The 57,671-nt window shown below is 63.4% G+C and carries 47 protein-coding genes (2 of these 47 running past the window's edge); 12 read left to right on the top strand and 35 right to left on the bottom strand.

Annotated features, from left to right (window positions below):
* On the bottom strand, positions 1-304 hold the 5' portion of the coding sequence (ettA, locus tag NP503_RS04190) for an energy-dependent translational throttle protein EttA (protein WP_027034974.1). The gene continues 1,346 nt to the left of window position 1, outside the view; 304 of the gene's 1,650 nt are visible here — the first part of the coding sequence; it begins with the start codon at positions 302-304; its stop codon lies beyond the left edge, outside the window.
* Between the two features lie 273 nt (positions 305-577).
* On the opposite strand from ettA, the gene NP503_RS04185 reads away from it, so the two are divergent.
* Positions 578-1,864: a diguanylate cyclase gene (locus tag NP503_RS04185; RefSeq protein WP_127271547.1), complete on the top strand. Its 1,287-nt coding sequence runs from the start codon at positions 578-580 to the stop codon at positions 1,862-1,864.
* Positions 1,865-1,868: 4 nt separating this feature from the next.
* On the opposite strand, the gene NP503_RS04180 is transcribed toward NP503_RS04185, so the two are convergent.
* Both NP503_RS04180 and NP503_RS04175 read right to left on the bottom strand, forming a co-directional pair.
* Positions 1,869-2,471, bottom strand: coding sequence for a hypothetical protein (locus tag NP503_RS04180; RefSeq protein WP_127276943.1), 603 nt, complete (start codon positions 2,469-2,471; stop codon positions 1,869-1,871).
* Between the two features lie 89 nt (positions 2,472-2,560).
* Complete coding sequence (locus NP503_RS04175; RefSeq protein WP_127271103.1) at positions 2,561-3,568, bottom strand: ribonuclease; 1,008 nt, start codon at positions 3,566-3,568, stop codon at positions 2,561-2,563.
* 182 nt (positions 3,569-3,750) lie between these two features.
* Between NP503_RS04175 and NP503_RS04170 the strand changes: the two genes are divergently transcribed.
* From NP503_RS04170 to NP503_RS04160, 3 genes are all read left to right on the top strand, one after another.
* Complete coding sequence (locus tag NP503_RS04170) at positions 3,751-4,683, top strand: alpha/beta fold hydrolase (protein WP_127277323.1); 933 nt, start codon at positions 3,751-3,753, stop codon at positions 4,681-4,683.
* Between the two features lie 99 nt (positions 4,684-4,782).
* Positions 4,783-5,958: a CaiB/BaiF CoA-transferase family protein gene (locus NP503_RS04165; protein ID WP_127272545.1), complete on the top strand. Its 1,176-nt coding sequence runs from the start codon at positions 4,783-4,785 to the stop codon at positions 5,956-5,958.
* Positions 5,955-7,604: a thiamine pyrophosphate-binding protein gene (locus NP503_RS04160; RefSeq protein ID WP_127272546.1), complete on the top strand. Its 1,650-nt coding sequence runs from the start codon at positions 5,955-5,957 to the stop codon at positions 7,602-7,604. The genes NP503_RS04165 and NP503_RS04160 overlap by 4 nt, the downstream gene beginning before the upstream one ends.
* Before the next feature lie 52 nt (positions 7,605-7,656).
* Here the strand turns inward: NP503_RS04160 and NP503_RS04155 are convergent, their stop codons facing one another.
* Together NP503_RS04155 and NP503_RS04150 are read right to left on the bottom strand one after the other, a co-directional pair.
* The gene (locus NP503_RS04155) at positions 7,657-8,100 is read right to left on the bottom strand and encodes a CHRD domain-containing protein (RefSeq protein ID WP_127271887.1); all 444 of its coding nucleotides are present in this window, start codon (positions 8,098-8,100) and stop codon (positions 7,657-7,659) included.
* 138 nt (positions 8,101-8,238) lie between these two features.
* Positions 8,239-9,522: a cystathionine gamma-synthase family protein gene (locus NP503_RS04150; protein WP_127272547.1), complete on the bottom strand. Its 1,284-nt coding sequence runs from the start codon at positions 9,520-9,522 to the stop codon at positions 8,239-8,241.
* A gap of 125 nt (positions 9,523-9,647) precedes the next feature.
* On the opposite strand from NP503_RS04150, the gene NP503_RS04145 reads away from it, so the two are divergent.
* On the top strand, positions 9,648-10,106 hold the full coding sequence (locus NP503_RS04145; protein ID WP_127271209.1) for an Lrp/AsnC family transcriptional regulator: 459 nt from the start codon (positions 9,648-9,650) through the stop codon (positions 10,104-10,106).
* Between the two features lie 51 nt (positions 10,107-10,157).
* Here NP503_RS04145 and NP503_RS04140 read toward each other — a convergent pair whose 3' ends face one another.
* From NP503_RS04140 to NP503_RS04125, 4 genes are all read right to left on the bottom strand, one after another.
* Positions 10,158-11,129, bottom strand: a complete 972-nt coding sequence (locus tag NP503_RS04140; protein WP_013894623.1) for an ABC transporter substrate-binding protein — start codon at positions 11,127-11,129, stop codon at positions 10,158-10,160.
* Between the two features lie 40 nt (positions 11,130-11,169).
* Positions 11,170-12,324, bottom strand: a complete 1,155-nt coding sequence (locus NP503_RS04135; RefSeq protein WP_127272549.1) for an ABC transporter permease — start codon at positions 12,322-12,324, stop codon at positions 11,170-11,172.
* Positions 12,321-13,199 (bottom strand): ABC transporter permease, encoded by an 879-nt coding sequence (locus NP503_RS04130; protein WP_127272550.1) that lies wholly within the window; start codon positions 13,197-13,199, stop codon positions 12,321-12,323. Before NP503_RS04130 ends, NP503_RS04135 begins: the two co-directional genes overlap by 4 nt.
* A 417-nt stretch (positions 13,200-13,616) precedes the next feature.
* On the bottom strand, positions 13,617-14,408 hold the full coding sequence (locus tag NP503_RS04125) for an ABC transporter ATP-binding protein (RefSeq protein WP_127272369.1): 792 nt from the start codon (positions 14,406-14,408) through the stop codon (positions 13,617-13,619).
* Positions 14,409-14,550: 142 nt separating this feature from the next.
* On the opposite strand from NP503_RS04125, the gene NP503_RS04120 reads away from it, so the two are divergent.
* Complete coding sequence (locus NP503_RS04120) at positions 14,551-14,955, top strand: cupin domain-containing protein (protein WP_127270638.1); 405 nt, start codon at positions 14,551-14,553, stop codon at positions 14,953-14,955.
* A gap of 328 nt (positions 14,956-15,283) precedes the next feature.
* On the opposite strand, the gene hydA is transcribed toward NP503_RS04120, so the two are convergent.
* From hydA to NP503_RS04100, 4 genes are all read right to left on the bottom strand, one after another.
* A complete protein-coding gene (gene hydA / locus NP503_RS04115) occupies positions 15,284-16,735 on the bottom strand; it encodes a dihydropyrimidinase (protein WP_127270636.1) in 1,452 nt (483 codons plus the stop codon).
* A gap of 62 nt (positions 16,736-16,797) precedes the next feature.
* Positions 16,798-18,048, bottom strand: a complete 1,251-nt coding sequence (locus tag NP503_RS04110) for a Zn-dependent hydrolase (protein ID WP_127272370.1) — start codon at positions 18,046-18,048, stop codon at positions 16,798-16,800.
* 11 nt (positions 18,049-18,059) lie between these two features.
* On the bottom strand, positions 18,060-18,470 hold the full coding sequence (locus NP503_RS04105; RefSeq protein WP_236382994.1) for an endonuclease domain-containing protein: 411 nt from the start codon (positions 18,468-18,470) through the stop codon (positions 18,060-18,062).
* Positions 18,471-18,609: 139 nt separating this feature from the next.
* Positions 18,610-19,938 carry an aspartate aminotransferase family protein gene (locus NP503_RS04100; protein WP_127271138.1) on the bottom strand — a complete coding sequence of 443 codons (1,329 nt, stop codon included), beginning with the start codon at positions 19,936-19,938 and terminating at the stop codon, positions 18,610-18,612.
* Positions 19,939-20,165: 227 nt separating this feature from the next.
* On the opposite strand from NP503_RS04100, the gene NP503_RS04095 reads away from it, so the two are divergent.
* Entirely contained in the window at positions 20,166-20,795 is a 630-nt protein-coding gene (locus NP503_RS04095; RefSeq protein ID WP_127272371.1) for a TetR family transcriptional regulator C-terminal domain-containing protein, read from the top strand.
* Between the two features lie 273 nt (positions 20,796-21,068).
* Here the strand turns inward: NP503_RS04095 and NP503_RS04090 are convergent, their stop codons facing one another.
* On the bottom strand, positions 21,069-21,956 hold the full coding sequence (locus NP503_RS04090) for a helix-turn-helix transcriptional regulator (protein ID WP_127271519.1): 888 nt from the start codon (positions 21,954-21,956) through the stop codon (positions 21,069-21,071).
* A gap of 103 nt (positions 21,957-22,059) precedes the next feature.
* Between NP503_RS04090 and NP503_RS04085 the strand changes: the two genes are divergently transcribed.
* Both NP503_RS04085 and NP503_RS04080 read left to right on the top strand, forming a co-directional pair.
* Entirely contained in the window at positions 22,060-22,905 is an 846-nt protein-coding gene (locus NP503_RS04085) for an SDR family NAD(P)-dependent oxidoreductase (protein ID WP_127272372.1), read from the top strand.
* On the top strand, positions 22,902-23,624 hold the full coding sequence (locus NP503_RS04080; RefSeq protein WP_127272373.1) for an SDR family oxidoreductase: 723 nt from the start codon (positions 22,902-22,904) through the stop codon (positions 23,622-23,624). The genes NP503_RS04085 and NP503_RS04080 overlap by 4 nt, the downstream gene beginning before the upstream one ends.
* Before the next feature lie 30 nt (positions 23,625-23,654).
* On the opposite strand, the gene NP503_RS04075 is transcribed toward NP503_RS04080, so the two are convergent.
* The 11 genes from NP503_RS04075 to NP503_RS04025 form a co-directional block, all read right to left on the bottom strand.
* Complete coding sequence (locus tag NP503_RS04075) at positions 23,655-23,903, bottom strand: hypothetical protein (RefSeq protein WP_127269146.1); 249 nt, start codon at positions 23,901-23,903, stop codon at positions 23,655-23,657.
* A gap of 60 nt (positions 23,904-23,963) precedes the next feature.
* A complete protein-coding gene (otsB, locus tag NP503_RS04070) occupies positions 23,964-24,689 on the bottom strand; it encodes a trehalose-phosphatase (RefSeq protein ID WP_164749458.1) in 726 nt (241 codons plus the stop codon).
* A 53-nt stretch (positions 24,690-24,742) separates the two neighbouring features.
* Positions 24,743-26,524 carry a trehalose-6-phosphate synthase gene (locus NP503_RS04065; RefSeq protein WP_127269144.1) on the bottom strand — a complete coding sequence of 594 codons (1,782 nt, stop codon included), beginning with the start codon at positions 26,522-26,524 and terminating at the stop codon, positions 24,743-24,745.
* Positions 26,525-26,666: 142 nt separating this feature from the next.
* Positions 26,667-28,829, bottom strand: a complete 2,163-nt coding sequence (locus NP503_RS04060) for an amylo-alpha-1,6-glucosidase (RefSeq protein WP_127269143.1) — start codon at positions 28,827-28,829, stop codon at positions 26,667-26,669.
* Positions 28,830-28,879: 50 nt separating this feature from the next.
* The gene (locus NP503_RS04055) at positions 28,880-29,941 is read right to left on the bottom strand and encodes a glycosyltransferase family 4 protein (protein WP_127272617.1); all 1,062 of its coding nucleotides are present in this window, start codon (positions 29,939-29,941) and stop codon (positions 28,880-28,882) included.
* Positions 29,942-30,055: 114 nt separating this feature from the next.
* Entirely contained in the window at positions 30,056-30,433 is a 378-nt protein-coding gene (locus NP503_RS04050; RefSeq protein ID WP_127269914.1) for a DoxX family protein, read from the bottom strand.
* Between the two features lie 62 nt (positions 30,434-30,495).
* Entirely contained in the window at positions 30,496-30,954 is a 459-nt protein-coding gene (locus NP503_RS04045) for a carboxymuconolactone decarboxylase family protein (protein WP_127269912.1), read from the bottom strand.
* A gap of 42 nt (positions 30,955-30,996) precedes the next feature.
* Entirely contained in the window at positions 30,997-31,500 is a 504-nt protein-coding gene (locus NP503_RS04040; protein ID WP_024501511.1) for an Rrf2 family transcriptional regulator, read from the bottom strand.
* Positions 31,501-31,699: 199 nt separating this feature from the next.
* Positions 31,700-33,013 carry an NAD-dependent dihydropyrimidine dehydrogenase subunit PreA gene (preA, locus tag NP503_RS04035; protein WP_027035003.1) on the bottom strand — a complete coding sequence of 438 codons (1,314 nt, stop codon included), beginning with the start codon at positions 33,011-33,013 and terminating at the stop codon, positions 31,700-31,702.
* A 2-nt stretch (positions 33,014-33,015) separates the two neighbouring features.
* Complete coding sequence (locus NP503_RS04030; protein WP_127272618.1) at positions 33,016-34,380, bottom strand: NAD(P)-dependent oxidoreductase; 1,365 nt, start codon at positions 34,378-34,380, stop codon at positions 33,016-33,018.
* 142 nt (positions 34,381-34,522) lie between these two features.
* A complete protein-coding gene (locus tag NP503_RS04025) occupies positions 34,523-35,239 on the bottom strand; it encodes a gamma-glutamylcyclotransferase (protein ID WP_127270190.1) in 717 nt (238 codons plus the stop codon).
* 164 nt (positions 35,240-35,403) lie between these two features.
* Here NP503_RS04025 and NP503_RS04020 point away from each other — a divergent pair, with 164 nt between their 5' ends.
* Complete coding sequence (locus tag NP503_RS04020; RefSeq protein WP_127270192.1) at positions 35,404-36,180, top strand: VOC family protein; 777 nt, start codon at positions 35,404-35,406, stop codon at positions 36,178-36,180.
* Positions 36,181-36,261: 81 nt separating this feature from the next.
* Here the strand turns inward: NP503_RS04020 and NP503_RS04015 are convergent, their stop codons facing one another.
* Positions 36,262-36,750 carry a hypothetical protein gene (locus NP503_RS04015; RefSeq protein ID WP_127270194.1) on the bottom strand — a complete coding sequence of 163 codons (489 nt, stop codon included), beginning with the start codon at positions 36,748-36,750 and terminating at the stop codon, positions 36,262-36,264.
* 198 nt (positions 36,751-36,948) lie between these two features.
* Between NP503_RS04015 and NP503_RS04010 the strand changes: the two genes are divergently transcribed.
* Positions 36,949-37,341, top strand: coding sequence for a DoxX family protein (locus NP503_RS04010; RefSeq protein ID WP_127270196.1), 393 nt, complete (start codon positions 36,949-36,951; stop codon positions 37,339-37,341).
* 110 nt (positions 37,342-37,451) lie between these two features.
* On the opposite strand, the gene NP503_RS04005 is transcribed toward NP503_RS04010, so the two are convergent.
* Entirely contained in the window at positions 37,452-39,878 is a 2,427-nt protein-coding gene (locus tag NP503_RS04005; protein ID WP_127272338.1) for an FAD-dependent oxidoreductase, read from the bottom strand.
* A 90-nt stretch (positions 39,879-39,968) separates the two neighbouring features.
* Entirely contained in the window at positions 39,969-41,507 is a 1,539-nt protein-coding gene (locus NP503_RS04000) for a trimethylamine methyltransferase family protein (RefSeq protein WP_127379331.1), read from the bottom strand.
* A 216-nt stretch (positions 41,508-41,723) separates the two neighbouring features.
* On the opposite strand from NP503_RS04000, the gene NP503_RS03995 reads away from it, so the two are divergent.
* Positions 41,724-42,314 (top strand): transglycosylase SLT domain-containing protein, encoded by a 591-nt coding sequence (locus tag NP503_RS03995; protein ID WP_127270553.1) that lies wholly within the window; start codon positions 41,724-41,726, stop codon positions 42,312-42,314.
* A gap of 392 nt (positions 42,315-42,706) precedes the next feature.
* Here NP503_RS03995 and NP503_RS03990 read toward each other — a convergent pair whose 3' ends face one another.
* From NP503_RS03990 to NP503_RS03960, 7 genes are all read right to left on the bottom strand, one after another.
* The gene (locus tag NP503_RS03990; RefSeq protein ID WP_127270554.1) at positions 42,707-42,925 is read right to left on the bottom strand and encodes a CopG family transcriptional regulator; all 219 of its coding nucleotides are present in this window, start codon (positions 42,923-42,925) and stop codon (positions 42,707-42,709) included.
* Between the two features lie 64 nt (positions 42,926-42,989).
* The gene (locus NP503_RS03985; RefSeq protein WP_127272340.1) at positions 42,990-45,338 is read right to left on the bottom strand and encodes an ABC transporter ATP-binding protein; all 2,349 of its coding nucleotides are present in this window, start codon (positions 45,336-45,338) and stop codon (positions 42,990-42,992) included.
* A gap of 67 nt (positions 45,339-45,405) precedes the next feature.
* Positions 45,406-46,563: an ABC transporter permease gene (locus NP503_RS03980; protein ID WP_127269357.1), complete on the bottom strand. Its 1,158-nt coding sequence runs from the start codon at positions 46,561-46,563 to the stop codon at positions 45,406-45,408.
* Between the two features lie 12 nt (positions 46,564-46,575).
* Entirely contained in the window at positions 46,576-47,610 is a 1,035-nt protein-coding gene (locus NP503_RS03975) for an ABC transporter permease (RefSeq protein ID WP_127269356.1), read from the bottom strand.
* A 226-nt stretch (positions 47,611-47,836) separates the two neighbouring features.
* On the bottom strand, positions 47,837-49,489 hold the full coding sequence (locus NP503_RS03970) for an ABC transporter substrate-binding protein (protein WP_127269355.1): 1,653 nt from the start codon (positions 49,487-49,489) through the stop codon (positions 47,837-47,839).
* A 266-nt stretch (positions 49,490-49,755) separates the two neighbouring features.
* On the bottom strand, positions 49,756-55,809 hold the full coding sequence (locus NP503_RS03965; protein ID WP_127373017.1) for a translocation/assembly module TamB domain-containing protein: 6,054 nt from the start codon (positions 55,807-55,809) through the stop codon (positions 49,756-49,758).
* A gap of 3 nt (positions 55,810-55,812) precedes the next feature.
* Positions 55,813-57,671, bottom strand: the 3' portion of a protein-coding gene (locus NP503_RS03960; RefSeq protein WP_127272710.1) for an autotransporter assembly complex family protein. 70 nt of this gene lie beyond the right edge of the window; the window shows 1,859 of its 1,929 coding nt (coding positions 71-1,929); the start codon falls outside the window, past its right edge; the stop codon is at positions 55,813-55,815.

Below are 57,671 nucleotides of genomic sequence, written 5' to 3'. Positions count from 1 at the left end.
CGATGACGGCAGTCTTGGCGGCGACACCTTCCATGATATTTTCGAACACGGTCTTGTCCGGATCGAGCGCAGGCTCCTGCGCCAGGTAGCCGACAGTGGCGCCTTCGGCCAGCCAGGCTTCGCCGTTCCACTCCTTGTCGAGCCCGGCCATGATCTTGAGGATCGTCGACTTGCCCGAACCGTTGGGGCCGAGGATGCCGATCTTGGCGTCGGGATAGAAGGAGAGATGGACATTCTCGAGCACCTTCTTGGTGCCATAGGCCTTGTTGAGGCCGGCCATGTGATAGATGAACTGGCGTGCCACGCGCGCTTTCCCTGAAAAACTGACTGGCCCAGAAAACTGACTGGATCTGTCGAATTGAGTGGAGGTTGGCCGCTATGTAGGCGATGCGGCGGCGAACGGCAATCGCTTTTGCCATATCTGCCCGGTCACACGCGGAAGTGTCCGCCAATCGCCGAAGTTTTCCACCAGCACGAAGCGTGCTGAAATCTCCGGTTAACTCTTCGGCGTCAAAACAGGATCGGAGTGGAATCGCTCGCTATTCGCGATTTCGAGAAAGAGATCGGGTCGACGGCATTGCTGAACAGTTTCCTGCTCCTTGCCGAAGCGGTCGTCTACTTCAGCGTCATGGTGACGCTTTTCCGCTTCAGACGGCGTATCGGCCTCGGCGTATTCGTCTGCGCGCTCGGTGTCATGCACTTCCTCGAGACCTATCTCGCCAGCGTCTTTTACGTCGCTCTGCCGTTCGGCATGGTCTCGCCTGGCTCGGCGGTGCTGTTTTCCGGCAAGCTGGTCATGCTTTTGCTGCTCTATATGAAGGAGGACGCTGCAACCGTGCGTCAGCCGATCTACGGCCTGCTGCTCGGCAATGCGCTGATGATCGGGCTGGTGCTGCTGCTGCGCCTGCACGTCATCGCGGCACTTCCCGACGGCAGGCTTCCAGACATCGGCTTCATCGACCAGATGGGTTGGCTGATGGTGTGGGGCACGACGCTGCTGTTCGTCGATGCCATCCTGATCATCCTGCTCTACGAAAAGCTTGGTCGGTATCTTCGCAAGGCGCCGTTCGCGCGCATCCTGATTTCGGTCGCTTGCGTGCGGACCTTCGACCAGGCCGGTTTTTTCACCGCCCTGCATTTCGTTGCCGGCGCGCCGATAGCCGTCTTTTTCGGCGGCTGGTTCGCCAAGATGGCGGCGGCGGTGACCTTCAGCACCATGCTCGTTGCCTATCTCAAATGGTTTGAGGAGCGCCAGGTCACTGCGCCGCGCGGATTGACCGATATCTTCGATACGTTGACCTATCGCGAACGCTACGAGGCGCTGGTCGAACATGTCGGCCGTGACGGGCTGACCGGCCTGCTGCACCGCGGGCGCTTCGACGCCGACGGTGAAGCCGCCGTCCAGGTCAGCCTGCGCACCGCCAGGCCGCTCAGCCTGCTGATCATCGATGTCGATCATTTCAAATCGATCAACGACCGTTTCGGCCATGCCGAAGGCGACAAGGTGTTGAAGGCCGTTGCCGCGCTGCTGCGCGAGGTCGCCAGTCCCGAGGACCAGGTGTTCCGCATCGGCGGTGAGGAATTCGCCATACTCAGTTCTTGTCCGCACTCGGTCGCCAGGCTGCTTGGCGAAAGCATTCGCCATGCGATCAAGGCTTCAGCGGCCACCAGTCGATTCGAGTTCACCGTCAGCACCGGCGTTTCCAGCGTCAGCGAAACCACGCGCTGCCTAGCCGACCTGTTCGCGCTTGCCGACCAGCGTCTCTACAAGGCGAAGTCGACCGGCCGCGACCGCGTCGTCGGCGAGCCGGGCGGCCACGAAGCCGACACGGCCGCTGCATGGACAAAGTCCGCGCGGATTTAGTTCGTTACGACTTCCTCTGCCGTCGAATGCCCGTCACGGTTGAAACCGCCATCAGCGCGATCGCCAGCCATTTCAGCGCCGTGATAATCGGCCCGGCCTCGATATCGTAGGCAATGAACAGCAGGATGCCCGGCACCAGCAGGCCGCATAGGATCATCATGATGCGGTTGATCTGCCACGAGACTTTCGACGCCAACGCCTCGTCGCCGGGCGCGGAAACAAGTGCTGCTCGCATCGTCTTGCCGCCGACCAGCATGGCCGAAAGACGCATCGAGATCGGCAGGCCGAGCCCGATGATCAAGAAAGCGCAAGCGGCCAGCAGCGAGGAGAATTTCAACGCGCTGGTGTCCGCCGGCACCGGAAACAGCAACGTCGCCAGCGGCAGGAAGGCGCCGAAAATGCCGATCGCCGCGATAATGATGAAGATCACCGCATTGACGATCGTGAACAGCTGGTACGTGCCGACGCCGATCGGTTCGGAGAGCGTTCGCATGCGTGCCCATTCGGCGTCGGTATACGAAAAGCCCGGCCATTCCATGCGGGCATCGTTTATCGAGACCATGCCCTTGGCCCAGAAAGCCAGCCGCGCCAGCGCGCTGCTCGTCATGCCATCCATTGCCGCCCCCGCCAGAATGATGCGCTCGCAGCATAGCACCAGGGCACGGCAGGGCGACAGTCCGGTACCTCTGTTGAGAGTTACTGGAAGCCGATCGCGTCGACATTGCCGGTTGGGCAGCCGGCCTTGTTGGTCGGCACCGAAGCCAGCAGCAGGTCCTTGAGCGCGCTGTTCGGGCCGATCGGACCGGCGAGGCCGAGCGTCAGTTCGCCGATCAGCCGCCTGCCGCTCGACGGATCGATGACACAGGACACACGCACCCGGTCGCCTGCCCCCGCGCCGAAGGCAGTGTCGAAAGCGCCGCGAATCTGGTCCGCCGTCAGCTTGCCGCCGATGTTCTTGGCAAAGAGATCGCGCACCGGCGAGCTGTTCACCGCGCGCATCAGGTTGAGCGCGTCGGAGAAATAGTCCTGCTGGCTCTTGCCGTAGCAGGTGCCGTGCTTGATCCATTCATGCCGCTCGAGGTGGGAGGCCGTTCCAGGCATCACCTGATCGAGCTCCGTGCGGGTGTTGGCGTCCAGATTGACCGGCGGCAGGTCTTTCCAGTGGGCCGGATTGTCGTTGGCCTTGTCGCTCGCCGTCGCCTGGCAATAGAAATTGCCGTTCGGCTGCGGCCACAACCCATGCAAGGTGAAATGCGTCGCGTCGAAATCACCGGCGTTCTGCGCCTTGCATTCGGTCTTGTTCGACTTTGTCTCGCAAAACGCCGGCTGCCAGCTCAGCGCGAAGACGTATTCGGGTTTTCCCGACGCCGCCGGCTTGCCTTGGCCGTCAGGTGCGGCCGGCACGGTCGCCGCGCTGCTGCCGGAAACATGGCCGCAACTGACCTTCACCCAGCGGCGCTCCGGATCGGCGCCCGGCACCAGGATAAGGTAGTGCGTCGGCGCATCCTTGTTGCCGGCAAGCAGCTGGTAGCTCTTCCCGGCATCGGTCGAGACATTGCCGGGGTTCTTGCCGTTCTTGATCGCTTGCGTCGCCGGACAGGCAGCGTCGGCGACGAAGCTGCCGCTCATCTTGACGTCGGCACGCGCCGCCCCGGCCAGCGACGCCGCCAGCATGGCCAATCCGAAAATGACAGCACTACGCATGGAAAATCCCCGGCTGGACAAGTGGGCGACAGACTGAAGCTGTCTCCATGTCAGAATTGCGATATTTTGCTGGCCAAACGCAAGAAACATCGTCGCGAAAAGCGGGTTTGCCGGATTGACGCATAATGTGGGCCGGCGCAAACAAAGCCAACGACGATAATGCAAGGGCGGGACCAGGCGGCATGTCATTCAGCCAGCAGCGCGTGGTTGCCTCGCCGACCGGTGCCGAGCTCAATCTTTTCGTCAGGCAGGCCGACGGCCGGGCACGCGCCGTCGTCCAGATCAATCATGGATTGGCCGAGCACGCAGCGCGCTATGCCCGCTTTGCCGATTTTCTTGGCTCCCGCGGCTTCCACGTCTATGTCCACGATCATCGCGGCCATGGCGCGACCAAAGCCCCCGACGCGCCGCTCGGCAGATTTGCCGACAGGGATGGCCCCGCCAAGGTGATCGCCGATATCGGCGCCATCCATGACCTCATCGCCAGCGAACAGCCAAACAGACCGGTCATCCTGTTTGGTCATTCGATGGGCGCATCCGTGGCGTTGAATTTCCTTTTAAGTCATTCGCCCCGCGTCCATGCCGCCGCGATCTGGAACGGCAATTTCTCTCAAGGCCTGCTCGGGCAGGTGGCGCTGGGCGTCCTTGCCTGGGAGAGAATGCGGCTCGGCTCCGACGTGCCATCGCGTCTGCTGCCGAAGCTCACCTTCCAGGCTTGGGGCAAGGCGGTGCCCAACCACCGCACATTGTTCGACTGGCTGTCGCGCGACGAGGCGGAAGTGGCGAAATACATCGCCGATCCGCTCTGCGGCTGGGATGCTTCGGTGTCGATGTGGCGCGACGTCGTCGGCATGGCGCTGAACGGCGGCAAGGATGCCGGCTTTGCCGGTATCCGACGCGACCTGCCCATCAGCATCGTCGGCGGCGAAAGGGATCCCGCCTCGGATTATGGCAAAGGGATCACGCATCTTGCCAGCCGCATGCGCGCCATGGGCTTTTCGAATCTGGTTTCAAAGGTTTACGCCGACACCCGCCACGAAAGCCTGAACGAGGTGAATCGCGACATCATCATGGATGATTTCGCCATTTGGGCCGACGAAGTCCTCAAAGCGTGACGGATTGGCCCATTGCAAGAGCCGTGACAGCCGTTGCAGGGCTTGATAGAGGCTCTGGTTTCGCAGCAATCACGGTGATTGCGGCAATCACGGTGATTCATGGCTGAGCCCCCGCTGAAAGGCGTCCGCGTCGTCGAACTCGCCCGCATCCTTGCCGGGCCATGGGCCGGGCAGTTGCTCGCCGATCTCGGCGCCGATGTCATCAAGGTCGAGAGCCCCGATGGCGGCGACGACACCCGCAAATGGGGCCCGCCCTTCGTCATGGGCAAGGACGGCGAGAACCTGTCGGCCGCCTATTACCATTCCTGCAATCGCGGCAAGCGCTCCATCGCCATCGATTTCTCGACGCCGGAAGGCGCGGAGACCGTGCGCCGGCTGGTCGCCACCTCGGACGTGCTGATCGAGAACTTCAAGCTCGGCGGCTTGAAGAAATACGGCCTCGACTATGACAGCCTGCGCCAGATCAACCCGCGCCTCGTCTATTGCTCGATCACCGGCTTCGGTCAGGACGGACCCTATGCGCCGCGCGCCGGCTACGACTTCATCATCCAGGCCATGGCCGGCATGATGTCGATCACCGGCGAGGTCGGCCGCGAGCCGCAAAAAGCGGGCGTCGCCATCTCCGACATCTTCACCGGCCTTTATTCGGTCATCGCCATCCAGGCAGCATTGCGCCATGCCGAGCAGACCGGCGAAGGCCAGCACGTCGACATGGCGCTTTTCGACACCCAGATCTCGGCGCTCGGCAACCAGAATTTGAACTATCTCGTCTCCGGCCAATCGCCGGTGCAGATGGGCAATGCGCATATGAACATCGCCCCGTATGAGGTGGTGCCGGTCCGGGACGGGCACATCATCCTGGCGGTCGGCAATGACGGCCAGTTCGCCAAATTCTGCGCCGCTGTCGGACTGGACGACCTGCCTGCCAATCCCGACTTCGCCACCAATCCCGCCCGGGTCGCCAACCGGGTCAAGTTGCGCGAGCGCATGATCGAGGCGCTGAAGATTTTTGACCGCGATCCGCTGCTGGCCAAGCTGGAAGCGGCCGGCGTGCCGGCGAGCCCGATCAACACGATCGGCCAGATGTTTGCCGATCCGCAGACGATCGCGCGCGGCATGCGGCTCGATCTCGACGACGGCCATGGCAATCTTCTGCCTTCGGTGCGTGCGCCGATGGTGATGTCCGGCACGCCGCTGGTCTATGAGCGCCCCTCGCCACGCCTGGGCGAGCACACGCAAGAAATCCTTGCCGAACTGGAGAAGTCTGGACAATGAAGACCGGCGGACAACTCATCGTCGACGCGCTCGAAGCCAACGGCACCGACCGCATCTATTGCGTGCCGGGTGAATCCTATCTGGCAGTGCTCGACGCGCTGCACGACTCTGCGATCCGCACCATCGTCTGCCGCCAGGAAGGCGGTGCCGCCATGATGGCCGATTGCCATGGCCGCCTGACCGGCAAGCCCGGCATCTGCTTCGTCACCCGCGGCCCCGGCGCCACCAACGCCTCGGCCGGCATCCACATCGCCATGCAGGATTCGATACCCGTCATCCTGTTCATCGGCCAGGTCGCCAGCCACGCCAAGGAGCGCGAAGCGTTCCAGGAGGTGGACTATAAGAGGTTCTTCGGCGACATCGCCAAATGGGTGGTCGAGATCGACGACGCCTCGCGCATCCCCGAATTCGTCACCCGCGCTTTCGCGGTGGCGACATCGGGCCGTCCCGGCCCGGTGGTGATCTCGCTGCCCGAAGACATGCTGACCAGTATCGTCGAAGCGGCCATCGCCTTGCCGCACACGCCGGTTGAGACACGGCCGGGCGAAGCGGAGCTCGATGCGCTGGAAAAGCTGCTGGCCAAGGCCAAGCGGCCGTTCGTCATCCTCGGCGGCACGCGCTGGGACGCCGAGGCGGTTGCACAAATGCGCACGATCGCCGAGGCTTGGTCGCTGCCGGTCGGCTGCTCCTTCCGCCGCCAGATGCTGTTCGATCATCTGCATCCGAACTATGCCGGCGATGTCGGCATCGGCATCAACCCGAAGCTGGCCACAGCGATCAAGCAGGCCGATCTCGTGCTGCTGATCGGCGGCCGCATGGGCGAAATGCCCTCGTCCGACTACACGCTGCTGAAAAGCCCCTATCCCGACCAGACGCTGGTGCATGTCCATGCCGACGCCGGCGAGCTCGGCCGCGTCTACCGCCCGACACTGGCGATCAACGCCTCGCCGTCCGCCTTCATCGAAGCTTTCGCCAAGCGCAAACCGGCCTCGGAGCCGACTTGGGCAGCCGAGACGCCAAAGCTGCATGCCGCCTATCTGGACTGGTCGACGCCACCGGAAGGCGGCCCCGGCTCGGTCCAGATGGGCCCGATCATGAACTACCTCGAAAAGATGTTGCCCGACGACGCCATCCTCACCAACGGCGCCGGCAACTACGCCACCTGGGTGCATCGTTTCCACCGCTTCCGCCGCTTCGCCACTCAAGGTGCGCCGACGTCAGGCTCGATGGGCTATGGCACGCCTGCGGCCGTCGCCGCCAAGGAGCTGTTCCCGGAGCGCACCGTGGTCGCTTTCGCCGGCGACGGCTGCTTCCTGATGAACGGGCAGGAATTCGCCACCGCCGTGCAGTATGACCTGCCTATCATTGTGGTCGTCGTCAACAACGGCATCTACGGCACCATCCGCATGCACCAGGAGCGCGAATATCCCGGCCGCGTCGTCGCCACCGATCTCAAGAACCCCGATTTCGCGGCCTTGGCCCGCGCCTATGGCGGCCATGGCGAAACGGTCGACAAGACCGCCGATTTCGCTCCCGCCTTCGAACGTGCCCGCGCCAGCGGCAAGCCGGCGATCGTGGAAATCCGCCTCGACCCCGAAGCGATCACGCCGACGAAGACGATGACGCAGATACGCGACAAGGCGTAGTCCAAACAAAAAAAGAGGCGGTCGCCCGCCCCTTTTTGTCATGCGGCTTGCGCTACTTGGCGGTCTCGATCTGTCCGCGGATTTCGCCGTCCTTGTTGGCTGCCGTGTGCACGTTGACATAGTCCTTGCCGCCCATCAGGTCGGCGGCCTGCGCGTCGGTCAGCACGGCCGATCCCTTGATCGGGCTCTTGAGCTTGCCCTTGAACGGGATCGCCACCCCGGCGTTTTCACCCATCGCGGCTGGGCCGTGAATATGCCCGGCGGTCGCCGGCCCGCTCAGCCCGGAATATTTGACGTTCCAGCTGAGTTTCTTCGTGGCCGTGTCGAAGGTAAGAGCTGCGGTGCCCTTGCCTTTCGTGGTCACCGGCGGGTTCTGCTGGGCGCCGTCGAGCGTCGCTTTCAGCTTCACCGTCTCCGCCAGGGCCGGCGCTGCCGTAAGGAAGGACACCGAGATGGCCAGTGCCGAAAGCATCGGCGCCAAGGATTGGATACGCATGAGAATCTCCGTTTGCTGATGACATCCAGCCACGGCTCCCCGGCGCGCGGATGTATCGGCACAAGGCTTATAAGAGCGAATGGCTGCGCGCGAGTAACACTTACGTGCAGACTAATGGACCGCGCGATACCGGCGGCGTCAGACGGCTGCCAGCGCCTGCGTCAGGTCGGCGATCAGATCATCCGGGTGCTCCACGCCGATCGACAGCCTGACCGTGGTCTCCAGCACGCCGATGCGTTCGCGCACCTCGAAGGGTATGCCCGAATGGGTCATGGCCGCGGGGTGGCTGGCCAAGGATTCCGTTCCGCCCAGGCTCACCGCCAGCTTGAAGATCTGCAGGTTGTTGAGAAAGGCGAAAGCCGCCTTCTCGCCGCCCTTGATATCGAAGGAGAAGGTCGAGCCGGCACCAGTGCATTGCGCCCTGTAGGTGCGGCCAGCCGGCGTTTCCTCGCCCAGGAACGGAAGGTAATGCACCTTCTCGACCTTGGCATGGTCGCGCAGGAATTCGGCGACCAGGCGCGCATTGTCGTTGGCCCGCTCCATGCGGATCGACAGCGTCTCCAGCGAGCGGCCAAGCATCCAGCAGGAATGCGGGTCGAGCTGCGTGCCGATCGCGCCGCGCAGCGCCTTGATCGGCTTGGTGACCGCCTTGCTGCCCATGGCGGCGCCCGCGATGAGATCGGAATGGCCGCCGACATATTTGGTCAGCGAATAGACGGACACGTCGGCGCCATGTTCGATGGGCCGCTGGAAAACCGGGCCGAGCAGCGTGTTGTCGCACACGACGATCGGCGTCGACCCTTGGCTAGCGCCGATCTCGTCGGCGATCTTCCGCATCAGCGCGATATCGACCAGGCTGTTGGTCGGGTTTGACGGCGTTTCGATCAGGATGACCGACACGCGGCCCTTCGCGACGGCGGCGTCGGAGGCCGTGCGCACCGCTGCCTCATCGACGCCATCTACGAAACCGACCGCGCCGATACCGAAGCCGGAGAGCGTGCGCGTCAACAGCGTCTCGGTGCCGCCGTAAAGCGGCTGCGAATGAAGGATGACGTCGCCCGGCCTGATATAGGCGAGCAGCGTGGTGGCGATCGCCGACATGCCGGATGAAAACAGGATGCAGGCATCCGCCCCCTCATAGATCGCCAGCCGGTCCTCGACGATCTCGCTGTTGGGATGGTTGAAGCGCGAATAGACCAGGCCCGACGCCGTGCCGCTCGGCGGCTCCTTGCGGCCGGAGGTGTAGTCGAAGAAGTCGCGTCCTTCTTCCGCCGACTTGAACACGAAGGTCGAGGTCAGGAACACCGGCGGCTTGACCGCGCCCTCCGAAAGTTGCGGATCGAAGCCATAGCTCAGCATCAGCGTCTCCGGGTGGAGCTTGTGGTTGCCGATATGGGTTTTCGACGGGCGTGGCGCGGTCATGAGCTTTCCTGCCTGTTCGAGTGACATAGTGAACGGCAATTTATGCGATCCCGTTCCGCCAGTCCTTGCTATTTTTGGGCTCTCATGGCTGCATTCCCGCAACAAATTGCCCGGAGAGACGGAAAGTGCAGCAGAAGATAGCCGATGATTTCGACCGCAGGATCCTGCGCGAACTGCAGGCCGACGCCCGCATCACCAACAATGAGCTTGCCGAGCGGATCGGCCTGTCGCCGTCGCCCTGCCTGAGACGGGTGCGGCGGTTGGAGGAGACCGGCGTCATCAGGGGCTACACCACCCTGGTCGATCCCTCAGCCTTCGGCTGGAGCATGGTCGCCATCGCCACCATCCGGCTCAGCCGCCAGAACGAGGACGAGATCGTCATGTTCGAGGACGCGATCCGCGGCTGGGACGAGGTGCTGGAATGCCACCTCGTCACCGGTTCGCGCGACTATGTGCTGAAAGTAGTGACGGGAAGCCTCGAACAATACGAGCGCTTCATCAAGGAAAAGATCGCGCGGCTGAAATGCGTCGCCTCGATCGAGACCAGCTTCGTCATGAACACCATAAAGGAACGGCGCCTCTAGCATTTCTGCCGGAGGCGCCGTGTTGAAATATCTAGACGTTACCGAATAGGCTTACTTGACCGCCTTGTCCGTGATGGCGGTGGTGTAGGCGCCGGTCGGCTCCTTGGTGATGATCTTCTGGTCGAGCAACGCCTTGGCGGTGCGCTCGTAGGTCGCCGGGTCGAGCTTGCCGTCGGCATTGTCGATCAGCTTGGCGACTTCGCTCATCATGCGCTTCTGGTGGTTCTCGTCCTGGCCGCCGCCGTCCATGACGATGCCAGCGGCTTCGTCATTGTTGTCGATGGCGTATTTCCAGCCCTTCATCGAGGCGCGCACGAAACGCACCATCTTGTCTTCGAAGGCCGGGTCCTTGAGCTTGTCTTCGGACGCATAGAGCCCGTCCTCAAGCAGGTCGTTGCCCATGGCCGAGTAGTTGAACACGGTCAGCTGTTCCGGCTTGTAGCCGGCGTCGATCAACTGCCAGTACTCGTTGTAGGTCATGACCGAGATGCAATCCGCCTGCTTCTGGATCAGCGGCTGCACGTCGAAGCTCTGCTTCAAGACGGTGACGCCGTCCGGGCCGCCGTCTGTCTTGAGGCCGAGCTTGTTCATCCAGGCGTAGAACGGATACTCGTTGCCGAAGAACCAGACGCCTAGTGTGTGACCCTTGAAGTCGGCTTCGGTCTTGATCGGGCCGTCCTTCGGGCAGACCAGCTCCATGCCTGCCTTCTTGAACGGCTGGGCGATGTTGACCAGCGGCACACCCTTTTCGCGGGCGGCCAGCGCACCGCCCATCCAGTCGACGATGACATCGGCGCCGCCGCCGGCGATCACCTGCTCGGGCGCGATATCGGGACCGCCCGGCTTGATGTCGACGTCGAGACCTTCGGCCTCATAGAAACCCTTTGCCTTGGCGACATAGTAGCCGGCAAACTGAGCCTGCGTGACCCATTTCAGCTGCAACGTCACCTTGTCGGCGGCCATTGCCTGGAACGCGGCGAGCGACATCGCGCCGGCCAGAACGGGAATAATCAGTCTTTTCATTTTTTTACCCTCTGAAGTTAGTGCCCTAAACCCACCGCCCCTATCCACCACGGACAGAGGGATGCCAAAACGTGACGGCTCTTTCGACAAGAGCGACCACGCCATAAAAGACCGAACCCGCAAGTGCTGCAACTGCGATTTCGGCCCAGACCATGTCGATGTTCATCCGCCCGACCTCGGTCGAGATGCGGAAGCCCATGCCGACGACGGGCGTGCCGAAGAACTCGGCGACGATGGCGCCGATCAGCGCCAGCGTCGAGTTGATCTTCAGCGCGTTGAAGATGAAGGGAGCAGCGGCCGGCAGCCTGAGCTTCAGCAGCGTCGGCCAGTAGCCCGACGCATAGGTGCGCATCAGGTCGCGCTCCATATGGCCGGAGGCGGCCAGACCGGCGACCGTGTTCACCAGCATCGGGAAGAAAGTCATGATGATGACAACAGCCGCCTTGGACTGCCAGTCGAAGCCGAACCACATCACCATGATCGGGGCGACGCCAATGATCGGCAGCGCCGAGACCATGTTGCCGATAGGCAAGAGGCCGCGCCGCAGGAACGGCACACGGTCGGCGAGGATTGCGGTGATGAAGCCGGCGCCGCTGCCCACCACATAGCCGAAGATCACCGCCTTGAAGATGGTCTGCCGGACATCCGCGCCGAGCACCGGCAGCGAACCGGCGATGCGCGCGCCGATTGCGCTTGGCGGCGGCAACAGGATGAAGGGAATGCCGGCGCCACGCGTCACCGCTTCCCAGATGATCAGTATCCAGGCGCCGAAGATGGCCGGGATGATCAGGCGCAGCGCGGTGCGAGCCCAGCTTGCCATCGGGCGAAGGCCCGACAGGACGGCGACGCAGCGCCAGCCAAGCAGCCAGGCACCCGTGAGCAGCAGGAAATAGGGCGCCCGTGCCAGGCCCTCGAAGCCGGTGATGCCGCCAATCAGCAGCCAGGCGGCCAGATGCGCGCCGATGAAAAGCACAACCGCTTCGACGACGGACGGTATTCTGGCCATCGAGATCAAAGCAGCGAGAAGCAGCACGCCGAAGATCAGCCAGTTCGTCGCCACATAGGGATACATCAACGTCCCTGCGGGCTGCGCCAGTGCATCCACTTTCGGCGCGGCGATCGGGCCGAGCGCGACCGCGATCAGGCACAGCACGATCGCCGACACCGCCTGCCAGGAGGGTTTCAGCCAGTTCATGCCGGCCTCCCGCCCATGGCGCGGTCGACGAGGCGCCCGGCAATGCCGACAACCATGACCAGAAGTGCCGCCACCACAGACCCAGCAACCAGCGCAGACCAGATGTCGATGGACTGGCTGTAATAGGCGCCCGCCAAAAGCTTGGCGCCGATGCCGGCGACCGCACCGGTCGGCAATTCGCCGACGATGGCGCCGACCAGGCTTGCCGCCACCGCCACCTTCATCGAGGTGAACAGGAACGGCACCGAGGCCGGCACACGCAATCTCCAGAAGGTTTGCGCACGACTGGCATTGTAGGTGTGCATCAGGTCGAGATGCATGATCTCGGGTGAGCGCAGCCCCTTCACCATGCCGACAGTCACCGGGAAGAATGACAGATAGGTCGAGATCATCGCCTTCGGGATCAGGCCGCTGATGCCGATCGCCCCCAGCACGACGATGATCATCGGCGCCACCGCCAGGATGGGAATGGTCTGCGAGGCGATGATCCACGGCATCAGGCTGCGGTCGAGCGTCGCCACATGGACAATGCCGACCGCAATGATGATGCCGAGCGCGGTGCCGAAGGCAAAGCCGAGCAGCGTCGACGACAGCGTCACCCAGGCATTGTAGACCAGGCTGCGGTTCGAGGTGATAGGCCGCAGGAAGGTGTTCTCGAAGAAATTCACCGCCACCTGATGCGGCGCCGGCAATGTCGGCTTCGGCTGCGACAGCGTCTTGCCGATGAGTTCGCTGAACGTGGAGGTCTCACCGGCGCGACGGTCGAGATCGCGCTGGAACGGCGCGTTGAGGATGACAGCGAAGACATACCAGAGCACGACCACCCCAGCGAGGATCGAGGTGACGGGGATGAGTTTGTCGCGGAAGGTGTCCATTAGGTGCGCTCCCCTTTGCCCAACGGCAAAGAGCGGCCATACCCATTCTTCGTCATCCTAGGGCGAAGCAAGGAGCGAAGCGACGCGGCGCAGACCCTAGGATCCATGCCGTTACCTCTGTGCTCCACAACGGTGCGGAACAAGGCTCCCTGTGCCTCGCCCTGCTTGGCCTGTTTTCTCAACCGTTTTCGCCTTTCGGCCGGCGTCACGGCATGGATCCTAGGGTCTGCGCAGGCCGCTGCGCGCCTGCTCTGCCCTAGGATGACGAAGGGGTGGTTGACCGCTCCCTTTACGCACGCCGCCTCGCGGTGCCCTGGGATGACGAAGGCGCGGTGGGCCGCCCCCTCACCCGACCTCCGCTTCGCTCCGGCCACCCTCTCCCCGTTGGGGAGAGGAGGGAGCCCGTCGATTGCTCCCTCAATCATCATAGCTGTGCCCTGCCCGCAGCCCGTCGCGCACGCGCGCTGCGATCGCCAGAAACTCCGGCGTCTCGCGGATGTCGAGCGGCCGCTCTCTCGGCAGTGTCGATTCGATGATGTCGCTGACGCGGCCCGGCCGCGGTGACATGACGACGATGCGCGTCGACAGATAAACGGCTTCCGGAATGGAGTGGGTGACGAAGCAGATGGTCTTGTTGGTGCGTCCCCACAATTCCAGCAATTGCTCGTTGAGATGGTCGCGCACGATCTCGTCCAGCGCGCCGAACGGCTCGTCCATCAGCAGCAGGTCGGCATCGAAGGCCAGCGCACGGGCAATCGAGGCGCGCTGCTGCATGCCGCCCGAGAGCTGCCAGGGATATTTCTTCTCGAAGCCAGAGAGGTTGACGAGCTCGAGCGTGCGCTTGATACGCTCGCCTTGCTCCGCCTTGGACAGGCCCATGATCTCCAGCGGCAGCCCGACATTGCGCTCGATCGTCCGCCACGGAAACAGCGCGGCGGCCTGGAAAACATAGCCATAGGCGCGTTTCTCGCGCGCCTGCTCTGCTGTCATGCCATTGACCGAAATCGTCCCCGAGGTCGGCTTCTCCAGATCGGCGATGACGCGCAGCAACGTGGTCTTGCCGCAGCCCGAAGGGCCGATGAAGGAGACGAACTCCCCCTTGCCGATGGTGAGATCGACGTTTGACAGCGCCTGCACCGGCCCGTCATTGGTCTGGAAGGTCAGTCCGAGTTTGCTTGCCGCGACGACGGCTGGCGAAGTCCCCGTCATCGGCTGCCGCCTGCCTGTTTCCGTCCCTGCGGCGGCTGGAATCCGATTGCTTTTATCGCGATGTTGTTTTCCACTTATCCTGTCCCATTTGGCCCTGTCCCACTGACCTTGTCCCACTCGATCGACGCCCGGAGTTTCCCCGATGTCGCCCAAACCCACCTGTCATCTTATCCGCCCTGAAAGCACTTATGAAGGCAAGCAGGGATTGACCTATTTCGCCGGCATCGCCGCCGAGACCGTCGGCGCCTCCGGCATCTGCATGCACATGCTCACCATGCCGCCCGGCGCACGCGCCAAGGCGCATATGCATGAGAGCCACGAGACGGCGATCTACGTGCTCTCCGGCGAAGTCCACACCTGGTACGGCGACCGGCTCGAGCATCATATCGTGGTCAAGGCCGGCGACCTCTTCTACATTCCGGCCGGCGTGCCGCATCTGCCGGCCAATCTGAGCAGCGCCCCGTCTTCGGCCGTCATTGCCCGCACCGATCCCAACGAACAGGAAAGCGTCGTCCTGCTGCCGGAACTGGATGCACTGGTCGCCTGAAGCCGGTATCGACGGGCTAGGATCCCACCGGTCAATTGCCCGAGGTTTGCGCTGCCCCTCATCGCCCTGCCGGGCACTTCTCCCCGTATAGTGACGGGGAGAAGGACGATTTCGCGGAGGATTTCGCCAATCTCCGACGTTACAAAAAAGGGCGGCGAGGTTGCGTTCATCTCCCTTCTCCCCGTCAGTATACGGGGAGAAGGTGCCGGCAGGCGGATGAGGGGCGGCGCCGAGTTCGGCAATTATCGGCACTGCGACACATCCCCAAAGGCGGCGCCGTGTTTGTCGGCAATCATCCGTTTCTTGGCGTTCTTCGAGCCGCGCAAGCTCAAACCCCGGTCGCCGGGATGCCGGTGCGTTCCACCTTGCGCGGCGCGGAGATTTCCTTCCACGTCGACAGCGCCCGGTTGACCGCCGCATTCGGCTCGCGGCCAACGAACTCGCCATGACCGGGCTTGGCCTTGACCTCGGCCTCCTGGATCGACAGTTCGCCACGCGAGAACACGAACCGCGGCAGACCGGTCACCTCGAACCCTTCGAACACGTTGTAGTCGATGACAGACTGCTGCTTCTTCGAGGTGATCTTCTTCTTGCGCTGGGGATCCCAGACGACGATGTCGGCGTCGGCGCCCTCTACGATGGCGCCCTTCTTCGGATACATGTTGAGGATCTTGGCGATGTTGGTCGAGGTCACCGCGACGAACTCGTTCATCGTCAGCCGGCCGGTGTTGACGCCGGTGGTCCAGAGCACCGGCATGCGGTCTTCAAGCCCGCCGGTGCCGTTCGGAATCTTGGTGAAATCGCCGACGCCGTTGCGCTTCTGCTTGGTGCTGAAAGCGCAATGATCGGTCGCCACCACCTGCAGCGAGCCCGCCTGCAGGCCCGCCCACAGCGAATCCTGGTGTAATTTGTTGCGGAAGGGCGGGCTCATCACGCGGCGCGCCGCATGATCCCAGTCCTTATCGAAATACTCGCTCTCGTCCAGGGTCAGGTGCTGGATCAGCGGTTCTCCGAACACCCGCATGCCCTTCTGCCTCGCGCGGCGGATCGCCTCGTGGCTCTGCTCGCAGGAGACATGCACGACATAGAGCGGCACGCCGGCCATGTCGGCGATCATGATGGCGCGGTTGGTCGCCTCGCCTTCCACTTCGGGTGGCCGTGAATAGGCGTGGCCCTCGGGGCCGTTGTTGCCGGCAGCCAGCAGCTTCTGCGACAGGGCGGCAACGACATCGCCATTCTCGGCATGCACCAGCGGCAGCGCGCCGAGATCGGCGCAGCGCTGGAACGACGCATACATCTCGTCGTCATCGACCATCAGCGCGCCCTTGTAGGCCATGAAATGCTTGAACGAGGTGATGCCCTTGTCGACGACAGTGGCCATCTCGTCGAACACCTGCTTGCCCCACCAGGTGATCGCCATGTGGAAGGAGTAGTCGCAGGACGCTTTCGAGGTCTTGTTGTCCCACATCTGCAAGGCTTCGAGCAGCGACTGCTGCGGCGCCGGCAGGCAGAAATCGACCACCATGGTGGTGCCGCCGGAGAGCGCGGCGCGGGTGCCGGATTCGAAATCATCGGCCGAATAGGTGCCCATGAACGGCATTTCGAGATGGGTATGCGGGTCGATGCCGCCCGGCATGATGTAGCAACCGGTGGCGTCGAACTCGTGGTCGCCATGCAGGTCCGAGCCAATGGCGACGATCTTGCCGTGCTGCATCAGCACATCGGCCTTCCAGGTGCGGTCGGCGGTGACGATGGTGCCGTTTCGGATAACTTTGGTCATTAGCTGTTCCCTTGTTCTCTTCGCGCTTCTTTGCGAGCGTCGTTTGGAGGTAGATTCTAAGCTCACTCCATGATGACAGCCGTCTCCACCACCGCATGGAACAAAACATCGGCACCTGCCGAAGCCCATTCCTTGGTGATCTCCTCGGCCTCGTTGTGGCTCAAGCCGTCGACGCAGGGGCACATCACCATGGCGGTGGGCGCGACGCGGTTGATCCAGCAGGCGTCATGGCCGGCGCCGGAGACGATGTTGCGGTGGGAATAGCCGAGACGTTCGGCGGCATCGCGGATCACCTTGACGCAACCCGCGTCGAAGGTGACCGGATCGAAAGCGCCGACCTGCTCGATCTCGTAGCGGATGTCGAGCGCATCGCAGATCGTGTCGATGCCTTCGCGGATGCGGCCGTCCATGGCGTCCAGCACTTCCTTTTCCGGGGAGCGGATGTCGACGGTGAAGACGGTGCGCCCGGCGATGATGTTGCGCGAGTTAGGATAGACCTCCATGTGGCCGACCGCGCCGACGGCGTCCGGCTGGTAGTCCATGGCGATCTCATGCACCAGTTCGATCACCCGGGCCATGCCGAGCCCGGCATTGCGGCGCTTGGGCATCGGGGTCGAGCCGGTGTGGGCTTCCTTGCCGGTCAGCGTCACCTGGAGCCACTTCAGGCCCTGGCCATGAGTGACGACGCCGATGTCGATATCTTCGTCCTCGAGGATCGGACCCTGTTCGATATGCAGTTCGAAGAAGGCGTGGATCTTGCGATCGCCGACCTTCTCGCTGCCTTTCCAGCCGATGCGCTCGAGCTCCTCACCGAATTTCTTGCCCTGCTTGTCGACATGCCCGTACACATCGGCCTGGTCGAGCACGCCGGCGAACACGCCGGACGCCATCATCGCCGGCGCAAAGCGCGAGCCCTCCTCGTTCGTCCAGTTGGTGACGACGATCGGATGTCTGGTCTTGATCCCGAGATCGTTGAGCGAGCGCACCACTTCAAGCCCGCCCAGCACGCCGAGCACGCCGTCGTACTTGCCGCCGGTCGGCTGCGTATCGAGATGGCTGCCGACATAGACCGGCGGCAGGCTGGGATCGGTGCCTTCGCGGCGGGCAAACATCGTGCCCATTTCATCGACGCCCATTTCGAGCCCGGCCGCATCGCACCAGCGCTTGAACAGATGCCGCCCTTCGCCGTCTTCGTCGGTCACGGTCTGGCGATTGTTACCGCCGGCAATGCCGGGGCCAATCTTCGCCATCTCCATGATGGAATCCCACAAACGGTCTGAATTGATTCGCAGATTCTCGCCGGGTGCGGCCATGCTCTAAAACCTCATCGATTGCGGGGCGACGGCGTCCCCCTCCCCCTCGAGGGGAGGGTGGCCGCGAAGCGGTCGGGTGGGGTCGGCTGACATATGCTCAACCTTCCCCTTGACCATCTCGCGACATGCCACGCGCTGTTTATGACATCGGGCTCGTCAACACGGAAGACGTGAAACCCGAGAGAGCGCAGATAGGCATCACGAACAGCATCGTGCCGTTTACCCTTCTCGTGTTCGTGCAGATCACCGTCGACCTCAACGATCAGCTTCACCGCCAAGCAAACGAAGTCAACGATATAAGGCCCAATCGGGCACTGACGGCGAAACTTGATGCCTCCCGATTTCAACTCCCGCAGTTCATACCACAGGAGGGATTCGCCCTTGGTCGCGTGAACTCGAAGCGCGCGCGCCTTCTGGCGCATTTCGAAGCTCACGCGGGTACGGGGCATCAGACGCGGCCACGCAGCAAAAGATCAGGTCGGCACCCAGTCGCACCGACCCCACCCGACCGCTTCGCGGCCACCCTCCCCTCGAGGGGGAGGGATATCCGCGTCCAGTTCGTCAATCTATGGCTCGCAAGACTTCTCTGACATGGTCGATCAATTCGTTGATCTGGCCCTTGGTGATGATCAGCGGCGGCGACAGCGCGATGATGTCGCCGGTGGTGCGGATCAGCGCGCCGCGCTCGAACGCCTTGACGAAGGCCGAGAAGGCCCGCTTGGTCGGCTGGCCGGCGATCGGCGCCAGCTCGATCGCGCCGATCAGGCCGATGTTCCTGATATCGATGACGTTCGGCTCGCCTTTCAGCGAATGCAGCGCGTCTTCCCAGTACGGCGCCAGCTCCTCGCCGCGGGTCAGCAGGCCCTCTTCCTTGTAGGTGTCGAGCGTGCCGAGTGCGGCCGCGCAGGCGATCGGGTTGCCCGAATAGGTGTAGCCGTGGAAGAACTCGATCATGTGCTCAGGGCCGGTCATGAAGGCGTCGTGGATCTCCTTCTTCACGAACACCGCGCCCATCGGGATGACGCCGTTGGAAACGCCCTTGGCGGTGGTCATGATGTCTGGCGTGACACCGAAATAGTCGGCGGCGAACGGCGTGCCGAGACGGCCGAAACCGGTGATGACCTCGTCGAAGATCAACAGGATGCCATGCTTGGTGCAGATTTCGCGCAGCCTCTCGAGATAACCCTTCGGCGGCAGGATGACGCCGGTGGAGCCGGCGACCGGCTCGACGATGACGGCGGCGATGGTGGAAGCGTCGTGCAGAGCGACGATGCGCTCCAGTTCGTTGGCGAGTTCCGCGCCATACTCCGGCACGCCCTTGGTGAAGGCGTTCTTCTCGGGCAGATGCGTGTGCGGCATATGGTCGACGCCGCCGAGCAGCGTGCCGAACATCTTGCGGTTGGTGACGATGCCGCCGACCGAGATGCCGCCGAAATTGACGCCGTGATAGCCGCGCTCGCGACCGATCAGCCGGGTGCGCGAGCCCTCGCCCTTCACACGATGATAGGCGATGGCCATCTTGAGCGCGGTCTCGACCGATTCCGAGCCGGAATTGGTGAAGAAGACATGGTCCATGCCCTTGGGCGCGAGGTCGACCAGGCGGTTGGCCAGTTCGAACACGATCGGGTGGCCCATCTGGAAGGCGGGCGCATAGTCGAGCTCGGCGGCCTGCTGCTGGATCGCCTCGGTGATCTTGGGACGGCAGTGGCCGGCATTGACGCACCACAGGCCGGCGGTGCCGTCGAGAACCTTGCGGCCGTCGCTGGTCGTGTAATGCATGTCCTTGGCGGACACCATCATGCGCGGCGCCTGCTTGAACTGCCGGTTTGCCGTGAACGGCATCCAGAATGCGCTGAGATCGTTCGGCGTGACTTTCAGCCGGTTGGACATGACCAGGACTTCCCCTTGTAATCTGTTTCGGTGCGCCCAACGCTTGGTCTTTGCCGCGTTTTCATGCTACGCAAATTTTTGACCGATTGGACAAACGTTAGCACCGCCCTGTCGGCGGTCAAGGGATTACTAGCGGAAATGCGGCACCTGAAGTGCGTTCCACAGGCTAGGGAAAAACTGGTCCAGAGAATTGGTCCAGATGACCCTCAACGCGAGGGCTGGCAACGGTGACCACGGACGCTCCTCGTCGCACCCGCATCCAGCAGGAAAAGCGCGAACTCATCCTGGAGGCGGCGCTCGAGGTTTTCTCGACCAACGGTTTTCGTGGCTCGACCATTGACCAGATCGCCGAAGCCGCCGGCATGTCGAAGCCGAACCTGCTCTATTATTTCCGCCGCAAGGAAGACATCCACGAGACGCTGATGCAGCGCCTGCTCGACACCTGGCTGGCGCCGCTGCGTGAACTCGATGACATCGGCGACCCCTTGACCGAATTGCGCAGCTACATCAGACGCAAGCTGGAAATGGCACGCGACTTTCCGCGCGAGAGCCGGCTATTCGCCAACGAGATCCTGCAAGGCGCGCCGCGCATCATGCCGCTGCTGGCCGGAGAGTTGAAGACGCTGGTCGACGAGAAGGCGACCGTCATCAAGGGCTGGATGCGCGCCGGCAAGATCGCCAAGACCGATCCGTGGCACCTGATCTTCTCGATCTGGGCGACGACGCAGCATTATGCCGATTTCGACGTCCAAGTCCGCGCCGTCCTCGGGCCGAACCGCGGCGGCGACGGCCGCTTCGAGGATGCGGCAAGGTTTCTCGAACAATTGTTCCTCGATGGCCTCAAGCCGAAGGGGTAGCAGCGAGATCACGTCTTGGGTCAACTTGGCAGTCGTCGGGCTATCCCAGACGGTGGGGATTGGCCGAAGCGCACATTGATTTCGTCATTCTAGGGCGAAGCAAGGAGCGAAGCGACGCGGCGCAGACCCTAGAATCCATGCCGCGACTTCAACGCGCCGCAACGGTACAAATTCTGCTCCGCTGTACCCTTCGACCAATGTCACGGAATGGATCCCAGGGTCTCCTCGACGCCGCTTCGCGGCTGCTCCGCCCTGGGATGACGAAGTGGAGGGTTACGCGCTGCGCCGCTCGGCCGGCAGGGCGTCCAGCAATGTCTGCAGCTTGGCGACCGAGTTCTGCTCGGCAAGCGGCGTATAGACGATCAGCTTCATGTCGGAGCCATCGCCGATCGACAGGCTCATATGCTCGAAGATCATGGCGCCCGCGCTCGGGTGCCGGACATGCTTCACCCCCGACAACCGGTGCGCGACGTCGCGCTGCGGCCACCAAGCGCGAAATTCGGGGCTCGAACGCGTCATCAACTCGATCAGCCGCTCGAAATCCGGATCGCCGACATAACGCGCACTCGCGGCCCGGAAGGAGGCCAGCACGGTGCGCGCCAGTTGCTCCCAGTCGACCAGGAGGCGCCGGTGGTGCGGGCTGGTGAACACCATGTGGACGATGTTGCGGGCGTCCCCCTCCAGCAAGCCATAGTCGCCGAACACCGCGACGGCAGCCGGGTTCCAGGCCAGCACATCCCAGCGCCGCCCGACAACATAGGCCGGCTGCAGCACCAGGCTCTGCAGCATGTGCAGCAAGGGGCCGTCGACTTTTTCCGGCGCCACGGCACGGCGCTCCGGCTGCTGGCGGTCGGCGAGGATGAACAGATGCTGTTTTTCGGCGGCGTCGAGGCGCAGTGCTTCGGCAAGTGCCGTCAGCACCTCGACCGAGGGCCTGACCTCCCGCCCCTGCTCCAGCCATGTGTACCAGGTGGTGCCGACACCGGCGATCATCGCCACCTCCTCGCGGCGCAAGCCCGGCGTACGCCGCCTGAGACCGGTGGCGATGCCGGTGGCCGAGGGCGTCAGCCTTTCGCGGCGCGAGCGCAGGAAGGCGCCGAGTTCGCGCCGGCGGCTGTCTTCAGCCGAATGTGTGGGGGCAGCGTGGGGTTGGGACTCCATGCGGGTATTATAGCAGTATTGATACCAGGATAAAGTTTGAACTGTTTGGCCCGCGCCAACTGTCCCATCTTCGGTTCAGAGCAACAGAACGGAGGCTCTGAACATGGAACTCAAAGACAAGACGATCCTCATCACCGGCTCTACCGATGGCGTCGGCCGGGTCGTCGCGCAACGGCTCGGCGCCGCGGGCGCCCGTGTGCTGGTGCATGGCCGCGATGCGACGCGCGGCAAGGCTGTTGTCACCGGGATCGAAGCGACCGGCGGCAGGGCGGAGCTTCTGGTCGCCGACCTCTCTTCTCTGGCCGAAGTGCGCCGGCTTGCCGAAGCCGTGCGCGCCCGCACGGATCGGCTCGATATCCTCATCAACAATGCCGGCATCGGCACGGCAGGCCAAGGCGCCAAACGTCAGGTCAGCGCCGACGGCTACGAACTGCGCTTCGCGGTCAACTACCTCGCCGGTTTCCTGCTGACATCGGAGCTTCTGTCGTTGCTGAAGGCGAGTGCGCCGGCCCGCATCGTCAATGTCGCCTCTGCGGGGCAGCAGGCGATCGATTTCAGCGATGTCATGCTGACCCGCTCCTATGACGGCGTGCGTGCCTATTGCCAGAGCAAGCTGGCGCAGATCCTGTTCACCGTCGACCTTGCGGAGCAGCTGAAAGGCACCGGCGTCACCGTCAACGCGCTGCATCCGGCGAGCTATATGAACACCACCATGGTCCGGCAAGCAGGCGTGACGCCGTGGAGCTCGGTCGAGACCGGCGCCGAGGCCATCCTCAACCTCGCCGCCTCACCCGCGCTCGACGGGAAAAGCGGCCTCTATTTCGACGGCCTGCGGGAATCCCGCGCCGATACCCAGGCCTATGACGCCAAGGCAAGGCAACGTCTGCGAGCCTTGAGCCTTGATCTCATCGGCACGGCCTCCCCCACATCGAAGGAAGACCATTCATGACCAAGACAATCGAACACACCGTCATCATCGGCGGCTCGTCCGGCATCGGCCTGGCGACGGCGCGAAAACTGCTTGGCCCGGGCATGAAGGTGACCATCACCGGGCGCAACGAGGACAAACTGAAGAGCGCTTGGAAAAGCCTTGGCAGCGCTGCCGGGAAGGCTGCTTTCGACGCCGCGAAGCCGGATGCGGTCCGCCAGTTCTTCGAGAGCCTCGGTCCTTTCGACCATCTGGTGCTGGCGGCCAGCGGCGGCAAGGGCCTCGGCCCCTTCCCGGCGCTTGACCTGAGCGACATCGGCAGCGGCGTGGAGGAAAAGGTCCGCCCGCAGCTGTCCTGCCTGCAGGCCGCCTTGCCGACACTCAACAAGGCCGGATCGGTCACCTTCATCTCGGCGGTGTCGGCGCAGCTCGCGACGCCCGGTGTCGCCGGTATCGCCGCCATCAACGGCATGCTGTTGACTGTGGTGCCGATCCTGGCCCTGGAACTGAAGCCGCTGCGCGTCAATGTCGTGGCGCCGGGCGTCATCGACACGCCCTGGTGGGATTTTCTGGCCGAAGAGCAGAGGCAAACGATCTTTGCCGACTATGCCGGCAAGACCCCGGTCGGCCGCGTCGGTCGGGCCGAAGACGTGGCCGACGCAATCGCCTTCCTCGTCTCCAGCGGCTTCATGACCGGCCAGGTGCTGACCTGCGATGGCGGCCTGAGATTTGCGGCATAGGAACAGCGACTATCGGGCTCCGACGGGACCTTAATTGGCCTTCTTTGGAACGCGGTCGTTCTCGTCCGCGGGCCTGTCGCCTGCCGGTTTTGCCGAAACAGGCTTTTCCGGCACATGGGAATAGTCAGATGTATCCGCCCCATACATCTTGTTGTCGATCGCCTCTTGCCAGCTGTAGTCCGCGTCGGACGGTGAAACGTCGGCGATCTCATGGCGGGAGGAGCGAGCGTGAAGCCAGTTCGGGGTGATCTCTCGAACCAATTGTGCAAAGCGTCCCATCGAAACCGTTCCTTTCCTTGTCCTTTCCAGGAGGCGCGATCACGGTTGCGTCGGCTGCACCTAGAGTTGACCTCTCAGCCAGGCCAGCGTCTCGGCAACGCCGGCCAGCCCGTACTGCGCGGTGGTTTGCGCCGGTGGTTTGACCCGTATCGATATGCCGCCGGCATCATTGATCGTTTCGAAGCCGTTTTCGTCCGACGTGTCGTCGCCCAGGAAGACCGGGCGGCGACCTGCGAATGGCGCAATCTCCATGAAACGCCGAATCGCGGCACCCTTGGCCGCCTCCAGCGGCAGCAATTCCACGCCGGCGTTGCCGGCAACCACCCGGTAGCCCTTTGGCAAACCGGCCAGCGCCTGCTCGACAAGCTGCGTCGCGCGCGGAAGCAGATGCGGGGCGGCGCGCGTGTGGATGGCCAGCACCCGTCCCTTGCGCTCGATATACGCCCCACGACCGAGCTCGGCCTCGATCTCGTCGGCAAGGGCTGCGATATCCGCCGGCTCGTCCGCGATTTCGACGTCGTCGTCCGGCAGGAGCCGATGTTCCAGGCCATAGAGCCCGGCGGCTCGCAGTTTCAAAGGCTGAAACAGATGGTCGACGGCCGCAACGGACCGGCCCGTGATGAACGCCAATGCCCCGTTCAGCTTGCGGTCCAGGCCTTGCAGCAAGGAGCGAAGCTCGTCGCTGACCGAGACTGCGTCCGGGTGCTCGGCATGTTCCAGCAACGTGCCGTCGATGTCGAGGAACAATGCCCATTCGCCGGCCAGCACAGGCTGCGGTTTCTCCATGACGGCCTGCGGCTTTTGCAGGGTCTCGCCGATCATCTTCTGCAGCGTATCGCTCATGACATCGCCATCCGTCTGCGCTCAAAGATGGAGACGACATTGTCGACGCTGGGCGGCGGGTCGCCGGCGGCACCGGTTACCCGATCGAGGTCTCCGCGCTTACGCAAACGCGCCGCATCCAGAAGCATGCTGCCGGCCCAGCGATAGACGTTGTTGTTGCGGATCGTCTCGCGCATGGGTCGCATGCGCTCGCGCTGTTCTTCGGGCGCCATGGTCAATGCCTGCAACAGCGCTCCGCTCATCATGGCGGCATCGTAAGGGTTGACGATCAGCGCCTCCAGCAATTCGCGCGAGGCGCCGGCGAATGTGCTGAGCATCAAAACACCCTGCTCGTCGTCGCGCGCGGCGACGAATTCCTTTGCGACGAGGTTCATGCCGTCATGCAGGCTGGTGACCATGCATATGTCGGCGGCCCGATAGATCTCGTAAACCTGTTCCTGCGAGTGATGTTCGGCCACCATGATCACCGGCCTGTAGCCCTCGCTGCCATAACGCCGGTTGAGCTCTTCGGCATAACGGTGGCACTCGTCATGGAGCAATTTGTAGGCCGGCAGCGTGCCGCGGCTGGGTGCCGCGACCTGCAGGAAGACAAGTTTTCCGATCCATTCAGGCTGTCGCTTGAACAATTCGTTCAAAGCGTGAAACCGATCAAGAATGCCCTTGGTGTAATCGAGGCGCTCGACCCCGACGGCCAGCTTCACATCCGCTTTGAGACCGAACCTCTCGCGCATGCGAGCGCGGCAATCGTCGACATCGGGAAGTTTCGCCAGCAGGTCCGCCGGCCATTCTATCGAGATGGGATAGGCGTGCACCAATGTGGTCCGTCCGCCGTAGGAGATGGCCGCATCGGCCCGCTCGATGCGGCTTTCCAGGAAGCGATCGACGCTTTCGGTGAAATTGTTGGCGTGGAACTGGGTGTGGAAGCCGATGATCGAACTGCCGAGCAGCCCCTCGAGGATGCGTTCGCGCCAAGGACAGATGCTGTACACTTCCGAATTCGGCCACGGGATGTGCCAGAAAGTGATGACGATCGCCTCCGGCAGGCGCTCGCGGATCATGCGCGGCAGCAGCGCGAAATGGTAGTCCTGGACCAGCACGATCGGCCGCTCGTTGCGGGCCTCGGCAACCACCGTATCGGCAAACTTCCGGTTGACGGCTTCATAGGCAGCCCAGTCGGAGGCGCGAAAAATCGGCCGGGTGAAGGCGATATGGCAAAGTGGCCAAAGGCCCTCATTGGCGAAACCGAGATAATAGCCCTGATGCTCTTCCTCCGTCAGCCAGACCCGGCGCAACGTGTAGGACGGGTTGCCAGGCGGCACCTGCACACGATCGTGGTCGTCGACGGTGAGGCGGTCCGCCGTTCCGCCGCCATAGGCGATCCAGGTGCCGGCACAGGCGCGGGTAATGGGCTCGAGCGCCGACACCAGTCCGCTGGCCGGGACGAGCAACTCGACGCCGTCGCCCTTCACATTGTGGATGTACGGTTCGCGATTGGACACCACGATGACCTGCGCATCGGGCAGATCGTCGGCCAGGATCTTGCGCAATGTTTCGGGCGACCAGGTCACCAGCGCGGCATCGGCCGATTGGCCATTCTTTTCGAACTCCCGTATCACCTTGCGCGCGGCTTCCGCGGCCACATCTTCGCCTGCCGTATGTGCGACCGCGGGTGGATGACGGCGACGGTGCCGCGATATGGAGAGGAAAACGGCAAGAGCGGAAAAACCGAGGCTCGCGAAGATCAGAACCCAGAGCAGGTCCGCACCGTAGTTTGTCATTGAATGTCAACTCACCCCGGCCGTCGGCGACCGTTTGTTCGTGTTTTCCATTTGAAACGGTCCGCCGACCACGTGGTCAGCGTTCGGACCTGTATTTTTGCAACGCACAAAGCTCGGATCGGTTCCGCCAATTTTGTTCGGATCATGTCCTTACGATGAGCGGCACCAGCCCTTCATGGCGGTCGGCAAGGAAAGCGACGACCCGGTCACCGACGCGCTGGAAGGTGAGATCGACGACCCGGTCGCCGACGCCCAGGTGCCGCAGTGTCAGCGTGTCGATGCCGATCGGCAGTCTCGGGCGGGTGACGCGGATTTCGCCATCCCAGCCGTCGATCTCCAGGCCAAGGCAGGCCTGCATCAGCATGAAGGCGGATCCCGCCGACCACGCTTGCGGCAGGCAAGCGACGGGATAGGCGATGGGTGCTTCGCCCGGCGCGCGTGTAAACCCGCAGAACAGTTCGGGCAGCCGCATGTTGAAATGGACCGCGGATTCGAATGTGCCGCTCATCAGGCGAACCACGCTTTCACGCTCGCCATAATGCGCCAGGCCGGCACCGCATATGGCGGTGTCGTGCGGCCAGATCGAGCCATTGTGGTACGACATCGGGTTAAAGAACACCGCATCGTCGGCAAGCGTCCTCAGCCCCCAGCCGGAATGGAAGGAGGCGGAAAGCAGCTGGTCGGCGACCATCTGGGCCCGCGCCGGCTCAGGCAATCCGACAAAGAGCAGATGCCCGGCATTCGAGGTCCGCACCTTGCAGGGCTCGCCGGCACCGTCGATCGCAAGGGCATAGAAGCCGAGATCGTCAAGCCAGAAATCGCGTTCCACCGCCACCCGCATCGCCTCGGCGCGGTCCTCCCAGTGATCGGCTTTGTCGTCCTCGCCACGGCGGCGGGCAAGCTTGGCCAGCCCGCGGAAGGCGGCAAAGACATAGCCCTGCACTTCGACCAGGGCTATCGGGCCCTTGGGAATGCGGCCATCGGCATGGAAGACCGAATCGAAACTGTCCTTCCATCCCTGGTTTGCGAGGCCGGACTCGGCCGCTCGCTGGTAAGTCACGAATCCGGTCTCCCGGCCCGCCTCCTCCGTCCATTCGGCCGCCGCGCACAGCGAAGGCCACAGGCCGTCGATGAATGCCATGTCACCGGTACGATCGGCGTAGGCGCAAGCAAGATAGATGTAGAGCGGTGTCGTATCGACGCCACCGTAGTAGCGGCCGAAGGGAAGCTCCCGCAGCGCCACCATTTCGCCTTTGCGGGTCTCGTGCATGATCTTGCCCGGCTGCGAATCGCTGAACGGCGATGTCTCGGTCGCCTGATGCTGGGCCAGAAAGGCCAACACGCCCCGCGCCAGCCCGGGATTGAGCCACAGCATCTGCAGCGCCGAGATGACGCCGTCACGACCGAACGCCGTCGAGAACCAGGGGATGCCGGCATAGGGATAGGGGCCGGTCGCCAGTTCGGTGGTCAGCAGCGCGACATCGGCGCGGGCGCGCTCGACCCAATCGTTGAAGACACGGCCCGAGCTGCGCACCGTCGCGCCATGGCGACGTTTGGCCCGCATGCCAAAGCGGGCGCGTGCGGCAGCGGCGCGGAACCGGTCGCGGTCGGGCTTGTCGGCCACCTCGGGACCGACCTCGACATAGAGCACCTTCCTGCTGCGCTTGGTCACGGCGATCAGGAAATCGGCACGGTTGGCTGTCAGTTGGTCCGGCGCCTGCGAGAACGATATCGCAGAGAGGCGGGCCAGGCCATCGAGCCCGTCATAGCGCAGCAGGACCGACGTCGCGTCTGTTTCGGCGGCATGGGCCAGCCCGCGCTTCAGCCGTGTCGAGCCACGCACTTCGAACATGTCGCGGAAATCGGCGGAATAGTGCAGGGAAACGTTGATCGTCGAATGTTCCCGGCTGTAATTGGAAAGCGTGATGCGTTCGAACAGCCTGTCCTGCCAGAGCAGCCTGACGCGTTCGATGTGGATGGCTCCCTGCGGGATGTCGCGTCCGCCGGCGCTCTGTATCGGCAGATTGGTCAAATTGGTGGTGAACAGCACATTGTCCTGGCTGAGCGAGGCGCCGAGCAGCGATGTCTGCCTGCCGCCGACGGTCAGCCGGAACTCGGAAAGAACCCGTGTGTCGTCGCGAAAGAAACCGTCGCCGGCTCCACGTATGTCGCCATAGGCGTCGGCAACCGCGAAGCAATCGCCCTGTTTGAGCGCAAACAGCCGATGCGGCTCGCGAGGTGCGGTGGCGTCGAGCGATGCAAGCGCAACCGCAGGATCGAGCTGGCGCTCATCGAGTTGGGCCATTCGTCAAAGATCCCTGTTGTTTCGTTGCCGTGGCTCGAGCACGTCGCTGCTCAAGACGCCTTCGCCGCGCTCGGGACGCCGATCAGGCCCGCATAGGCGGCCAGATAGTCGCCGGCCATTCTTCGAGCGGAAAAACGCTTTTCAAAAACGGCCCTCACCTTGCGCCTGTCGAGCTGCAGCAAAGCAGGCACCGCGGCGACCGCTCCATCCAGCGTGTCAGCGATGAAACCGGTCACGCCTTGATCGATGATCTCGGGCAGCGCACCGCAATTCCAGGCGATCACCGGCGTACCGCAGGCCATGGCCTCGATGGCGGCGAGCCCGAACGGCTCCGGCCAGTCGATCGGGAACAGCAGGCCGGCCGCCTTGCCGAGAAATTCCGCCTTCTGGTCCTCCTCGATCTCGCCGACATAGACGATGCGATCGCCGTCGATCAACGGTTCGACCACCTCGTGGAAATAGGCGCGGTCGTCGTCGCCGATCTTTGCCGCAAGCTTCAGCTTGAGCCCCGACCGCAAGGCGATCTCGATGGCGCGGTCCGGGCGCTTGTCGCGTGAGAACCGGCCGAGGAAGGCAAGGTAGGGTTCTTCCGCCGTCGTCTCGAAAGTCGGTTCGTAGAGAGTGGTCGGCAGCCCGTGATGGATCGTCGCCAGCCAATTGGCCTTGGCAAGGCCCGCCTTCTGGCTGTGCGAAATGGAAATCAGGGGAAAACGCGGAAACCGTTCATAGGCCGGCGCCAGGTCCACATAATCCAGCCTGCCATGCGGCGTCGTCACCGTGCGGTCGGCGAGATCCTCGAAGAAGGAAAAGTGCAGGAAATGGCTGAGGTGGAAGTGGATGACATCGAACTCCGACGCCCGGTCCCTCACCTGAGCAAGCATCGAAAGATGCGCAGCGATCTCGGATTTGAGCGGACGCGGATCGAGGCGCAGCGCGCGTTCCCGGCTGGCTACCAGCGTCGCGGAAGTCTGGCTGTCGCCACTGGCGAACAGCGTCACCTCATGGCCCAGATCGACCAGCGCTTCGGTTAGATACGAGACGATGCGCTCGGTGCCGCCATAGAGCCTTGGCGGCACCGATTCATAAAGCGGCGCGACATGGGCGATTTTCATATTCCATCCTGGATGCTGGGCATGCAGGTGTGAAATGCGTCAACGCCTCGATTGGTTCCGATTTTATGATCGAGCCGTCGGCACCAGAGGCCGCAGTCGGCATGCAACTGTGCGTCAAACGGATTGCGCGATCAGGGTCAGAAAGCCACCGCTCAGGGCGACATTGCCGACGAAGCCATTGATGCGGGACGCACGATCCGGGCCCTGATGGTCCCAAAAATTGTGGAACATCGGCGTGGCAACGATCAGGAACACCAGCAGCACCGCGGCCGCGAGTGCCGTCCACAATCCTGCGATGACCAGCACGCCGGCGGCGATCTGAAGCACGATGCCGAGCCACAGCGCCAATCTTGCCTGCGGCACGCCGCGCGCAGCCATCATCTGGGTCAGGAAGGCCGCGTTCTGGATGTTGCGCAGGCCGGCGAAGACGAAGGCGCCGCCGAGCAACAGGCGAGCGAGAAACAACAAGGTTGAAGGCAAATCGGCAGGCATCAAACGCTCCCTTGGAAAGTGGAGCGCCGTCTTTCGACGGCGCTCCCAACATAAATGGACAATCAGGCGGCCTTGGCCGCCGGCATCGGGTGAATGGCCTGGAACGGAATGCACAGCCGGTTCCAGGTGTTGATCATGCCGAGCGCAACGGACAGCTTGACCAATTCCTCTTCCGAGAAATGCTCGAGCGTCTTTGCATAGAGCTCGTCCGGCACGCCATTGTTGGCGATCAGGGTGACGGCCTCGGTCCAGGCCAAGGCGGCGCGTTCGCGCTCGGAAAACAGCGGCGATTCCTTCCAGGCTGAAACCAGGTAGAGCCGCTGCTCGGTCTCGCCGTCGCGCCTCGCCTCGCGGCTATGCATCTCGACGCAGTACGAGCAGCCATTGATCTGCGACGCTCTGAGTTTGATCAGGTGCAGCAGGCTCACCTCGAGCCCGCATTCGTCCACCGCCTTGTTGAGCGCCGACACGGCCTTCATGATCTCCGGCGCCTTGGCGAAAAATTGCAGCCTCTGTTTCATCTTCTTGTCCTTTCAAATCTGCCTGGGTTTGGGTCGGCGGGGTTAACTGGATTTCTGCGGCCGCTGGTGGCGCTCGACGAAGGCGCAGCTCGCGGCAAGTGACCTGGGATCGCCTTCTGCCGCATAGGTGGCCACGATATCGGACAGCTTGGTCTCGGCGAGCGCGGCGCGATAGGCGCGCTCGGCCTTCAGCATCGCCGCGTTGATGCCGCAGGGTTTGACATAGGCTGAAGCATCGAGCTTCACCGGACCGCGCTGGCGTATCTCGCCGCAACGGAAGGCCGGCTCGCGGCCCTCGACGGCCAGCACGATGTCGAGCAGCGTGATGCGCTCGGCCGGCCGCGCCAGCCGATAGCCACCGGCAGGCCCGGGCACCGATTCCAGGATGCGCGCGGCGCTCAGCATGTTGAGATGCTTCAGCAGATAGCTAGGCGACAGGCCAAAGGCCTCGGCGAGAGCAGCGCCAGGCATGGTGCTGTTCCCCTCCACACTCGCCAGCGTGGCAGCGCAATGGATGGCTGCCTCAACGCCCTCGCCCAGTTTCATTGGATCGGCTCCTTTATCATGGATATATATTATCGTGGATAATTCTTATCTGCAATAGGAAAATGCAGAGTCGTCCGCTTTCGAAAAAGGAATACGTTGGTGATTGGCGAAATCGGCGATGACAGCGTCTTTCTCCCCGTCACTATACGGGGGGGAAGAGAAGCTGCTGCGCCCTCGGCGCTCTTCTCGTGACGTGTCCCTATTCCGCTGCCACCTTGGCCATCGGGTTGTTCGGGTGCGTCGTCCAGTTGGCATAGACGGGCGATACCGGCCTGCCGGTGCGCTGGTCCATCACGCCGGCTGCCAGCGGCTCCATGGTGATGCAGTTCTCGACCGGGCAGACATTGACGCAGAGATTACAGCCGACGCATTCGGCCTCGATCACCTCGAAGTGCCTGACGCCGTCGACCATGCTGGTGATCGCCTGGTGCGAAGTGTCCTCGCAGGCGATGTGGCAGCGGCCGCATTTGATGCAGGCATCCTGGTCGATACGCGCCTTGGCGACGTAGTTCAGGTTGAGATACTGCCAATCGGTCACATTGGGCGTGGCGCGGCCGACGATGTCGTTGAGCGAGGCGTGCCCCTTCTCGTCCATCCAGTTTTCGAGGCCCGCGATCATTTCCTGCACGATTTTGAAGCCATAGGTCATCGCCGCCGTGCACACCTGCACATTGCCGGCGCCGAGCGCCATGAATTCGGCCGCGTCACGCCAGGTGGTGATGCCGCCGATGCCGGAGATCGGCAGGCCGCGGGTTTCTGGATCGCGCGCGATCTCGGCCACCATGTTCATGGCGATCGGCTTCACCGCCGGGCCGCAATAGCCGCCATGCGAGCCCTTGCCGTCGATTGTCGGCTGCGGCGCGAAGCTGTCGAGGTCGACACCGGTGATTGAATTGATGGTGTTGATCAGCGACACCGCATCGGTGCCGCCGGCATGTGCCGCCCGTGCGGGCTTGCGCACATCGGTGATGTTGGGCGTCAGCTTGGTGATGACGGGCATGCGGGTGTTCTGCTTGCACCAGCGCACCACCATTTCGATATATTCCGGCACTTGGCCGACAGCCGCGCCCATGCCGCGCTCCGACATGCCGTGCGGGCAGCCGAAATTCAGCTCGATGCCGTCGGCTTCGGTCTCCTCGACCACCGGCAGGATCGCCTTCCAGGCCTCCTCGACGCAAGGCACCATCAGCGAGACGACGATGGCGCGGTCGGGCCAGTCCTTCTTGACCTGCTTGATCTCGCGCAAATTGACCTGCAGGTCGCGGTCGGTGATCAACTCGATGTTGTTGAGGCCGAGCAGGCGGCGGTCGGCGCCCCAGATCGCGCCATAGCGCGGGCCGTTGACGTTGACCACCGGCGGGCCTTCCTCGCCGAGCGTCTTCCACACCACGCCGCCCCAGCCGGCCTTGAAGGCGCGGATGACGTTGTAGGCCTTGTCGGTCGGCGGCGCCGAGGCAAGCCAGAACGGATTGGGCGACTTGATGCCGACGAAATTGTTTCTGATATCTGCCATGCTCATGCCCTCCCGTTCGAGGTCAGTGCCCGGTTGATGCTCTCCGCAGCGTCGCGCCCCTGCGCGACCGCCGAGACGGTGAGGTCGTCGCCACCGAAGATGCAGTCGCCGCCGGCCCAGACCCTGGCAAGCGACGTACGCCCTTCCGCATCCACCTTGATGCGGCCGGCTTCGAGATCGATCGACGCACCGCTGCCGTTGAGGGCTGCCGGCACAAAACTCTGTCCGATCGCCTTGAACACCTGGTCGGCAACGAGCGTCAGGGTCTCGCCGGTGCCGGCAAGCCTGTCGCCGTTCATGGCGGTGTATTCGAGTTCGATGCCCGACACTTTGCCGCCCTCGGCGATCACCCGCTTCGGCTGCAGCCAGTGGCGGATGGTGACGCCATTGGCGGCGGCCAGATCCTGCTCGAACTCGGACGCATTCATGTGCTCCTGGCCGCGCCGGTAGCAGATCGTCACCTCCTCGGCGCCGAGCAATTTCGACTGCACGGCCGCGTCGATCGCCGTCATGCCGCCACCGATGACGACGACGCGGCGGCCAACCGGCAGGCCGGAAAGGTCGCTGGCCTGGCGCAGTTCGGCAATGAACTCGACCGCGTTGATGACGCCGTCGGCGTCCTCGCCATCGGCACGCAGCGCATTGACGCCGCCAAGGCCCATGCCGAGAAACACCGCATCGTAATTGCGGATCAGATCCGACAGCTGATAGTCGCGGCCGAGGGCCTTGCCGTTCTGGATGTCGATGCCGCCGATCGCGGTCACATAATCGACTTCGGCCTGGGCGAAATCGTCGACACTCTTGTAGGCGGCGATGCCGTATTCGTTGAGGCCACCGGCTTTCGCGCGCGCCTCCAGAATGGTCACGTCATGGCCGTGGCGGGCGAGCCGGTGCGCGGCGGCAAGGCCGGCCGGCCCGGCGCCGACCACGGCGACAGTCTTGCCGGTCGGCTCGGCGCGCGGGTAGAACTGTTTGTTCTCGCTCATGGCGACGTCGGTGGCATAGCGCTGCAGGCGGCCGATCTGCACCGGCTTGCCTTCCGCCACTTCGCGCACGCAGACTTCTTCGCACAGCGTTTCGGTCGGGCAGACGCGGGCGCACATGCCGCCCAATATGTTCTGGTCGAAGATGGTCTTGGCCGAACCGATCGGATTGCCGGTCGAGATCTGGCGGATGAACAGTGGAATGTCGATCGAGGTCGGGCATGCGTTCATGCACGGCGCGTCGTAGCAGAAATAACAGCGATCGGATTCGACCAGCGCCTCGTGGTGATCGAGCGGCGGATGCAGGTCGGAAAAATTATCCGCATACTGGTCGGCCGAGAGCCTGCCGCCCGCAATGCCTTCCCTGAATTGGCCTTCTGGCATCGTCAGTTCCCCATGTTTTCTTTTGAGGAAGGCTAGCACGTTTTATTTTTTTATCAATTGGTCAATTTTCGGCGCAAGTCTCTGAAAAGGCTGGATAATAACATGATTTTTTTACTCATGTTATCGGAGGCCGAGGCTGCTTTCACAGTGCGAGCGAATGGCCGGGTTCAAGCTTACAGCCATGAATGGTCTTGACCTCCTCTGCGACCAGCTGCTGCAGTCGCCACAGATTGCGGTCATGGATGCCGAACGCCTCGAGGTGGCTGACCGTGTTGTAGAGATATTCGGCGCCGGATCCGATATGCCCGCAGGCTCTGGCCAGCACGCTCGCCACTCTGTCCAACGGCTGGTTCAGCGACGTTCCCCTGCCCTTCACGCCGACCCAGAAGCCGAGCGCGCGCAGCGTGCCTTGCGGCGTATGCACCGGCAGCCACCGGACCGTCTCGATGCTTTCGTGGTCGCTGATTTCGCGCCGCAGCAGCCTTTCGACCTGCGCCGGCTTTTCGCCCTCCGGCAAGCGATAGATCACGCCGTTGCAGCGTCCGCCCCGTTCGAGCGCCATCATCAACCCAGGCTGCTCGGCACTGCCCCGCCAACGCACCATGTCGAGGCAGAAAGAGCGGTGCCAGCCAAAGGCCGTGGCGAGCTGTTGCTCGACCGACTCGAATTCCGGCTTCCAGATCAGCGACCCATAAGCGAACACCCATAGCGGCCCCTCATCGGCTTCATTGGACAGCCGCAAGGCAAGGTCTCGAAAGTCCTCGTCGTTCATGTCTGTCCAGCTCGGGTCCGGGCCGGGATCGGCCTCCTCCCGATGGCACAGTGCGACAAGCTCGGGCGTGAGCGACATCAAGCGCATGAACGACAACCCTTCATAGCCGTAGAGAAATCGAAAACCGCTGGGTGCGCAACCAGGGAACGCTTGGCACACACACCCATTGTTTTCCGGGCGGTGTCGGATTCCCGTCGTGAGGATCGTCCTATGATGGACGACGATCACGTATGAAAGGTGAGGAGACCGAAATGCCAAAAGCCCCGATGCCCTTCTTCTGGTACGAATTGATGACGTCAGATCTCGACGCCGCCGAGGCATTCTACACCCAAGTCATCGGCTGGACGGCGCAGCCCTTCGACAAGGCGCCCGGCATCCCGCGCTATGTCGTGATGAATGTCGGCGAACGTGGCGTCGGCGGCCTGATGACCTTGCCTGAGGATGCAGCCAAGATGGGCATGCCGCCCGCCTGGCTTGGCTATATCCACACCAGGGATGTCGACGCTGCCACGGCATCGCTGGAGAAAGCCGGCGGCACCGTTCACCGCCAGCCCGACGACATTCCGGGCGTCGGCCGCTTTGCCGTCGTCGCCGATCCGCAAGGCGCGACCTTCATGTTCCTGCAGCCAAACGGTCCCGACCAGCCTGTCGTGCCGGCCGGCACGCCGGGCCACATCGGCTGGCACGAGCTTTATACGAGCGACTGGAAAGCCGCGTTCGATTTCTATTCCGAGCAGTTCGGCTGGGTCGACGCCGGCGATTTCGACATGGGCCCGGTGGGCACTTACCAGACCTTTACAGCCGGCCCCGAATCCGGCGGCGGCATCATGAACAAGCCCGAGCAGATTCCGGTCCCGGTCTGGCAGTTCTATTTCAATGTTCCGGCCATCGATGCGGCGGCCAAACGGGTGACCGACAATGGCGGCAAGATCCTGATGGGGCCGATGGAGGTCCCGGGCGGCAGCTGGATCGTCCAATGCCAGGACCCGCAGGGCGCGCATTTCGCCTTGATGGCGCCGGTCCGCTGACCGCGATCGAACATCGCTGAAACAAAGCGCGGGCTTTCATCGGACTACCGATGAAGGCCTCTACCCCTGACTGGCGCCGTCTCATTCCGGCGCCAGCACCGCGACCTTCAGCTCAGCTTTCTTCGCGCCGCTGAACTGAACGGTGGCCGGGCCAGGCGCAAGCTTGAAGCGCACGCTCTTGCGGATGCCAGGGCATGTTTTCACGCCACTATAGCCCGCCGACTTGATGGCCTGGCCATTCTGGATGACATCGATCCAGGCCTCGCCCGAGAGACTGATCTGGATGGCCCCCTCGGACGGCACCTCCACGCTGGCAACGGCGCCAAACGTGTCCGATGCCGGCGCACGTTCGGGCGCTACCGCAAAACCGGCTTTCCCTACCGGCACCAGCGCCAGGTCCGCAGCCTCACCAACCGCCAGCGCCGCTCCGGACGGCGTTGCCGGTGCTGCGGCAAACAGGGTCTGCTCCCGCGTCACCGGCCACTTGAACGCCTCACAGCCGGCGTCCTCGGCCATGGCGAAGCTAATGCCTGCGAGGATCGCGAAAAGGCTGATGACGACTTTTTTCATGGCAAAGGCCCCCACACATTCAGGATTGTTGTACACGCATCAATACAACCATAGAGATACTAATGCAACCTTGGCGAGAAAATTTTAATGGCAATTGGGAACATTCCCAATCACCGATTGTTGACGGCAGGCCATGCGAAGTGAATGGTCATTCCTGGGCGATAATCTATGGCCGGGCGGATTGAAAATGGAGTCATTATGAAGCTTTTCGAAAGCCTCTCCAGATACCAGCCGCAGGCGCTCGGCGTGTTGCGCATCATGACCGCGCTGCAGTTCATCGAGCATGGCAGCCAGAAACTGTTCAACTTCCCCGTCAGCGCCGATCCCCACGCCCTTTCCGGGCTGACCATGACCGCCGGCATCCTCGAATTCGCCGGCGGCATCCTGCTGGCGCTCGGCCTGTTCACGCGGCCCGTAGCCTTCCTTCTGGCCGGCGAAATGGCGATCGCCTATTTCATGGCGCACATGCCGCGCGACTTCTTCCCGGTCAACAATGGCGGCGATTCGGCGATCTCTTTCTGCTTCATCTTCCTCTATCTGGTGTTTGCCGGCGCCGGCGCCTTCGCGCTGGACAACCGCCGCAGCGCCTGACGCCCAGAAGAAGGGGCGTGACTAGTGCATGTCGCCCAAAGTGCCCAGCGGTTTTGGGACACGACATGCACAAACAGGAATCTGAAGCGCATCGGCGAAGCCGAAGCGCTTCAGGCACGCATCCGTTCGAAATTGGCGTCGAAAAGCGGCACCGCCTGAATGCGCGCCGCATGACGCTTGCCCAGCAGCTCGATTTCGAAGCCGTCGCTCTCATCTGCGATCTCCTTCGGCACATAGCCGACGGCGACGGACTTCTTCGAATGATGCGCATAGCCGCCCGACGTCACCCAACCGCGCACGGCGCCATCGAACCAGATCGGCTCGTCGCCAATGACATCGGCATCGTCGGCATCGACGATAAAGGCGCGCAGGCGCAATTTGCCGCCCTGCCTGCGCTCGGCCAGCGCCGCGGCCTTGCCGATGAAATCGGCGTCCTTGCCGTAAGCAACAAAGCGGTCGAGCCCCGCTTCCAGCGGCCCGTAGATCGGCCGGTACTCGCGCCCCCATGAGCCGTAATTCTTGTCCAGCCGCAGCGCATTGAGCGCGCGCGAGCCGAAGAGGCCGATGCCGAATTCCTCGCCCGCCGCCATCAGCGCTTGATAGGCGGCGCGCTGGTATTCCGGCGCCACCCAGATTTCGTAGCCGAGATCGCCGGTATAGCTCACACGGCCGACCAGGCACGGCGCCATGCCGATATCCATCCGGCCAATGGCCATGAAGGAAAATGCCGCGTTGGAGACATCCGAGCGCGTGGCCTTTGCCAGCACATCCCGCGCCTTCGGGCCGGCGATCGACAGACCGGTGAGCCTCGCGCCCAGCGCTTCGATGCGGACCGATCCATCGTCAGGCAGGTGCTTCTCGAACCAGCGCATGTGGTATTGCTCGGCGATGCCGGAGCCGGCGAGGAACCAGCCATCCTCCCCCAGATTGGCCAGCGTGAAGTCGCCGATGAGCCTGCCGTCCTGCTTCAGCATCGGCGCCAGCGTCATGCGGCCGGGTTTCGGCAGTTTGCAGGTAAGCATCCGGTCGAGCCAGGCGGCCGCTCCCTCACCCGTCACCTGGTATTTGGCGAAGCTCGAAATCTCGGACAGGCCGACACTGTCACGTACCGTCGCGACCTCCTTGGCGACCTGCGTGAAGTCGCTCGAGCGGCGCCACGAGAACTCGTCCTTGACGCCTTCCGGCGCGTACCACAGCGGCACTTCCAGCCCATAGGCAACGCCCCATTGCGCACCCCCAGCAGACAGCAGATCATAGATCGGCGTCGTCTTCAGCGGCCGCCCGGCGGGCAGCTCCTCATTGGGGAAGCGGATCGAAAAGCGCCTGGAATAATTCTCGCGCACCTTGGCGTTGGTGTAGGCCATCGTCGCCCAGTCGCCATAGCGCGCGACATCCATCGCCCAGATATCGGCGCCGGGATCGCCCTCGATCATCCAGTTCGACAAAGCAAGGCCGACGCCGCCGCCTTGCGAAAAACCGGCCATGACACCGCAGGCGACCCAGAAGCCCGGCAGGCCGCGCACCGGCCCGACCAGCGGGTTGCCATCAGGGGCGAAAGTGAAGGGGCCGTTGATGATCTGCTTGATGCCGGTGTTCTGGAAGGCGGGGAAATGGCGGAAGCCGACTTCCAGAGACGGCGCGATGCGGTCGATGTCCGGCTCCAGCAATTCATGGCCGAAATTCCATGGCGTCTGGTATTCGGACCACGGCTTGTTGGCCTTCTCATAGGTGCCCATCAGCATGCCGCCGCGCTCCTGGCGCAGGTAAAGCTCGCCGTCGAAATCGACCGCGTGGATGATCTCGGTGCCGGTCTTGGCATTCCAGGCGGCGACCTCAGGCATGTCCTCGGTGATCAGGTACATGTGCTCCATGGCCAGCACCGGCAGTTCGAGACCAACCATGCGGCCGACCTCGCGCGCCCACAGGCCGCCGGCATTGACGACATGCTCGGCCACCACCTCGCCCTTGTTGGTGATGACGCGCCATAGCCCGTCGGGCCGGCGCACGATGTCCTCGACCTTGGTGAAGCGCTCCACTTCCGCCCCAAGTTTCCGCGCGGCCTTGGCATAGGCATGGGTAACGCCTGAGGGATCGAGATGGCCGTCCTCCTTGTTCCTGACGGCGCCGACGAACTGCTTGGGATCGAGCAGCGGCATCAGCTCGGCCGCTTCGTTGGGCGAGATCTCCTCGAGCTCGATGCCGAGATAACGGCCCTTGGCGACGACGCCGCGCAGCCAGTCCAGCCGCGCCTCGGTTGCCGCCAAAAGCACGCCACCGGTCAGATGCACGCCGGTCGCCTGGCCGGAAAGCTCCTCGATCTCCTTGTAGAGGTTGATGGTGTATTTCTGCAGCTTGGCGACGTTGGGGTCGCCATTGATGGTGTGCATGCCCCCGGCCGCGTGCCAGGTCGAGCCGGACGTCAATTCGTCGCGCTCCAGCAGGACAACATCGGTCCAGCCGTGGCGGGCGAGATGGAACAGCACGGAGCACCCGACGACGCCACCGCCAATGACCACGACCTTTGCATGCGATTTCATGAGTTTTGCTCTGTTATCAATGAGTTGGATGGGTGGAATGAATCGACATGGGAGGAGCCAAGCCGGTGTGCGCGCACAATCCTGCAATCATCACGGCTCGCCCTGCCCGATCGCTTCCTTGCGCCTGGCCATGTAAGCCTCCAGCGCCTCGCGCACGGCGATATCCATCACCGGCTCGACATAGTCTTCCAGCGCCTTCTTCCACAGCCGCGTCGCGCGCGCAGTGGCGTCGAGCCCGCCGGCTTCCTGCCACGCTTCGTAATTCTGCCAGTTGGACAGCATCGGCTGATAGAAGGCGGTGGCGTAGCGCTCCAGCGTGTGCGGCTCACCGAAGAAATGGCCGCCGGTCGGCACCGCGCCTAAAGCCTCGACGGCAAGCTCGGCCTCGTTGACCTCGATCGGGCGCAAGAACTCCATCATGTGCTGGATCATCTCGACATCGATGATGAGTTTTTCGAACGACGCCGTCAGCCCGCCCTCCTGCCAGCCGGCGGCGTGGTAGACGAGGTTGCCATGGCCGAGCACCGCACCCCACAGCGCCATCAGCGTCTCATAGGCGCCCTGCGCATCGGCGGCGTTGGAGGCCGAGCCCGGCGTCGTGCGGTAGGGCAGCCCGTAGCGCCGCGCCAGTTGCCCCGAAGCGATGTTGGCCTTGGTGTTCTCAGGCGTGCCGAAGGCCGGCGCGCCCGACTTCATGTCGACATTGGAGGTGAAGGCGCCATACATGACCGGCGCGCCCGGACGGACAAGCTGGGTCAGTACGACGCCGAACAGCGCCTCGGCATTCTGCTGCGCCAGCGCCCCGGCCAGCGTCACCGGGCTCATCGCCCCCATCAGCGTGAACGGCGTCACCGCCACCGACTGGCCGAACTCGGCCATGGTCATCAGGCCCTCGGCCATCATCTCGTCGAAGCGGCGCGGCGAGTTGACCGAGATGATCGTGGTGATGCCGGGATCGTCGCGCATCTGGTCGAGCGTCAGCCCGCGCGAAATCGCCATCATCTCGATGCCGTCAAGCGCCCTGCCCCGGCCGATAGCCGAGACATGGAAACTCTTATCGGTCAGCGTCAGATTGGTGAAGTAGGTGTCGAGATGGCGGGAGTTTGCCGGCAGCTCCACCGGTGCGCAGACCTGGTTGCCGAGCATGTGGATGCAGTTGAAATGCTGCGCCAACCGGGTCAGATCCGAATAGTCGCGCAAATTGCCGGCACGGCGGCCGCGCTCCATATCGTGCACATTCGGCGGCCCGGCAACGAGCGTGAAATTGATGGTGTTGCCGCCCAGATGAACCGCGTTGGCCGGATTGCGCGGCGTCAACACATAGCTGGACTGCGTGGTCTTCAACACGTCTTCGATCAGGCCGCGATCGATGCGGACATTCGCTGAGGCATGATCGACTTCGGCGCCAGCCTTCTCGAACAGCGACAGCGCCCGCGGGCTCATCACCTCGATGCCGAAATTCTCCAATATGTGCATCGACGCCTGATGGATCTGCTCGATCTGGTCGGGCGACAGCATAGCCATTGGCGGATAGGGATTCGTCACCCGCCTGAGCGGCAGTTGCGGGATGGCCGACGGGCCCCTGTTGCTGGTGCGCTCGGCGCCGCGTTTGCGTCTTGGTTCGTTCATGCCCGGCATCAAAGCCCCGGCAAACCGGGCAAGCTGTCGGAAATACGCCGTTTGCGGGCGTGATTTTAGCCACGGCGGCATTTCTGTAATATCTATTTAGAGAAAGCGACGAAATACGTCGGATTACTGACACAAAATCCCCCAAGCGACTGCTCCGACGAAGCGTTAACGAGCGCTGCAAGATTCCCTTTATGATTTCGGCCTATTGCTCTGCCAATGCGTAGCTCGAGTTTTAGTAAAATTGGTGCGGTTTGCGTGCTGCTGGCGCTTTCGGCCTGCGCCACGCCGCCCAGCCACATCAACAATGTCTGTGCCGTCTTCGACCAGAATGACGGCTGGTTCGACAACTGGCAGTCGGCCGCCGAGCGCACACAGCAGAAATACGGCATCCCCGTTCCCGTGCTGATGGCGACGGTCCGCAAGGAATCCGGTTTCAAGAGCAATGCACGGCCGCCACGCACCAAGCTGCTCGGCTTCATTCCGTGGAAGCATGTCTCGTCGGCCACCGGCTTCTCGCAGGCGCTGGACGGCACCTGGTCGCAATATCAGCGCGAGACCGGCAACTGGGCGGCCCGGCGGACGAAATTCGCCGACGCCGTCGACTTTGTCGGCTGGTATCATTCCAAGACCGCAGACACGTATGGCGTTGCCCGCAACGACACCTACAACCTCTATCTCGCCTACTATCTCGGCTGGACCGCCTATGGCCGCGGCAACCGGGGCGATGCCGGCGTCCAGGGCTATGCCCGGGCCACCGACAAGATGGCGCGGGACTATGCGCAGCAACTGAGCGAGTGCGGGAACTGAACTAATTCCGGGCATGAGCATTTCAACCACCCGCTGATGGACGGCATGCCTTGCCGACTAGCGGCAAACGCTCATCGCTTCGTCATCCACGGGCGGAGCAAGGAGCGCAGCGACGCAGCGCAGACCCCTGGAGCTGCTCCGCAGCCCAAGGGATCCATGCCGCGACTTCAAATCGCCGCCGCGGGCAGAAATTGTGCTCCGCTGCGCCCTCGGCTGAGGTCGCGGCATGGATCCCAGGGTCTCCGCGACGGAGCTTCGCTCCTGCTACGCCCTAGGATGACGAAGTTTGGGGAGGCTCCAGCCAATCCCGAATGCCAGCGATGGTCCACCGAGGGAAGACATCTTGCTGCCGACAGATCCCCAACCCTGCCAGATCCTCTGTTCCAGCGCGGCTAGTCGCGAAGCGCATTGACCGTTTCGAGATCGACCATCGGCCCGCCGGGCCGCGACGAAAGCAAGGGAATGCCGTTGCGCTCCCCGCCCGCCTGCGGCGGACGCAGCGAACGGCGAACCAGATCGGAAATGACTTCGCCCACACTGCGATCCTGCTGCCGCGCCATAGCTTTGGCGGCAAGAAGGACATCGTCATCGATTGCAAGTGTCGTTCTCACAATTCGCCCTCCCTCCAAGCATCAAACATCACATGGCGCAGCAAATGAAATTGCGTGATGCAGGTCAGTTCGGTTTCCTGGGCTTGCCCGGCTTTGGAGAACGGCCGGTTTCCGAAACCTCGTCGCGGACCTCGTGACGGCGGGCTTTCGAAACGGCTTCGGCCTCCTCGGCAGCCTGCCCCACCGCATCGGCTGCCGCGCTGCCCGTCTTGCCGCGCGGACGCTTCGGCGGCGTGCCGGCAAAACCGGGGCCGTCGCCGTGCGGCGCGTCATCCGGCACGCCTTCGTGCGCGGCGTGTTCCTTGTCGAACTTGATCACCGGCTCCATCTTGGCCAGCACGTCGTCGGAGAGCCAGCACAGGCTCATATGGCCGCCGCCGAGATGCTTGACCGGGGGCACCTTGGTCTCGCACAGATTGTCCGGCACCAGCTTCTTGTAGCCGCAGCGGGTCTGGAACGGGCAGCCGGACGGCGGATTCATCGCCGACGGGATGTCGCCTTCCAGCACGATGTGCCGCTTGACCACGCTGGTGTCGGCGATCGGAATCGCCGACAGCAGCGCCTCTGTATAGGGGTGATAGGGCGGCGCGAAGATCTGGTCGGTCGTGCCTTGCTCGACGATATAGCCGAGATACATGACGACGACGCGGTCGGCGATGTAGCGCACGACGGACAGATCATGGCTGATGAACAGCATCGTCGTCTTGTTCTTGCGCTGGATGTCCATCAGCAATTCGGTCACCGCCGCCTGCACCGACACGTCGAGCGCCGAGACCGGCTCGTCGGCCACCACCACCTTGGCGTCGCCGGCAAAGGCGCGCGCCACGCCGATGCGCTGCTTCTGGCCGCCCGAAAGCTGGCGCGGCTTGCGGGTCTCGAACGCCCTGGGCAGCTTCACCAGGTCGAGCAGTTCCAGCATGCGCTTGCGGCGATCGGCAACCGTCTTGCCGACATTGAACTTCTCCAGCGTGCGGATGATCTGCGAACCGACCGAATGGCTGGGATTGAGCGTGTCGAACGGGTTCTGGAACACCATCTGGATCGACGACACCGTGTCAACGCTCCGTTTCTCGATGCCCGTCGACTGGATTTCCGTGTTGCCCAGCGTCACCGTGCCGGCACTTGCCGTCTCCAGCCCGAGCAGCACCTTGGCCAGCGTCGACTTTCCGCAGCCGGATTCGCCGACGATGGCGACCGTCTCGGATTCGCGCGCCATGAACGAGATCGTCTCATTGGCCTTGACGACGCGGCCCTCGCTCGAGCCGAACACCTCGCTGCCGCCGACCCTGTAGTATTTTCTGAGATCCTCGATCTTGAGCACCGGCGCGCCGGGCACGACGCGCTCATTGACCTTCTTGGCGCCGGGCGGCAGCGCTTCCCAGTCGATCTCGTTGAAACGCACACAGCGCGAGAAATGGCCTTCGTGACCCGCGACCTCGATCATCGGGATTTCGGCGGCGTTGCAGACGCCCTCCACGAAATGGTGGCAGCGCGGGCCGAAATTGCAGCCCTTGGGCCGCTCGTGCGGTAGCGGCAGCTGCCCGGGAATCGAGATCAGCGGCCGTGAATTCTTGTCGGCGCCGGGCAGCGGGATCGAGCGGAACAGCCCTTGCGTATAGGGATGGCGCATCCTGTCGAAGACATCCTTGATCTTGCCGGTCTCCACCGCCTCGCCCGAATACATCACCGTGATGCGGTCGCAGGTTTCGAGGATCAGGCCGAGATTGTGCGACACGAAGATCATCGACGTGCCGAACTTCTCGCCCAGCCCCTTGACCAGGTCGACGATGCCCGCCTCCACCGTCACGTCGAGCGCCGTCGTCGGCTCGTCGAGCAAAAGCAGCGCCGGCTTCGACAGCAGCGCCATGGCGATGACGATGCGCTGTTGCTGGCCGCCCGAAAGCTGGTGCGGATAGGAGCGCATCATACGCTCGGGGTCCGGCAGCTTGACCGAGCGCACCATTTCGAGCGCGCGCTTATAGGCCTCTTCCTTCGACACCTTGTCGTGGATCAGCGGCACTTCCATCAATTGCTGGCCGACCTTCATCGCCGGGTTCAGGCTCGCCATCGGCTCCTGGTAGATCATCGCGATCTTGTTGCCGCGAATGGAGCGCAACTCCTCGTCGGAGAGCTCGCCCATGTCCTTGCCCTGAAACTTGATCTTGCCGCCGACGATTTTTCCGATGTTGGAGAGGTCGCGCATGATGCCGAGCGACACGGTCGACTTGCCGCAGCCGGATTCGCCGACGATGCCCATCGCCTCCCCCGGCATGACGGTGCAGGAAAAATCCATGACGGCCGGGATCTCGCCCTTGCGGGTGAAGAAGGAGATCGACAGGTTCTCGATCTCGATGATCGGCGCGTTGGCCGGCCCATTGGTTGGCGTGGCGGGATTTCGAACTGCCTCGTTCATGGGTCGCTCCAATCCTGGTTCTTTCGGGCCTGTTTCTCTCAGGCGCATCGGGTCGAAACCCGCGAGATCAGTCTTTCATCGATTGTTCGCGCAGCGAGTCGGCGAGCAGGTTCAAGCCCAGCACGAACGACATCAGTGCGATCGTCGGCGGCAACGCTGGGTGGATGAAGGAGCGCAGCAGGCGGCTGGCGTCCTTGATCGCGGTGCCCCAGTCCGGACTTTCCGGCGCCAGGCCAAGGCCGAAATAACCGAGCGTGCCGAGCAGGATGGTGGTGTAGCCGATGCGCAGGCAGGCGTCGACGATCAGTGGCCCGCGCGCATTGGGCAGGATCTCCCACAGCATGATGTACCAGGGCGATTCACCGCGTGTCTGCGCCGCCGCCACATAATCGCGCGTCTTGATGTCCATCACCAGGCCACGCACGATGCGAAACACGCCGGGGCTGGAGGCGAACACCACCGCCACGAAGATGTTGAGCTGGTTGGGGTCGATATGCACGATCTTCAGCGGATCGGCGTCGAAGACCAGGCCGGCATAGATCCAGCCGCCGAGGATCAGGGTGATGCCGAGCAGGATGTATAGCCGGTCGGGCCGGTTCTTGTAGCGGGTCCAGAACAGCACGCTGAAGAAGATGATCGGGAACAGGAAGAACACGCCGGCCATGCCATAGGGGATCGGCGTATCCATGATGCCCGGCGTCACCAAAAGATAGAACAGCAGGATGACCGGGAAGGCCAGCACGAGATTGGCCAGGAACGACAGCACGGTGTCGATCTTGCCGCCGTAATAGCCGGCGGGCAGGCCGAGCGTGATGCCGACCATCAGCGCGAAGCCGGTCGCGGCAGGCGCGATGATCAACACGATCTGGCTGCCATAGACCATGCGCGAAAACACGTCGCGCGCCAGCTTGTCGCCGCCGAACAGATAGGTCAGCCCCGATTTCGGTTCGACGGCGCCCGGCAGCACATCCTTCATGATGGGAATCTGGGCCAGCGGGTCGAAGGGCGAAATGGTCGCGGCGAAGATCGCCGTGAACAGCCAGAACAGGCAGATGCCGACGCCGACGATGCCGACACCGCTGTCGAACAGCTGGCCGTAGAGCGCCAGCTTCTTCTTGTAGGTGAAGCTCGCGCCCATGACGATGACGAGTGCGATCCAGACCGGCCAGAAGCGCGACAGCACTTCGAGAACGATGGTGAAGCCACTGATATATTGAACCGGCATCCGCTTCGCTCCCTACTGAACTCTGATACGCGGATTGAGAAATGCGTAGCCGACATCGGAAATGAGCTGCGTGATCAGGACGATGAACACCGAGACCAGCGAGCAGCCGAGCAAAAGGTCGATGTCGTTGTTGCCGGCCGCCTCGACCAGCGTGTAGCCGAAGCCCTGATAGCGAAACATCACCTCGACGATGACGACGCCGGTGAGCAGCCATGGGAATTGCAGCATGATGACGGTGAACGGTGCGATCAGCGCGTTGCGCAAGGCATGTTTGACCACGACGCTGCCGAAGGAAAGGCCCTTCAATCTGGCGGTGCGGATATATTGCTGCGTCATCACTTCGACCATCGAAGCACGCGTCATCCTCGCAATATAGCCGATGCCGTAGATCGCCAGCGTCATTACCGGCAAAGTGAAATTATAGAAGGTGATGCCCTGGCTGGCCGAAGCCGCCGAGCCGTTCAGCCAGCCTAGCCATGAGGCGAAGATGACGGTGAAGATGACGCCCGACACATATTCAGGCGTCGCCGTCGAAGCGATCGACGCCACGGACAGCACCCGGTCGGTTCGCGACCCCTCGCGCATGCCGGCCATAATGCCGATCAGCAGCGAGATCGGCACCATCACCACCAGCACCCAGAACATCAGGATGCCCGTGGCGCCGAGTGCCGGAAACAGCTTTGAGGCGACGGTCGCCTTGAACTTGGTCGAGCAGCCGAAATCGCCCTGGAAAACGCCGGCGAAGGTCGGCACGAGCGGATCATTGCAGAAGGAGAAACGCTGCGCCGGTTTGCCGGTCGCCGGGTCTGTCACAGGTTGCTTGGGCACCACGCCCAGCCACTGCCCATAGCGGACGAAGAAGTTCTGCCGATAGCCGTGGTTGACCAGCCAGCTCTCGAGCTGCTCGGCCGACGTATGCATTTCGGTCTGGCTGATCGCCAGCTTCTTCAGATTGGGTTCGAGGTTGATCAGGAAGAAGACGACCATGGTCAAGCACAGCATCGTCAATGCCATGGTGCCAAGACGCCTGATAACGAAGGAAAGCATGGCGGCCCCCTGCCGATGGGTTGGGGTTTGAGCCGGCTATGAAAGCCAACCCTGCCGTGACCGGCGGAGCTGGCTGTCAAACAGGCCTTCGGATGCGATCAACCCTGTTTTGTTGCACGGCCTTGCCCGCGAGTCCGTAACTTTTTTGAGAAAGCGCGGACCAACGGGGACGGACGATGCAAAGAGCGGGAGAAGGGAGCGAGCCCCTTCCCCCATGTCGATGCGATCAAGCCTGTTCGAGCCAGACCTTGCCGTAGTCGCGCTCGAAGGTCGGGTGCATCTTGTAGTTCTGCACCGCCTTGACCGAGTGGCTGTAGAGTTTGCGCCAGTACGGCTGAATCATGATGCCGGAATCCTGCAGGATCTGCTCGATGTCCTTCATCATTTCCTTGCGCTTGGCGGCGTCGGCAACGGCGAGCGCCGCATTGAGCTTGGCGTCCCATTCCGGATTCGACCAGCCGGCCTCGTTCCAGGCCTCGCCGGTGCGATAGGCGATGGCCAGAACCTGGACGCCGAGCGGGCGCATGTTCCAGTTGGTCATCGACAGCGGATACTTCGTCCAGTCGTTCCAGAACGTCGAACCCGGCAGAACGGTGCGCTTCACCTTGATGCCGGCGTCGCGCAGCTGGGCGGCGATCGCATCGCCGGTGTTCTTGTGCCAGTCTTCGTCGACCGTGATCAGCTCGTGTTCGAAGTCGGCCTGGCCGGCTTCCGCCATCAGCGCCTTCGCCTTGGCCGGATCACGGGCAACCTTGGGCAGCTCGTAATATTCCGGATGGATCGAGCAGACATGGTGGTTTTCGGCGACCGAGCCGGCGTTGCCGTAGCCGAGCTGCAAGACGACATTGTTGTCGACCGCAAGCTGCAGCGCGTTGCGCACCTTCTGGTCGCCATAGGGCTTGTTGTTGACGTTGGTGCGGCAGACGATGGTCGACGCGGTGACGATTTCCGACTTCACCAGGTCCATGCCGTCGAGGATCGACACGTAGTCGGCCGAAGTCTCGAAATTGGTATGCACTTCGCCGGCTTCGAAAGCGCTGACCATGGCTGCTGGATCGGTGCCGTAGTCGATGAATTCCAGGCCGTCGAGGAACACTTCGCCGTCCCACCACTTGTCGTCGGTGCGGCGCTTGTAGACCACCTTCTGACCGACATCGTAGGAGACGAGTTCGAACGGACCGGTGCCGATCGGGCAGGCCTTGAAGTCGCCGCCCTTCTCATCGAAGGTCTTGTGGACGATGAGGCCGGGATAGTCGCACATGTTCGGAATCAGCGCGATGTCCGGCTTGGTGAGCTTCAGCACGACCGTGTGGTCGTCCGGCATGGTCACGGCGCTTTCGTCGAGCTTGTCGTCCTTGACCAGCGAGCCAAGACGGCCGGGCATGGAATTGCCTTCGGCTTTCTTGTCGGCCCAACGCTTCAGGTTGAAGACGACGTCGGCGGCGGTGAAGGCATCGCCATTCGACCAGGTGACGCCCTTGCGCACATGCAGCGTGTACTGCGTGGCATCGTCGTTGACGTCCCAGCTTTCCAGCAGATAGGGGCGGAACGTGTATTCGGACGTGTACTTGACCAGCGGCTCGAGCGCCTGGCGCTCGGCATTGGCGATTTCCGACCAGTCGGCCTTGCGCGGGTCCTTGGGATCCTTGATCCACTGGGCGATCTTCAGCGTGCCGCCCTTCTTGCCCTTTACCTCTTCGGCCTTCGCCGGCGTCGGATCGGCGAGGCCGAGCAAGCCGTAAGCCATTGCCGTCGATGCGCCGAAGACGCTGGCCATGGCCAGGAATTCGCGGCGGTCCACCTTGCCTGCCTTGGCTTCTTCGGCCATGGCCAGGATGTGATCCGGAACGCGATCGCCATTACTCTTGTAAATTGTCATGACTTAACTCCCATTGTTGGCTTTCCGCCTTTTAACATTCCGCATCCAGGCCATGATGTCAAAGACGGCGTGGATTGAGAACATGTTAGGGAATGTGCAACTTTGAAAGGGGAGCGGTTCGCGTGATAACGACAGTCTTGGCGCAAATTTGCTACTGTCCGACGGATTCTTCTGGAATCTCGGTAGTCGATTAAACTGAGACATTTACTCCAGCCCGGACAGCGCCAGAATCGATCCATCATGAGGCCAAAAGTCCTGCCGAACTATCAGTATTCCTTCTCGTAGAAGATGCCGCCCTTGGCTTCGCCGGCATCGTTGGCCTCGCCGCGCAGCTTGACGCCGCGCCCGACATTGAGGTCGATCGTAGCCTTGCCCGAGCCCGGCTTGTCGCCTTTCTGGATCGTGACATAGGTGCGGTCGTTGAGGTATTTGCCCGCCGAAACCGCCGTGCCGCCCTGGTCGTCGGTGGTGACGTCGAGGTCGTCGACACCAATGGCGCTGCGCAGGTTTTCGAGCAGCGACGTCGAGCCGCCGACGCCGGCCAGTTGCCCGGCGGCCTCGGCCAACTGGGCGATCTGCAGCGGCGACAGATTCGACATCGAGCGGCCGAAGATCAATTGCGCCAGCACCTCGTCCTCGGGCAGCGCCGGCACCGAGGAGAAGGTGAACTTCGGATTGGTCGCCTCGCCCGACACCACGATGGTGACGGTGGCGCCGGTCGTCGTCGTGGTCGCCGTCAAATTGAGATAGGGCACCAGCGAGCCGGAAAATCCGACCGTGCCTTCGGTGAAGGTCAGCCGCTTGCCGAGGATCGACAGCCGTCCGCGCTGCAGGGTGAAGGTGCCGACCGCTTGCGGCGACGAGGCCGGGCCGGTCAGCTTCAGCGAGCCGCCAAGTTCGGCATCGACGCCCCTGCCCTGGATGAAGATCTGGTTCGGCGCGTTGACCGTGACATCGAGTGCAAGGCCGCTACCGCCGCCCTTGCCGCTGGTCGTCGGCGGCCGCAGCGCCTTGTCCTGTGCCTTGACCGCACCTGGCGCGTTCTTGTGCTTGACGTCGAGCGCTGCCAGCGAGCCCGGCAATTTGTCCGGAACGGTGATCACCGTCTTGGCGAGATTGACGGTGCCGGCAATGACCGGTGCGGAGGTCAGCGGTCCCTTGATCGTCAGGTCGCCGCCGAGATTGGCGGTCACCACCCTTCCGTCCGTATAGCGGCCGTCGACCAGCTTGATCGACAAATCGGCCGGAAAACCCTGCGCCGGGTTGATGCCGACCGTGCCGCTGGCCGACAGGCTGCCGCGCGTCGACAGCGTTCCGGTCAACCGGTTGATCCTGGCGACGCCGCCGGCAATCGAGACATCGGCGGCGAGATCGTTGACGGCGAGGCCGGAGCGCGCATCGACAAGGCGCGCACCCGAGGTGCTGACGCTGCCGCCGATGACGGGCGATGTCGCGGGACCGCGCACCTGCACGTTGACATTGGCGGTTCCAGACAGCGACAGGCCCTGCGCGGCAAGCTTCTGGCTGAGCAGGCCGAACGGCACGACGCCATTGAAGTCGAGCACCAGCGCCGGCGTCCCGGCCGTCGTCACGCTGCCGCCGCCCTTGACGCCAAGGCCGGCTCCATCGCTGACATTGGCATTGAAGGTCAGCTTGTTGGCGCCGAAGGTGCCCGACGAGGAAACACTCACCGCACCGACACCGGCACCGCGGGTCTGCGAGGTCTGCACGCCCGCTGCGTCGAGATTGAAGGCAATGGCGGGATTTGCCGGCGCGCCCGTCACCTTGACCGTGCCCGAAATCGAGCCGGCGGCGTCGAGGCCCGGCGAAAAACTGTTGGCGAGCGACATCGGCACCCGCGCCAGCGTCGCATTGATGTCGAGCGCCGTGCCGACCTTGCCGGTCACCGTCGCCGTGCCACCGCCAAGGTTGAGCACCAGCCGATCCAGCGTCGTCGTGCCATTGGCGATGCTGACGCTCGAGGCCTGGGCAATGGCCGCCTTGATGCCCTGGACGGTCGCCTGGCCGGAGGCAAGCTCGATAGTTGTCGTGCCGTTGGCCACTTTCACCCGGCCGGCGGCCCGCGCCGGAATGCCCTTGACGGTTGCGCCGCCGGCGAAGCCGGTCCAGTCGCCGTCGCGCTTTAAGTCGACATCGATGCCGCTGATCACGGTGCCGCCCGAAATGACGGTGTCGGCGCGGATCTTTCCGGAGATCACGGGCGCCGCCAGATAGTTGGCGACCAGCGCATCGATCGAGACGGCTTTCGCCTGCAGGTCGCCGCGCGTAATCGACGCGGTCGCCGCCTTGATGGCGACCTGCGGTGCGGTGCCGTTCTTCGAAAAGGCGATCGTGCCGCGCACGTCGCCTTCGGCCTTTTCCAGGGCAAGTGCCGCCAGCGGGCCGATATCGGGCAGGTCGAGCGCGATGGTGCCGACCGGCACGAACTTCTCGTCCAGCGCCAGATCGCCGGAAATCCTGTTCTTGCCGAGCGACAGCAGCAGGCCGTTGATGGCGCTCTTGCCGTCCGCCGTCGCCAGCACCGCACTGCCTTGCAGCGCCTGGCCGGCGACATTGCCGGTCAGTTGCACGTTGGCCGCCGGATTGGCGGCATCGGCCTTGCCGGTGGCGGTCAGCTTCAGCCCGGTGATCTCTCGCGCCGCCACGAGAAGGCGCTCGCTGTCGACCGTCAGTGACAGATCCGGCGCACTGGCCGGCCCCTGTGCGTTCAACGCAAAGGCGATGGCGCCCTTGGCATCCTTCGACAGCAGCGAGATGTCGCTCAGCGCGCCCTTGATGTCGGCGGCCACCTTGTTGTCGGCAAGGCTGGCTTGCCCGTCGGCGGTCAGCGCACCCGAGGTCAACTTCAATCCGCCTATGTTGATGCTGCCGTTGGGGTCGCGCTTCAGTGTGGCGCTGATCTCAGCGCGTTCGCCAAGCATGCCGCGCGCCGCCGCCGGCAAGGCCGACGATGGGGCATCCGCCTTCAGATTGAGGTCTATGGCACCGTCTCGCAGCGATACCTGGCCGGCGACCTGGCTGTTCAGCGCATCGCTCTTGAGCGAGCCGCTGTCGATGGCAAACAGGTCGGCCGTCAGGCGGCCGCTGACGGCTGCCGTGACCTTGCCGGCGATCAGCGGCGCGATCACCGGATTGTCGAGACCGACCTTGTCCACCGACACCGTGCCGGAAACCGGCCCTGCACGGTTCTTGAGATCGAACGCATCCGAATGCAACGCCAGGGCAAGCCCGTCTACCCTCGCCGGACTGGTGACGATCGAGGGCAGGATCGCGGAGACATCCAGGCGGGCCCGCGTGCTCTCGCCCGCCACCTTTGCCGACAAGGACTGGATCTCGATCTTGACCGGGCTCTCGGCGCTGCCGACAGTCAGCGGCAGGCTGGGGCCGGATGAGATGAGATCGAGCGCAAAATCGCTGGCGCCGTTCGGGTTGAGGGTGCCGGTTGCCTTGCCGGAAACCTTGTCGCCGGTCAGCGTCGCCTGATCGAGCACCACGCCGCCGGCAATCGTGTAGCTGCCGGCCGCATCGACGGCGAGCGGTCCGAGCCCGGCCTGCCGGGTCTGGCTGGTTTCGATACCGGCCAGTTGCGCATTGAAGCGGACGTCGGGAGCGGCCGGCGGTCCCGTCAAACCAGCCGTGCCGCTGAGCGTGCCCACAGCATCGAGGCCGGGCGAAAATCCATTGGCGAGCGCCGCGGGCAGTGCCGAAAATTGCGCCGCGAGATCGAGCGTCTGGCCAGCTGTCCCGGACAAGGTCACCGAGCCGCCGCCGACGTCGAGCGCCAGCCTTTCGATGCTGGTCGTGCCGTTGGCGATGCTTAGTGTCGATGCCTGGGCGATTGCCGCCTTGATGCCACGAACCGTCGCCTCGCCCGAGGCAATCTCGATGCTCGTCGTGCCGTCGGCGATCTTCACCCGGCCGGCAGCGGTCGCCGGAATGCCCGCTATGGTGGCGCCGCCGGTAAAATTGGTCCAGTCGCCATCACGCTTCAGGTCGACGCCGATGCCGCCGATTTCCGTGGTCCCGGAGGTGACGCTGTCGGCCTTGATCGTACCTGATATCGCAGGCGCCTTGAGATAATTGGCGATCAGTGCATTGACTGTGATGGCCTTGGCCATCACCTCGCCGCGCGCGATCGATGTGCTCTTCGCATCGATCGCAACGGAGGGCGCGTCGCCATCCCCCGCGAAGCGGATGGTTCCGTCGATGTCTCCCGTTATCGCCTGGCCGGCAAGTGCGGCCAGCTGGTCGATGGCAGGTGCATCGAGCGTCAGCGTGCCGAGCGGCATGAATTTGTCGTCGAGCGCGAGATCACCCGAGACCTTGTTGTCGCCGAGCGAGACCAGAAAACCATTGATCGAACGCTTGCCTTCGCTCGTCACCAGCGCTGCTTTGATGTCGAGCGGCTGGTCGTCGACGGAGCCGGTCAGCGAGACATTGGCGGCGGGACTGGTGATATCGGCCTTGCCGCTAGCCGTCAGCTTGATGCTCTTCACCGTGCGGCCCGATGCCGTCAGGCTGTCGCTATCGGCGGTAACCGTGAAATCCGGCGCCGTCATGGCGCCGCTTGCCGACAGCGCGAAATCGACGCCACCGGCAACCGGCACGCCGACTGTCGGCGACAGCACCGAGACGTCGCCCAGTTTGCCCTTGATGTCGGCCTGGATGTCGGTGCCTTGCATGCTGGCCGTGCCGGCGGCGCTGAGCGTGCCGGAGGTGAATTCGATCGAATTGGCGGCGAAGGATCCCTGCGGATCGCGGGCCGCGCTGGCCGAGAATTTCACCCTAGCGCCGAGCACCGAGGCGATCTGCGGCGGAAAGGCCGTGGCCACGGCATCCGCGTTCATCTTGAGCTGCATCGACAGGTCGGCAAGCGCCACCGTCGCGGTCAGCGAAGCGTTGAGCGCGTCGGAACGCAGCGTGCCCTGGTCGATGGCAATGGCGTCCTTGCTGACCGACCCGGCCAGATCGACATCGATCTTGCCGGTGATCAGCGGCGCCAGCGTCGCCACGTCGGTGTTGAGGCCGCCCGCCTCCAGCTTGACGGTGACCGGCCCGGCGCGGTTCTGGATATCAAAACCGTCGGAATGGATCTGGGCCGCCAGGTCGTCCAGCCGCGTGCCGCCGGCGACGATGGAGACGAAGGAGGCGCCGACGTCGATGATCGGCGCCTTGCCGTCGCCGAAGGCCCGGGCGGTGGCATTGCTGATCGCCAGCGTGATCGGCTGCGCCTTGCTGCCGACGCTGATCACCACGGGCGGCCCCTTGGCGGCGAGTTCGACCGAGAGGTCGCTGGCGCCGGCAGGATCGACAATGCCGGTCGCGGTGCCGTGCACCGCATCGCTGTCGATGTTGGCGCGGTCGACACTGACGCCACCGGCCGATGTGGCGGTGCCGGCAATGTCGAAACTGGTCTTGCCGGCAAACAGCGGCTTGAGATTCTCAGGCAGGAAGCGAGCGAAATCGCCGTCGCCCTTGGCCTCGATATGATTGCCCTTGTCGGTCAGTTGGTGGCGACCCGTCAGCTGGGTGACGATCTTGCCGTCGACCGAGAACGTGCCGATGCCGTTCCAGTTGGCGAGCGGCCCGGTGCCCGAGACATCTATGTCGACCGGCGGCGTGTCGGGCAGCTTGAGCAGGTTGGCGATGATACCGCCTGCCGGCTCCGAGGCCTTCAGGTCGAGATCGAGCCTGTTGTCTGCCGGCGCAAAGTGGATCTTGGCGTCGACATTACCTTGCTTGCCGTCATGACGGGTGATGTTGAGCACCGTCTCGACCGCCAGTGGCGCGGCATCGGCCTTGACCGATCCCTTGGCCGCAAGCTCGGCGATGCCGCTGCCGGCCAGTTGCTGGCCAAGCGCGATCTCGGGCAGATCGATCTGCTTGATGTCGATGGAAACCGGCAGCGTCGTCGTACCCCCGCTCGGCGCTGGCTGCGTGCTGGCCACCGGCAATCGCGCCAGTTCGATACGCTCGGCAGCGATACGGTCGGCGCTGAAGTTTTTCGACAGCAGCGCCAGCGGCGACCAGTCGACGGCCACCTTGCGCGCCACCAGCCAGGCGCCCTCGCGGTCCTCCAGCACGACATGGTCGACGCTGAGCGCCCCGGACCAGATGCCGTCTATGCCGCTGACCGTGATCTTGCGGTTGTCGTTCGAAGCCAGCCGCGAAATGATGCCGGCGAGATTGTCGCGGCCGCGCTCGGTCTTGGTCAGCACCACCAGCGCGCCGATCGCTCCCGCAACCACGATCAGCAGCGTGTAAAGGACAATGCGGAGGATGCGCCAGACTGTTTTCATCGCTCAGAATGCCTGCCCGATGCCGGCATAGATGCCGAAATGCGGGTCACCCGGATCACGGTTGAGCGGCACGGCGGCATCGATGCGCAGTGGCCCGAACGGCGTGACATAGCGCAGCCCGACGCCGGCGCCGACCTTGACATCGGAGAAATCGGGAGCTGATTTGGTCGATACGGTGCCGGCGTCGACGAACGGCACGATGCCGATCGTATCGGTGATGGCGATGCGCATCTCGACCGAGGTTTCGAAGAAGGACAGGCCGCCGATCGGCTGGCCGGTGAAGTCCTTGGGTCCGATGCCCTGATAGGCATAGCCGCGCACCGAACCGCCGCCCCCGGAATAAAAGCGCCGGTCGGCTGGCACATGTTCGAGGCTGGTGCCGACGATCGAACCGATGGCGACACGTTCGGCCAGCACGAATTTCGAAGCCGAGTCCAGCGACTGATAGGCCGACCCTTCGCCCCTCAGCTTCAGGAACGCCGCACCGCTCAAAATGTCGTAGCTGGGCTCGGCATAGGCCAGCACCCGGAAGCCGCTTGTCGGGTTCAGCCGGTTGTCCCGGTTGTCATAGACATATTGCAGCGGAATGCTGGCGATCAGGTATTTGTGCTTGCCGAAAGCGTCGTGGATGCGGGAATAGTCGAGCGCCACCTCGGCGGAAACCGTCTGCTTCTTGGTCAGCTCGTAGGACAGCCCGGTGCTGCCCTTGACCGAGAAATGGTCATAGGCGTCAGGATGTTCGAGTACCGTCTTGACGCCGGCGAAGAACTTCGATGCCGGCCCGATCACGCCCGGCTTTTCGAACATGATGCCGGCATTGTAGTTGAGCTCGCCGAGATCATTGCTGCCGATGCCGCTGATCTTGCCGTCGATGCGCAGCTTCTCGGCCCGGCCGAACAAATTGCGGTGGCCCCAATAACCTTCCAGGCCCAGCCCCTCGGTGTTGGAGAAGGTGCCGCCGACGCCGAAATAGCGTGGCTTGCGCTCGCTGACCTGGACGCCGATCGGAATGTTGCCGTCGGCATCGAGCGTGTCGGCTTCCTTGAACGTCACGCTGTTGAAGACCTCGAGCGCCAGCAGCCGGTCGCGCGCGTCATCGATCTCTTGCGGCGAGTACTGCCGGCCGCGCTTGAGGCCGGTCATGTATTCGGTGAAGTCGCGGTCGACCTTTTCGGTGCCTTCCACCGTTGTGTCGCCATAGCCGGCGACCGGCCCAGCGGCGACCGTCAGCGTCACGTCCAGCGTCGAAGTAGCGTGGTCGGCGACGATCTGCCGGTCCGTCACCTCTGCCAGCGGCCTGCCTTGCTCCTTCAGCGTCCGCACGATCAGCGCCTCGGCCTTGAGCACAGCGCCGGATCCCGCATCGCCGCCTGATATCAAGCCATAATCGGCGCTCATCAGCCCCGCTGCGTCGCCCTCGAGGTGGATATTGCCCAAGGTGAATTTCGGCCCGCTGGCGATGTCGATCACCACGGGAACCGGCTGCGGCCCCTTGAATTCGGCATCCGGCGGCAAATCGTCGAGCGGCTTGCCGTCGATGGTGACGGTGACGACGCCTTCGTAGCGGGCATCGGCATAGAGCGCGGCGACAAGCTGTTCGCGGTCGCTGCGCGCCTTGGCCATCAGCCCGAGCGAGCCGGAAACCGGACGCTCCTCGTCACTCTTCAGCGCCGAGGCATTTTCGAGCTTCTTGACCAGATCCTTGTCGGCGTCGGGGGCGGAAATGGTAACGGCGTAGCGCAGGGGATCGACGATATCGGCATCCTCGTCGCTGGACGACCCCCACAGCTTGATGCCGAAAAGCTCGAAAGCGGCCGCCGGCCGCGATTCGGCGACGAGCACGGTCGAGCACATCACGGCCA

It is taken from the genome of Mesorhizobium sp. SEMIA396 (assembly GCF_024518615.1).
Lineage (GTDB): Bacteria > Pseudomonadota > Alphaproteobacteria > Rhizobiales > Rhizobiaceae > Mesorhizobium.
Note: the sequence above shows the minus strand (reverse complement) of the source record. Positions and strands in the feature narration are given on the sequence as shown.

Coding starts and splice junctions, on each gene's coding strand:
- NP503_RS04025 (WP_127270190.1), bottom strand. CDS start 35,239: ATGCGCTTGATGTCGCTCACGCCCGAGCTTGTCGCACTGTGCCATCGG.
- NP503_RS04125 (WP_127272369.1), bottom strand. CDS start 14,408: ATGACGGGGACTTCGCCAGCCGTCGTCGCGGCAAGCAAACTCGGACTG.
- NP503_RS04055 (WP_127272617.1), bottom strand. CDS start 29,941: ATGAAAATCGCCCATGTCGCGCCGCTTTATGAATCGGTGCCGCCAAGG.
- NP503_RS04160 (WP_127272546.1), top strand. CDS start 5,955: ATGAAGACCGGCGGACAACTCATCGTCGACGCGCTCGAAGCCAACGGC.
- NP503_RS03985 (WP_127272340.1), bottom strand. CDS start 45,338: ATGAACGAGGCAGTTCGAAATCCCGCCACGCCAACCAATGGGCCGGCC.
- NP503_RS04040 (WP_024501511.1), bottom strand. CDS start 31,500: ATGAAACTGGGCGAGGGCGTTGAGGCAGCCATCCATTGCGCTGCCACG.
- NP503_RS04150 (WP_127272547.1), bottom strand. CDS start 9,522: ATGACCGCGCCACGCCCGTCGAAAACCCATATCGGCAACCACAAGCTC.
- NP503_RS04075 (WP_127269146.1), bottom strand. CDS start 23,903: ATGGGACGCTTTGCACAATTGGTTCGAGAGATCACCCCGAACTGGCTT.
- NP503_RS03965 (WP_127373017.1), bottom strand. CDS start 55,809: ATGAAAACAGTCTGGCGCATCCTCCGCATTGTCCTTTACACGCTGCTG.
- NP503_RS03975 (WP_127269356.1), bottom strand. CDS start 47,610: ATGCTTTCCTTCGTTATCAGGCGTCTTGGCACCATGGCATTGACGATG.
- NP503_RS04105 (WP_236382994.1), bottom strand. CDS start 18,470: ATGCGCCAGAAGGCGCGCGCGCTTCGAGTTCACGCGACCAAGGGCGAA.
- NP503_RS04110 (WP_127272370.1), bottom strand. CDS start 18,048: ATGGCCGCACCCGGCGAGAATCTGCGAATCAATTCAGACCGTTTGTGG.
- NP503_RS04120 (WP_127270638.1), top strand. CDS start 14,551: ATGTCGCCCAAACCCACCTGTCATCTTATCCGCCCTGAAAGCACTTAT.
- NP503_RS04045 (WP_127269912.1), bottom strand. CDS start 30,954: ATGAAACAGAGGCTGCAATTTTTCGCCAAGGCGCCGGAGATCATGAAG.
- NP503_RS04090 (WP_127271519.1), bottom strand. CDS start 21,956: ATGGAGTCCCAACCCCACGCTGCCCCCACACATTCGGCTGAAGACAGC.
- otsB (WP_164749458.1), bottom strand. CDS start 24,689: ATGGAGAAACCGCAGCCTGTGCTGGCCGGCGAATGGGCATTGTTCCTC.
- hydA (WP_127270636.1), bottom strand. CDS start 16,735: ATGACCAAAGTTATCCGAAACGGCACCATCGTCACCGCCGACCGCACC.
- NP503_RS04060 (WP_127269143.1), bottom strand. CDS start 28,829: ATGGCCCAACTCGATGAGCGCCAGCTCGATCCTGCGGTTGCGCTTGCA.
- NP503_RS04065 (WP_127269144.1), bottom strand. CDS start 26,524: ATGACAAACTACGGTGCGGACCTGCTCTGGGTTCTGATCTTCGCGAGC.
- NP503_RS04170 (WP_127277323.1), top strand. CDS start 3,751: ATGTCATTCAGCCAGCAGCGCGTGGTTGCCTCGCCGACCGGTGCCGAG.
- NP503_RS03995 (WP_127270553.1), top strand. CDS start 41,724: ATGCGTAGCTCGAGTTTTAGTAAAATTGGTGCGGTTTGCGTGCTGCTG.
- NP503_RS04180 (WP_127276943.1), bottom strand. CDS start 2,471: ATGACGAGCAGCGCGCTGGCGCGGCTGGCTTTCTGGGCCAAGGGCATG.
- NP503_RS04050 (WP_127269914.1), bottom strand. CDS start 30,433: ATGCCTGCCGATTTGCCTTCAACCTTGTTGTTTCTCGCTCGCCTGTTG.
- preA (WP_027035003.1), bottom strand. CDS start 33,013: ATGGCAGATATCAGAAACAATTTCGTCGGCATCAAGTCGCCCAATCCG.
- NP503_RS04165 (WP_127272545.1), top strand. CDS start 4,783: ATGGCTGAGCCCCCGCTGAAAGGCGTCCGCGTCGTCGAACTCGCCCGC.
- NP503_RS04100 (WP_127271138.1), bottom strand. CDS start 19,938: ATGTCCAACCGGCTGAAAGTCACGCCGAACGATCTCAGCGCATTCTGG.
- NP503_RS03980 (WP_127269357.1), bottom strand. CDS start 46,563: ATGCCGGTTCAATATATCAGTGGCTTCACCATCGTTCTCGAAGTGCTG.
- NP503_RS04155 (WP_127271887.1), bottom strand. CDS start 8,100: ATGCGTATCCAATCCTTGGCGCCGATGCTTTCGGCACTGGCCATCTCG.
- NP503_RS03970 (WP_127269355.1), bottom strand. CDS start 49,489: ATGACAATTTACAAGAGTAATGGCGATCGCGTTCCGGATCACATCCTG.
- NP503_RS04005 (WP_127272338.1), bottom strand. CDS start 39,878: ATGAAATCGCATGCAAAGGTCGTGGTCATTGGCGGTGGCGTCGTCGGG.
- NP503_RS04010 (WP_127270196.1), top strand. CDS start 36,949: ATGAAGCTTTTCGAAAGCCTCTCCAGATACCAGCCGCAGGCGCTCGGC.
- NP503_RS04175 (WP_127271103.1), bottom strand. CDS start 3,568: ATGCGTAGTGCTGTCATTTTCGGATTGGCCATGCTGGCGGCGTCGCTG.
- NP503_RS04030 (WP_127272618.1), bottom strand. CDS start 34,380: ATGCCAGAAGGCCAATTCAGGGAAGGCATTGCGGGCGGCAGGCTCTCG.
- NP503_RS04080 (WP_127272373.1), top strand. CDS start 22,902: ATGACCAAGACAATCGAACACACCGTCATCATCGGCGGCTCGTCCGGC.
- NP503_RS04135 (WP_127272549.1), bottom strand. CDS start 12,324: ATGAACTGGCTGAAACCCTCCTGGCAGGCGGTGTCGGCGATCGTGCTG.
- NP503_RS04020 (WP_127270192.1), top strand. CDS start 35,404: ATGCCAAAAGCCCCGATGCCCTTCTTCTGGTACGAATTGATGACGTCA.
- NP503_RS04015 (WP_127270194.1), bottom strand. CDS start 36,750: ATGAAAAAAGTCGTCATCAGCCTTTTCGCGATCCTCGCAGGCATTAGC.
- NP503_RS04130 (WP_127272550.1), bottom strand. CDS start 13,199: ATGGACACCTTCCGCGACAAACTCATCCCCGTCACCTCGATCCTCGCT.
- NP503_RS04085 (WP_127272372.1), top strand. CDS start 22,060: ATGGAACTCAAAGACAAGACGATCCTCATCACCGGCTCTACCGATGGC.
- NP503_RS04000 (WP_127379331.1), bottom strand. CDS start 41,507: ATGAACGAACCAAGACGCAAACGCGGCGCCGAGCGCACCAGCAACAGG.
- NP503_RS04140 (WP_013894623.1), bottom strand. CDS start 11,129: ATGAAAAGACTGATTATTCCCGTTCTGGCCGGCGCGATGTCGCTCGCC.